The following is a 40877-nucleotide window of genomic DNA, read 5'->3' on the forward strand; positions in this document are numbered from 1 at the left end:
AGCGGGCTTGCCCCGCGATGCTGTTGAACCCTAAGCCAGCCACGCGGCAAACTGCTCCTTGCAGTAATCGACAAACAGCTGCGCAGGCTTGGTCAGTTGCGCACGCTTGAGCCAGCCAGCCACCAGCGCCGATCCGGTGACATCTTCGGCAATCTCCACGCAGACCACCTCCTGGCCATCATAGGTGCTATGGCCATGGGGCTTGGTCACCAGCAGGGCAAAGCCAAAGCCCTGGCCCACCATGCCGCGCACCATCTCGATCGATGGCGAGCTGAAGACGATGTTGGGGCTCAGTTGCAGCTCTTCGAAAATACTCACGAAATAGGTTCGGCTGGGCTGCACGTCGAGGAGGATCATTGGCTCCAGGGCCAGGTCACGGATCGACACCTGGGCCTGCCCGGCAAAGCGATGGCCGGCCGGCACCAGCGCATAGGGGCGCTGCGGGGCGGTCAGGGCTTCGACTTCGATGGTGCTGTCCAAATCGTGCTCATAGAAGATCGCCAGGTCGAAACGCCCGCCGGTCAGGCCTTGCACCAGTTCCTGCTGTTCGCCGTCCTGCAGGCGGATCTCCACGCCCGGGAAGCGCTGGCGAAAGCCGGCGATCAGGCGCGGCAGGTAGAGCGGGGCGACGGTCTCGAAGCAGCCGATGTCGATCTGGCCACAGACCACGTCATTGTCGGCCAGGGCGTTCTGTTCGAACTCGCGGGCCATGCGCAGCAGTTCCTGGGCCTTGCGGTAGAAGCGTGCACCACTTGGGGTCAGTGAAACGCCCTGGGCGTGATGGCGGATGAACAGCTGTACGCCGAAGCTGTCTTCCAGGCCCTTGATCGCCGTGGAGATCGACGGCTGGGCGATGTACAGCTTGCGCGACGCCTCGGCGACGCTGCCGCATTCAACGGTGGTGACGAAGTACTTCAACTGACGCAAGGTATAGGACGCCACAGTGCACCTCTGGCTGATTATTTTGCTACACGATACCCCTTGATCAGCTGGGTGCTGCAGCGGATTTTACTTGCCACTGGGCATATTTTTGCGGGCCTGCCGTTGATCGCCTGGACGGCACTGCAGGCACTCAAAACACCTCGAAACTGTACGGTGCGCATACTTTTGCGCCGCTATTGCGAGGTAGTTGTCATGAGCCAGCCACGTCCCGAAAGTGATCCCCTCTGGAAGGATCCACTTAACAACCCGCAGCGCGAACATGACCCGGTCAGTGACCCCAACGTAGCAGATGACCGGCAACGGCGCGACCCGTCCCAGGACATCGAGCGCATGCCCGATGCCCCGTCGCTGGACGACCCCCTGCCCAAGCCTGATCAGCCCACCCCGCTGTCGGACGATCGCCGTTAATCGGCCGTGAGCTCCTGCACTTGCCAACGCACCGAGCTCACGCCTTTTTCCAGACTCACCCGGCTGACCAGGCGTTCAAGCTGGGTGGGCGCATCGGGGCTGCCCATCAGTTCGGCGCGCACTTCCAGCTTGGCCGGGTTGGCCAGGTCTTCACTGTGCAGCGACTGCAGGCGCAGACCGCCGTTGCCGAAGCTGTGCAGCATCAGGCTGCGCACCTGGATCTCGTCCTCGGCGCGACAGGTGATGCGCACTTCAAAGCGCTGCTCGGCCTCGTTGGCCGGCAGCACGTCCTGATGATTCAGGCGCTGGGCGATGTCGCGCAGCAGGATATTGGCGCACAGCACCACGCAACTGCCCAGCGCGGCCTCCAGCAGCAGGCCCAGGCTGCACAGCACGCCAACGGCCGCGGTGCACCAGAGCGTGGCGGCGGTGTTCAGGCCGCGCACGTTGAGGCCGTCGCGCATGATCACGCCACCGCCGAGAAAGCCGATGCCCGAGACCACATACGCGGCAACGCGCGAGGCATCGGTCGCGGCCATGCCCGGCACCGCCTGGGTCATCAGCACGAACAGGCAGGCGCCGGTGCTGACCAGCGCGTTGGTGCGCAGGCCGGTCAGGCGCTGACGCAGTTGACGCTCGGCGCCGATCAGCGCCCCGAGTACCAGCGCGACGGTGACGCGCAGCAGAAATACTTTCCAATCCATAGCAAACCTCGAATCCACGGCAATGCGCCGCTTTGGCATCGACCTCAAAGGTGATACTCGTGAACAAAGAGAATGCGCAGGGCCACGAACCTTCAACACCATTGAAGGTGCCAGGTGTGCGGGAGGGAGAATGAGGATTTGTCATCCGCAAGGGATGCGAATCGCCACTAACCGCCATGTTCGGCGTGCCAGTGGCAGAAGCAACCTGCTGAACTAGCGCGCCGTGTGGACCTGTCGCAATCGACCAGAGCTACTGTCCAATGCAGGACTCCTGTGTAGGCATGCAAAAATGCGGGCGAGAAACTAACCCTCGGGCCTGGCAGGGTCAAGGGTAAAAACATGACATTTGTTGTTTGATAGCGGTTTATCGTTCCGGATTTGCAACGCTCTGGGTCATATCGTGGTCTTTCCCTGGAGCGCTTCTATGGCTAGTGTTCGCTGAAAGGACTTTCGAGAGACCGGTGTGCAACCATTGATCAATTACTGGCGGCTGGTGCTGCATCCGGGGGCAGACACCCTGCGCTTCGCCCTGCGGACCATCGTCGCCTGCCTGTTGACCTTGTACCTGGCGTTCATCTTTGACCTGGACCAACCCAAGTGGTCGATCATGGCGGTGTTCATCGTCAGCCAGCCGCTGGGCGGCATGACCTTGCAACGCAGCTTCGCCCAGGTGCTCGGCACCACCCTCGGGGCGGCGGTGGCGGTGCTGATCATGGCGCTGTTCCCGCAGGCGCCGTTGCCGTTCATCATCACCCTGGCGCTGTGGCTGGCCCTGTGTACCGCCGGCGGTACCTTGTTGCGTTACACCAGCTCGCATGCCTTCGTGCTCAGTGGTTTTACCGCCGTGGTGGTGGCGATGCTGGCGATCCCCGAGCAGGACAACACCTTGATGCTGGCCATTACCCGGGTCACCGAAACCCTGCTGGCGGTGGCCTGTGTGTGTGCGGTCAGCCTGCTCAGTGCGCGGCCGCAGGCGGTGGCCACGGGGTACTTTGCCAAGATCGACAACCTGATCAAACTCATGGCCAGCCATGCTGCGGCGGCGATTCGCGGTGAGCAAAGCGCTGCCGAGTTCACCAAGCGGCAGATGCAGATCCTTGGTGAGATCAGCGCCCTGGAAGGCCTGCGCCGGCACCTGTACTTCGATGCGCCGCATTTGCGCGGGGCCAACGGCCTGGTGCAGCTATTGGGCAACCAGTTGGTGCTGCTCAGCTCGCGGCTGACGGTTTTGCGTAACCAGAAGCTGATGATCGCCGAGCGTTGGCAGGGCAGTTACCCGGAGTTCATCAGCCGCCTGCTGGCCGATGAGCTGGCCTTTCTCGACCAGTTGGCGCAGCAGGGCCGTGCCTTGCCGGCACCGGCCCGTGAGCATTTCAGTGCCCTGCAGCGGCGCTTCGACCAGGCCGCGCTGCAAGCCGAGCAGCTGCAAAGCGACCTGCCAACCCCATTGCGCTCGCTGGCCTGGGCCTTGCGCTGGGAGCAAGCGCGGTTGCTTGAACAGCTGGGGGAAATGCTCGAACTCAGCGATGCCATTCAGGAAGGCCGTGCCGGCGACTGCCTGTACCGCCAAGGGCGCACCAACCCTTTGCACCTGGACTGGCGCCTGGCGGCAATGAATGCCAGCCGCGCCTTTATCGCCCTGGTCGCTGCCGGGCTGATCTGGATCGAGACCGCCTGGGACGGCGCCCGCGCCGGAATGATCCTGGTAGGGATTCTGTGCTCGCTGATGGCGACCTTTCCGCGCCCGCTGATGGCCGCGCAGAACTACGCCCGTGGCCTGGGCCTGGCGCTGGTGGTGTCGGCGCTGTACCAGTTCTGGCTGATCCCGCAGGTGGTCGACTTCGAAATGCTCGCGCTGTTGCTGGTGCCGTTGCTCTATGTGGTGGCGGTAGGGTTGTCGGGGCCGATGACCGCGGGGATCGGCATGGGCCTGGGCCTGTCGAGCTTTTTGCTGTTCGGCCCGCAGAACATCGGCGCCTGGCAGAACACCGCGATGCAGTGGTTTGAATTCGCCGGTGCCTATGCCTGTGGCGCGGCGCTGTCATTGATGGTGTATGCGTGGATATTCCCGTTCAACCCGCAGTTGCGCATTGAACGGCTGTTTCGCGAAACCCGTGAACAGGTCTATGCCTTGCTCAAGGGCCCGACCTCGGATGAACGCCAGTTCGCCTTCGAAAGTCGCATGGTCGACCGCCTGACCCTGATTATCGGCCTGCTGCCGGCCACAACGGATGCGCGTTCGCGGGCGCTGTTCGAGGTCAACCTGGCGTGCATGGCCCTGGGCGTGGCCTTGCGCCAGTTGCAGGAGCAGGGCAGGGTCAACCCGTTGCTGCCGGAGGCAATGCGCACCCAGCTTGAGCAGGTGTTGCGCAATACTGGCCGGTACATTGCCGGGCGTACCGCGGTGGTGCTGCCAACCTTGCTGCAGACCCTGCAGGACCTGGGTGAGCGCCTCGACAACCTGCACGGCGAACAGCTGCAGGCGCCGGCCGAACAGCTACGCTCGCTGTTCCGGATCCGTGTGGCCTTGCTGGTGATCGCCGGTTTCTTGCGTCACTACAGCTCTTATCTTCAACCTGCAGATGAAGGAGCCCCGGCCCTTGCCCATTGATTTCGAGATTGGCGGCGTCTACCTGCCACCGATTGCCCAGGCGTTGCTGCTGGCTATACCGCTGTTGATTGCCGTGCTCTGGCTGCTGCAAAAGCTGGGGGTCATGCAGCGGGTCTGGCATCCGGCCCTGTTTGAAGGCGCGTTGTACGCCTGCCTGTGCGCGTTGATCATCCTGTACATGGGGAGCTGAACCTTGAACAAACTTGTCGCCCAGGTCTCGACCCTGGTTGTGGTGGTGCTGGCGCTGGTGCTCGGCTGGTTTGCCTGGGAGCATTACACCCGCGCGCCCTGGACCCGTGATGCACGGGTGCGCGCCGACGTGGTGACGCTGTCGGCGGATGTCGCCGGGCGTATCGTCAGCCTCAAGGTGGCGGACAACCAGCACGTCGACAAGGGCGAGCTGCTGCTGGAGATCGATCCCGAGCGTTATGCCCTGGCGGTTGAGCATGCCCGCCGCGCCATCGAGGTGGCGCGGGCCAGCGAAGGCCTGGCCCAGGCGGCGATCATCTCCAGCCAGGCCCTGCTCAAGCAGCGCCAGAGTGAGGAACAACGGCGGCGCACCTTGAAGCAGGGCTTTGCCATCTCCGGTGAAGAATGGGAAAAATCCAGTACCGACGTTGCTGTGGCCCAGGCCGAACTGATGCGTGGCCAGGCCAACCTGAGCCTGGCCAGCGCCAACGTGCAACTGGCCAGCGCCGCCCTGACCCAGGCGGAACTGGACCTGCAACGCACGCGCATCTATGCGCCGGTCAGCGGTTATGTGACCAACCTGCTGACCCGCCAGGGGGATTACGCCACCGCCGGCGGGCCGCTGCTGGCGCTGGTCGATAGCGGCTCGTTCCACATCAGTGGCTACTTCGAGGAAACCAAGCTGCCGCGCATTCATCAGGGCAGCAAGGTAGACATCGCATTGATGAGCGGCGAGCGCTTCCAGGGCTGGGTGCAGAGCATCGCTTACGCCATCACCGACCGCGAAAACGCCCCCGGTAACCGCCTGCTGGCTAATATCAACCCCAGTTACACCTGGGTGAAACTGGCCCAGCGCATCCCGGTGCGCATTGAAATCGACCCGGCTTATGCCGGCAAGGCCAACCTGCGCGCCGGTACCACGGCGACAGTGACGGTGCGCGAGTAGGGCCGAGGTGGTAGGCTTTGCGGCGTTTTTGCCAACTCACGCGAACCTGAGCGCATGATCCTCAACCTTGTTGTATTTCTCTGCACCCTGACGGCCATGGAGGGCATCGGCTATCTGGCGCATCGCTACATCATGCATGGCTGGGGCTGGTTCCTGCATCGCTCGCACCATGAACCGCATCTGGGGGCGCTGGAAACCAACGATGTCTACCTCCTGGCCTTGGCCCTGATCGCCTTTGCCCTGGTCGCGCTGGGCAGGGCCGGGCATGCGCCGCTGCAGTGGGTGGGGGCGGGGGTGGCAGCGTTCGGGGTGATCTATGTGATCGTCCATGACGGCATCGTTCACCGGCACTGGCCGTTCCGGCCACGGCCGCGCAACCGTTACCTCAAGCGCCTGTACCGCGCGCATATGCTGCATCATGCGTTGAAGGGGCGGGACAACAACGTGTCGTTCGGCTTTCTCTACGCGCCGCCGCTGCGCAGGTTGAGGCAGCAGCTGCGGGCGCGGCAGCGCGGCTGAGATTTTCGCCGGCAAGGCCGGCTCCCACAGGGGATCTGTGCACGCCGGACCTGCCAGCGATCGAGCGCAATTTCATACAAGATTCCCACAGCCCAGTAGCAGTAGGCTGGCCAGGTTCCCTCCTCAAGGCCACCTGCCATGTCCGTATCCCCTCATCAGCGCCTGGAACAACTGGGCATCATTCTCACGCCGCCCAGCCCACCGGCCGCCGCCTATCTGCCGTGGGTGCAGAGTGGCAACCTGCTGTTCATCTCCGGTCATATCGCCAAACACAATGGCGCCCCCTGGGTTGGCCAGCTCGGCCGCGAACTGGACACCGCCAGCGGGCACCTCGCCGCGCGCAGGGTCGGCCTCGACCTGCTCGCGACCTTGTTCGCCGCCACCGGCGACTTGAACCGCGTGGCCAAAGTGGTCAAGCTGCTATGCCTGGTCAACAGCTGCAGTGACTACACCCAGCAGCATCTGGTCGCCGATGGCTGCTCTGAATTGTTCGAAGAAGTCTTCGGCGAGCGCGGCAAGCATGCCCGCAGCGCTTTCGGGGCCAGCCAGATTCCGCTGGGCGCCTGTGTCGAAATAGAACTGATCGTTGAATTGACCAGTGGAGAAACCTTATGAGCCTGCACATCGAAACCCCGCTGGTGGCCTCACGCCCGTTGAGCCTGGCCAGCGGCCTGGACATCTGGCTGAAGCTCGATGCGCTGCAGCCGTCCGGCTCGTTCAAGTTGCGTGGCATCGGTGCCGCCTGTGAAGCCTATGCCAAGCAGGGCAAGCGCCGCTTCGTGTCGTCGTCGGGCGGCAATGCCGGCATCGCCGTGGCTGTTGCCGGGCGCATTCTGGGCCTGCCGGTGACGGTAGTGGTGCCAGAGACCACCACCGAGCGGGCCAAGCAACTGATTCGCCAGGAACAGGCCGAGGTGATCGTGCACGGCAAGGCCTGGCACGAGGCCAATGCCCTGGCGCTGTCGCTGATGGGCGAGGACGACGCCTATATCCATCCGTTCGATGACCCGCTGCTGTGGCAGGGCCATGCGACCATGATCGACGAAGTCGCCGCCACCGGTTTCAAGCCCGATGCCGTGGTGGTCGCAGTCGGTGGCGGCGGCTTGCTGTCCGGCGTCTGTGAAGGCTTGGCGCGCAACGGCTGGGGCCAGGTGCCGGTGTTTGCCGTCGAGACCGCCGGCGCCGCCTCGCTGGCAGCCTGCATGGCGCGCAAGCAACTGGTGGCGCTCGATAGCATCAATACCGTTGCGACCTCGCTGGCGGCCAAACAGGTGTGCCAGCGGGCGTTCGAGTGGAGCCAGCAGCGACCGGTGTACAGCCATGTGGTCAGTGATCAGGCGGCGCTGGAGGCCTGCGAGCAGTTCCTGCTGGACCAACGCATCCTGGTCGAGCCCGCCTGCGGTGCAGCCCTGGCCCTGGCATATGCGCCAACGGCAGCACTCAAGCAGCACCAGAAAGTGCTGGTGATCGTCTGTGGTGGCGTGACCGCGACCCTCGACCAGATCCGCCAATGGCGGGCGGCCTGCTAGTTGGATAGCGTCGTCCACCAGGCCCCCGGGCATCCAGGCGTGCGCCTGATCGATGCCCGCTACCAGCAATTTGCCTTTCCCCGGCATTTTCACCTGGAGTACCACATCGGCCTGATCGTCACCGGCCAGCAGCGTTACGCCGCCGGCGGCACGCGCCAGCTGGCCGGGGCAGGGGACATCCTGCTGATGGCGCCGGAGCATGTGCACGATGGCGCCAGTGCCGATGACCAAGGCTACAGTATCCGCATCCTGACCCTGGACCCTGCCTGGCTGGCCGAGGTCAGCCGTGACTTGAGCGACGGCCGCCAGGGCCTGCCCAGTCTCAATGCCTTGCAGCTGCGCCACCCGCAACTGCAGCAGCTGCTCGACGGCCTGCACCGGCAACGCGACCCGCTGGCGTTCCAGAGCCAGCTATGGGAGGCCCTGGCACTGTTGCTCGGGCTGGGTTCGACGCTCAAGGTCGGCGAACACGGCCAGGGTTTCGATCCGCTGCGTTGGCGGCAACTGCGTGATTGGCTGGAGTCGCGCCTGGACCTGCCGCCAAGCCTGGAAGAGATGGCCGCCTTCACCGGCCTCAGCCCCTGGCAACTGCTGCGCCGCTTTCGCAACCATTGCGGCCTGCCGCCGCAGCAATGGCTGACCCAGCTGCGCCTGGAGCGGGCCCTGCCCAGGGTACTGGCCGGCCAGCCGTTAAGTGCCATCGCCCTGGACCTGGGCTTCTACGACCAGGCCCATTTCAGCCGGCTGTTCCGCCGCACCTATGGCGCGCCACCCCGCGGCCTGGCGCAGGGCAAAAGCGTCGGCAGGCTGGCGCACGCTGAAGGGTAGGCTTCGCGGTCAATCGCGAGTCAAGTCGGGGCGCTGCTGCGCCGCTCCTGCCGTCAGGGGCTCATGCCCGCGGCTCACCCACCAGCCAAACCCAGCTGCGGTAAAGAACATGATCAAACTGTAAATCGCCGCCGGTATCGCCATGGTCGAGTTGTTCAGCAGGGTAGGGCTCAGCGCCAGGGCAATCGCCAAGGTGCCGTTGTGAATGCCGATCTCCATGCCGATGGCAATCGCCTGACGTTTGGGGATTTTCAGCAGGCGCGGCAACCAGTAGCCGATGCTCAGGCTCAACAGGTTGAACAACAGCGCGGCGCCACCTACCACCGGGGCATAGTCGACGACGGTCTGCCAGTCCTTGACCATCGCCAGGACAATCGTAAATACCAGAAACAGTGCGGCAATAATTTTCATCGGCCGCTCCATGCGCGTTGCAAATCCCGGCGCCAGATAGCGAATCAGCATCCCCAGGGCCACCGGCACCAGGACGATGGCAAATACCTGCAGCACCTTGGCAAACTGCAGCGGGATGGCCTGGTCGGCGGCCATGAAGTGCGCCAGCGACAGGTTGACCAGCAGCGGCATGGTCAGGATCGCGATCAGCGAGTTGACCGCCGTCAGGGTCACGTTCAAGGCCACATCACCATGGGCCAGGTGGCTGAACAGGTTGGCAGTGGTGCCGCCCGGCGAGGCCGCCAGCAGCATCAGCCCGACCGCCAGCGCAGGCGCCAGGCCAAAGCCCTTGGCGATCAGAAAGCAGATCAACGGCAGCAGCAGGATCTGGCAGGCCAGGCCAATCAGCACGGGCCTGGGGAACTTCACCACCCGGGCAAAATCGGCCAGGGTCAGGGTCAGCCCCAGACCGAGCATGATGAAGCCCAGGGCAATGGGCAGGAAGGCACTGAGCAAGGGCGATGCAGTCATGGCATAGACTCTTAAAAGGGGCGATGTACGCCAGTGTAGGAAAGGATTTCAATATCCATTACTTATCTTGCGGTTTATGCCCACCAGACAGTAGCATCGCCGCTTTTACCCCAGGACCCGATTCCCGATGCAGTTTCAGCCAGGCATTCTCGCCGCCCCCGTTCCCGCCCAGGCCCGCCACCTGTTTTTCACCTTGCACTCGCCAGCTGCGCTGCCGGGCGTGCTCGATGCGCTGCAGCAACAGGTCGATGGCAGCCGTGTGGTGGCCGGTTTCGGTGCGCCGCTGGTGCAGGCCCTGGGCCGCAGCATCGACGGCCTGCGCGAGTTTCCACGCCTGACTGCGGCGGTCGACAATCCCTGCACCCAGCACCACCTGTGGCTGTGGCTGCGCGGTGAAGACCGCGGTGACCTGTGGCTGCTCAGCCAGGACCTGGAACAACTGCTGGCCGCGGCGTTCACCCTGGCCGAGGCCACCGATGCCTTCCGCCACAAGAGCGGCCATGACCTGACCGGCTATGAAGACGGCACCGAGAACCCGGTGCAAGACGCCGCCATCGACGCCGCCATCCGCTCCAGCGACGTGCCGGGCCTGAACGGCTCGAGCTTTGCCGCCTTCCAGCTGTGGCGCCATGACCTGAATTGTTTCAAGGCATTGCCGCAAGCCGAGCAGGACGACATCATCGGCCGCCGCAAGGCCGACAACGAAGAACTCGACGATGCGCCGCAGTCGGCTCACGTCAAGCGCACCGCCCAGGAAAGCTTCGCGCCTGAGGCCTTTATCGTCCGTCGCTCGATGCCTTGGGCAGACGATCGTGGCGCGGGCCTGGCCTTCCTCGCCTTCGGCCACTCCTTCGATGCCTTCGAAGTGCAGCTGCGACGCATGAGCGGCCTGGAAGACGGCGTGGTCGACGCCCTGTACCGCTTCAGCCGGCCGCTCACCGGCGGCTACTACTGGTGCCCGCCACTGGGCGAGCATGGCCTGGACTTGAGTGCTTTGCTCACGGGTTGAACACCCCTCCTTAAGGATGAAAGCATGACAATGACTGTCGCTTGCGCTCAAACCGTTGCCATTGCCCGGGACATTACGGGCAATGTGCAGCGTCATCTGCAGATGATGCAGTTGGCCGCCGAACAGGGCGTGCAGTTTCTGTTGTTCCCGGAACTGTCGCTGACCGGCTATGAGCTCGATGCCGCGTCCGACCTGGCCCTGGGCACGGACGACCCGCTGCTCGAGCCATTGCGCACCCTGGCCCGTCAACAGGCTATGTACAGCGTGGTCGGCGCGCCGGTGCGTGTGCCCGGCAGCGGCCACGTGCTGCTGGCGGCGCTGATCTTTCGCCCCGACGGCAGTGTCGGTCTGTACAGCAAGCAGCATCTGCATCCTGGCGAGGACCTGGTGTTCAGCCCCGGCAGCGGTGGTGATCTGCTGCCAATGGGGGGCCAACGGCTGGCCCTGGCCATCTGCGCCGATGCCATGCAGCCCGGCCACCCGGTTCATGCTGCCAGGCTCGGTGCGGACATCTATGCGGCGGGGATGCTGATTTCCCACAGGGGCATCGTTGCCGAGAGCCAGCAGATGGCCGGTTATGCCGTCGAACACCAGATGATGGTGATGCTTGCCAACCATGGCGGCGAGACGGGTGGCTGGCAAGCGGCGGGGCAGAGTGCGATCTGGGCCAGGGATGGCGCACTGATCTGCAAGGCGGATGGGGCTGGGGAGTGCCTGGTGGTGGCTCGGCAGGACGGTGCCGGCGCGTGGGAAGGGACTGTGATCGGGCAGTAGATCGATTGCGGGTCAAGCCCGTTCCCACAGTAGATAGGTGTACGCCGGACCTGTGGGAGCTGGCTTGCCAGCGATGAGGCCAGTCCAGCCAGCCCATCAGGTGTTGCCTGGATTACGACCGCTGCGCGCTCGATCGCGGGCAAGTCCCGCTCCCGCAATAGCAGGCCAAGCTGAATGTAAGAAAATTTTACGGACTTTTTACGAAGGCCCGTTACGCAGAAAGAGATACTGCCCTGGCATTTCTTCGAGACGTCTGACCGTGAGCCAAGCCGCAACCTCCGCAAACGCCCATTCCCCCGTAAAAACTTCGTCACTTAGCCTGTTGATCGCCGCCGCCGGCGTGGTCTATGGCGATATCGGCACCAGCCCGTTGTACACCCTCAAGGAGGTCTTCGCCGGCCATTATGGCGTGCAGGCCAACCATGACGGGGTGCTCGGCATCCTCTCGCTGGTGTTCTGGTCGCTGATCTGGGTGGTGACCATCAAGTACGTGCTGTTCGTGCTGCGCGCCGACAACCAGGGCGAAGGCGGGATCATGGCCCTGACCGCCCTGGCGCGGCGGGCTGCTGCGCCGTACCCGCGCTTGAGCCGGGTGCTGGTGCTGCTCGGGCTGTTTGGCGCGGCCTTGTTCTACGGCGACAGCATGATCACCCCGGCGATTTCCGTGCTGTCGGCGGTGGAGGGGTTGCAACTGGCCTTTGACGGCATCGACCACTGGGTGGTGCCCCTGGCGGTGGTGGTGCTGGTGGCGCTGTTTCTGATCCAGAAGCATGGCACCGCACGCATCGGTATCATTTTTGGCCCGGTCATGGTGCTGTGGTTCAGCGTGCTGGGCGCGCTGGGGGTGTACGGCATCGTCCAGCGCCCGGAAGTGCTGCTGGCGATGAACCCGGCCTGGGCGGTGAACTTCTTTATCGTCCACCCGGGCATGGGCGTGGCGATTCTTGGCGCAGTGGTGCTGGCCCTGACCGGTGCCGAGGCGCTGTATGCCGACATGGGCCACTTTGGCCGCAAGCCGATTGCCCGCGCCTGGATCCTGCTGGTGCTGCCGGGGCTGGTACTCAACTATTTCGGCCAGGGCGCGCTGATCCTCGGCAACCCCGAGGCGGTACGCAACCCGTTCTACCTGCTGGCTCCGGACTGGGCGCTGGTGCCGATGATCGCCCTGGCCACCCTGGCGACCATCATTGCCTCCCAGGCGGTGATCTCCGGCGCCTTCTCGCTGACCCGCCAGGCGATTCAACTGGGTTACGTGCCGCGCATGTTCATCCAGCACACCTCCAGCCAGGAACAGGGGCAGATCTACATCGGTACGGTGAACTGGGCGTTGATGGTCGGCGTGGTGTTGCTGGTGATCGGCTTCGAGTCGTCCGGCGCACTGGCGGCGGCCTATGGCGTGGCGGTGACCGGCACCATGCTGATTACCACCTTGCTGTCCTCGGCGGTGGTCTTGTTGCTGTGGAAGGCGCCGCGCTGGCTGGCGGTGCCGTTGTTGCTGGGCTTCTTGCTGGTCGACAGCCTGTACTTTGCCGCCAACGCACCGAAGATCTTCCAGGGCGGCGCGTTTCCGGTGATCGCCGGTACTGCCTTGTTCATCCTCATGACCACTTGGAAGCGCGGGCGCAAGATCATCGTCGAGCGCCTGGACGAGTCGGCCTTGCCGCTGCCGCTGTTCATCAGCAGCATCGCCGCGCAACCGCCGCACCGGGTGCGGGGTACTGCCGTGTTCCTCACCGCTCGGGCCGATGCCGTGCCCCATGCGTTGCTGCATAACTTGCTGCACAACCAGGTGCTGCATGAGCGGGTGGTGCTGCTCACCGTGGTCTCCCAGGACCGCCCGCGGGTACCGGCGGCGCAGCGCTTCGAAGTGCAGGGTTTTGGCGAAGGCTTTTATCGGGTCAACCTCAACTTCGGCTTCATCGAGGAGCCCGACGTACCGGCCGCGCTGCAACTGTGCCACCTCGAAGAGCTGGACTTCAGCCCGATGGTCACCACCTACTTCCTCAGCCGCGAGACGGTGATCCCGACCAAGCGCATCGGCATGGCGCGTTGGCGTGAGGCGCTGTTTGCGTTCCTGCTCAAGAACGCCAACAGCAACCTCAAGTACTTCAACCTGCCGCTTAACCGGGTGATCGAACTGGGCACCCAGGTCGAGATGTAACCCAGGCGCTACGCCGCGGCCGGTGTGGCAACCGGGGCGGCGTTGCGCACCTGTCGTTGCAGGCGACTGGCGACGGCAAAACCGATCAGAGCCAGCAGCATCATGGCGATGAACACATAGTTGTAGCCTTGCTGGCCCGGGAAGTGGTCAAGGATTGCACCGTAGCCGACATAGGCGAACATCCCCGGCGCATAGCCGATCAGGCAACCGATGCCGAAAGCGGAACCTGTAATGTGCGGGGCGATGCCGACTTCGCCCATCGGTGCCCAGAACACCCCGCGCATGGAAAACACGATAAAGGCGAACGACAGCGTCGCGGCCATGCCGGCATAGATGAAGCCCGGGCTCTTGGGGACCAGGAGGATGATCGCCATCATCGGCAGCAGTGCCAGGAACGCCCATTTCAGGTAGCGGCTGGGGCTCTTGAAGTGTTTGTCGGCGATGAAACCGCCCGCCGGCCCGCCGAAGATCTTCAGCATGTACTGGTTGATGATGCCGTAGGCACCGACCAGCGCCAGCGGCAGGCCATAGACTTCCTTCAGGTATGGGATGAAATAGGTCAGGCCGCAGTAGACGATGTAAACCATGAACACGTTGAAGCTGACCAGCCAGATAGCCGGGACCTTGATGGCTTGCATGAGGTTGGCCAGCGGGTTCTTGGCGCTGGTCTGGGCTGGCGCCTGATTGCCTTTGAGCAAAAACCAGGTCAGCACGCCGGCGGCGATATCGATCAAGGCGTAGAACAGGATCGCCGCTTTCAGGCCATGTTCGCCGCTGCCCAGGGCAATGAACACGCCCAGCGCGGAAAACGCCACCAGCGTATCGACGACCCCCCGGCCACCTTCCAGCAGGCCGAACATGCGCCCTTGTTCCTGGTCGTTGCCCAGGCCGCGAATGGCCTTGAGCAGCGCTGGCCAGTAGATGCAGTCGGCACAGACCGCGAGCAGGCAGAACACCACCATCAGGCTGCTGAACGGCGGGAAGGTGGCCAGGTAGAGGCCCAGGGCGCCGGTGCCGATCAGGCCCAGCGGGATCAGCTTGCGGGTATCGTAACGGTCGGCCAGCATGCCGCCGACCACGAACAACCCGGTGGCGATGATGGCGTTGGCGCTGAGCAGCAAGCCGATTTGCGTATGCGAAAGCCCCATGAAGTCCTGCATGGGGACGTAGAACGCGTCCTTGAGGTTGGCCAGCTTGTAGACGGTGCCGCCACCGAGGATCAGGACCAGGAATTTGAACCATTTGGCCTTGTCGTGCGCTGTCATTTTCTTATTCTCCAGGCGTGTTTGGTTGTGGCGTTCAAGGGGTGGCGCAGCTGGCCAGGGTCAGCTCGGCGAGGGTGCGCAGCTCGGCCAGCAGGGTTTTCACGTAGCTGACCTGGTTGTTGGCCCAGCGCTGCTCACCGGCCAGCATCTGTTCGAGGGTGAAGCCGGCGGGCAGGGGCGTGTCACTCATTTCCCGGTAGGCAATGAACGGATCGGCCGGCTCGTTGTGTTGACGGAAGGCCGGGGCGATGTAGTGGTTCTCCTGTTCGAGGATGAAGGCGATCACTTGCGCCTGCCGGTCCCCGAGCATCAGCAGCTCGAACAGCATGCGCGCGCCGGGCAGCTCGTCCTCGGCGCTGCCCTGAAGCACACCGTAGTGGCCAAAACCCTGGTCTTCGGCCACCACCCGTACGCCCTTGAGGTGGCTCTGGCGAATATGCGGGGCGAGGTTGCGCAGGGCCTGCAGCGGTTGCTCGCAGGCATTGATCATGTTGCCGAAATCGAACAGGGCATTGAGGCGCGGATGGTTGGCCTGGCGCAGCAGCTGGGCAATTTCATCGCTCTTGAGCTCCTCGTGCTGCTCGAAGTCGAAGTGCAGGTCGTGGGCATCGGCTTGGTGGGCCAGGTACAGCAGGTCGCCACCGATCTGGTCCATCACCTGCGACAGCAGGCCTTCATAGCGCGAGTACACGCGAATGTTGCGGCTGCCGATGACCTTGGCCACGGCAACCACCGCATCGACGTCGGCCTTGCGCGTGCTGCTGATCTCCAGGTGCACGTCCAGTTGCAGGGCCCGGGCCTTTTCAGCAAAGGCGCACAATTGCGTCGTGTTCATTTGCGCCAGGCTGTTGTGCTCACCGTCGAGCATGTGCAGGCTCAGGCCGGCCAGTTCATGGCGATAGGCGAAGTCGAGCAGGTCGAACGGGGTGACGCGCCCGTGGGTGAGGTTGGTCAGTAGCGGGTAGGCGTGGGCAAACAGTCGCGCCTGGTCGAGGCGTTCAAGCAGGCGGGTGGCCAGCTCGCGGGTCAGCAGGGGTGCGTCAGCACCTTGCGCATTGTGGTTCAGCAACGTAGCGAAGCGTTTTTGTATTGTGTTCATTCGAGTCGTTCCTGGTGCGGGCACCGGTTTACCGGCGCGTTCTTTATCGCGCCGCCGAGGAACACTCGATAGATCCATTACCAATCAATTGATAAGGCCACTGCTCAGACCGGGTGGCCAATCGCCCTGAGGGCCTGCACCAGCGCCTCGACCTTGGCCTCGGCCTGATCCTGGGGCGTGCCGGCAAAGCCGAGCAGCAGCGCCGGTGGCAAGTAGCGCGTGAGGCAGTAGTCACTCAAGGCGTAGGTATGCACGCCATGCCCGGCCAACTGCCGGGCCAGTGCCTGGTCATCCAGCTGCGGCGGGAGCCAGGCAATCAGGTGCATGCCGGCTTCGACCGGGGCAACCTGCAAAAAGCCGCCCAGGCGCCGTTGCAGCACCTCCAGCAAGCACTGCTGGCGGGCCTGGTACAACGTCCGCATGCGGCGGATATGGCCAATGAAGTGGCCTTCACTCATGAAGTCGGCGGTCACTGCCTGCAACAGGGTCGGCGGGCTGCGGTCGAGCACCGCGCGCAAGGTGCAGAACGGTTCGACCAGTGCCGGGGGCAGAATCACGTAACCCAGGCGCAGGGAAGGGAACAGCACCTTGCTGAAGGTGCCGACGTAGATCACCCGGTCGCCTCGGTCCATGGCGTACAGCGCCGGCAATTGCCGGCCGCGGTAGCGCAGTTCGCTGTCGCAGTCGTCTTCGATGATCCAGCTGCCACTGGCCGCCGCCCAGTCAATCAGTTCCAGGCGCCGGTTGTGGCTGAGGGTCATACCCAGCGGGTGTTGCCGTGACGGGGTGGTGAACACCAGGCGCGCCTCGGGGCATTCGTCAATGGCGTGTTGCACATCGAGGCCCTGATCGTCGATGGGGACGGGCACCACCCGGCAGCCATGGGCCTGAAAGGCGATACGCGCGGCGATATGACCAGGGTCTTCCATCCATACCGGCTCGTCCGGGTTGAGCAGCAGCATCGCCAGCAGGTTGAAGGCCTGCTGCGCGCCGGAGACGATCACCACTTGCTCGGCGTTGCAGTCGATACCGCGGGCGTCGAAAACGTACTCGGCAATCGCCTGGCGCAGCGTCTGCAAGCCCTGCAGTTCGCCATAACCGAGCATGGCCTTGCTCGGTTTCTGCCCGTGGCGGTTGAGCAGACGCTTCCACAACGTCTGGGGAAAGGCCTCGAAAGCGCCATGACTGGGCAGGAACGAGGTCGGTGTATCGGCGCCGCAGTGGGCGTAGGACACCCCGCGAAAATGATCGCTGCGCAGCGACAGCATCGACTGGCTCAGCTCCGAGAGCTTGGGTGGCGCGGGAGCTTGCAGCTCGGCACCGGCGCTGCGCTGCCACTCGTCACTGACATAGGTGCCAGCGCCGGTACGCGACACCAGGAAGCCCTCGGCAATCAACTGGTCGAAGGCGTTGAGCAGGGTAATGCGCGAGAGCTGCAATTCCTGGCTCAGGGTCCGCGTCGATGGCAAGCGAATGCCGCCTTGCAGGCGACCGGTGAGGATCTGCTTGCGGATCTGCAGGTACAGCTGGCGGTAAAGCGGCGTCGCGCTGTCACGGTCCAGTTCAATACCCGAGAACAATAAACCGGCGGGGGACTTCATCAAGGGCTCGCAGGCACGGAGGAGGGCCTGGCTATGCTACGAGAAAGCCCGCCAGGCAGCCAGCCCACGGGGTTTTGTCATCAAATGAAAACAGCCTGTCGTCCGATGCGAAGCACCCGGCAAGCGTTGGGCATAGAGTCCAGTCAACAAGAATTGACGCACTGCGTCAGGATGACTGGAGTGACATGCATGGCCAAAGTCGTACGCTTCTATGAAACCGGTGGCCCCGAGGTTCTGCGCTATGAGGATGCCGAGGTCGGCGAACCGGGCCCGGGGCAAGTTCGCCTGCGCCAGGTGGCGGTGGGCCTGAACTACGCTGACACCTATTTTCGCAACGGCACCTACCCGATCGCGCTGCCCAACGGCATGGGCGTGGAAGCCTCCGGGGTGGTACAGGCGGTCGGCGAGGGCGTGACCCAGGTCGCGGTCGGCGACCGGGTGACCTATACCGGCTTTCTCAACACCCTCGGCGCCTACTGCACCGAGCGCCTGATCCCGGCGGCGGCGCTGATCAAGCTGCCGGAAACCATCGCCTTCGAAACCGCGGCGGCGATGACCATGCGCGGCCTGACCTCGGCCTACCTGATGCGCCGCCTGTACGACTTCAAGCCCGGTGACACGATTTTGCTCCACGCTGCCGCCGGTGGCGTGGGCCTGATCGTTTCCCAGTGGGCGCGCCTGCTCGGCCTGACGGTGATCGGCACCGTGTCCACCGAGGCCAAGGCCGAAGTGGCCCGCGCCCATGGTTGCAGCCACACCATCAACTACAGCCATGAAGACGTGGCCAAGCGCGTGCGCGAGCTCACCGACGGCGTTGGCGTCAACGTGGTGTTCGACAGCGTCGGCAAGAGCACCTTCATGGCCTCGCTGGACTCGCTCAAGCGCCGCGGCCTGATGGTCTGCGTCGGCACCGCCTCGGGCAGCATCACGCCGTTCGACCCGCAGATCCTGGCGATCAAAGGCTCGTTGCAGCTGACCCGTCCGGCGCTGGCCGACTACATCGCAGATCCGGCCGAGAAGGCCGACCTTGCCGGCGAGCTGTTCGAGCATGTCAGCAGCGGGCGGATCAAGATCGAGATCAACCAGCACTATGCGTTGCAGGACGCGGTCCAGGCCCACCGTGACCTGGAAGCACGCAAGACCACCGGTTCGTCGATCTTCGTCATCTGAAGAGGGCAACAGCATGCACATCGAACAACTGACCTGCGCCATCGGTGCCGAAGTCATCGGGGTCAACCTGGCAGATGCGATTCATGATGACGACCTGTTCGAGCAACTGCGTGCGCAGTTGCTCAAGCACCGGGTGCTGTTCTTGCGCGACCAGAACATCACGCGCGCCGAGCACGTGGCCTTTGCCAGTCGCTTCGGCGAGCTGGAGGACCACCCGGTGGCCGGCAGCGACCCCGAGCACCCGGGCCTGGTACAGATCTACAAGCGCCCGGACCAGCCGGCCGATCGCTACGAAAACGCCTGGCACACCGACGCCACCTGGCGCGAGGCACCGCCCATGGGCTGCGTGTTGCGCTGCCTGGAATGCCCGCCGGTAGGCGGCGACACTATGTGGGCGAATATGGTGCTGGCTTACCAGAACCTGCCAGAGGAGGTGAAGGTCAAGATCGAGGGCCTGCGTGCCCGGCACAGCATCGAGGCCAGTTTTGGCGCCGCCATGACGCTGGAAAAACGCCTGGCGCTCAAGGCGCAGTTCCCCGATGCCGAGCACCCGGTGGTGCGCACCCACCCGCAAACGGGCGAGCAGGTGCTGTTCGTCAACGCCTTCACCACCCACTTCAGCAACTACCACACGCCGCAGCGGGTGCGTTTCGGCCAGGATGCCAACCCCGGTGCCAGCGATCTGCTGCGCTACCTGATCAGCCAGGCCTACCTGCCCGAATACCAGGTGCGCTGGCGCTGGAAACCCAACAGCGTGGCGATCTGGGATAACCGCAGCACCCAGCACTACGCGGTGATGGACTACCCGCCTTGTCACCGCAAGATGGAGCGCGCCGGAATCAAGGGCGATCGCACCTTCTGAGCGCCTGCAACACCCCAGGACAATAACAAGACCGAGGACTACAGCATGCAATTCTTCGACGATTCGTTGCACCCGGAAAACATGGAAAAAGTGGTGATCACCGTGGCCCCGTACGGCCCGGAATGGATGCCCGAGGACTTTCCCGAAGACATTCCGCTGACCATGGACGAACAGGTGCAAAAGGCGGTCGATTGCTATGAGGCCGGTGCCACTGTGCTCCACCTGCACGTGCGCGAACTGGACGGCAAGGGCTCCAAGCGCCTGTCGAAATTCAACGAACTGATTGCCGGCGTGCGCGAGGCGGTGCCGCAGATGATCATCCAGGTTGGCGGCTCGATCTCGTTCGCCCCGGAAAGCGATGGCGAGGCGGCCAAGTGGCTGTCCGACGACACCCGGCACATGCTCGCGGAGCTGACGCCCAAGCCCGACCAGGTCACCGTGGCGATCAACACCACGCAGATGAACATCATGGAGTTGCTGTACCCGCAGTACCTGGAAGGCACCTCCCTGGCCCATCCGGCGATCCAGGCCGCCTACAGCGAAATGACCGTACCGGCCGGTCCCGCCTGGGTGCGCGAACACCTGCGCCGTTTGCAGGCGAGCGGTATCCAGCCGCATTTCCAGCTGACCGGCATGCACGCCCTGGAAACCCTCGAACGCATTGTGCGCAAGGGTGACTACATGGGCCCGCTGAACCTGACCTGGATCGGCATTGGCGGCGGTTTCGACGGGCCCAACCCGTTCAACTTCTTCAACTTCATTCACCGGGCGCCCAACGGCTGCACGCTGACCGCCGAATCGTTGCTGAAAAACGTCCTGCCGTTCAACACCATGGCCCTGGCCATGGGCTTGCACCCGCGTTGCGGCAACGAAGACACCATCATCGACCAGCACGGCAAGCGCTTCGGTTCGGTGCAGCAGATCCAGCAGACCGTGCGCGTGGCCCATGAACTGGGCCGCGAGATCGCCAACGGCAAGGAGGCGCGGGCCATCTACCGCATTGGCGAGCAGTACAGCAGCATCGAGCAGACCCTCAAAGCCAACGGCATGGCGCCCAACCGCCAGCCAGGCCAGAAAGGTGTGCCGCAGCGCGCCTGATTGGACAGGTCCGGCACGCTTGTGCGAGCCGGGCCGCCGATCCGCAGCGCTGTCCGTCGGGCTTTTCAGCTTTTCAATAAAAACAAGAACAAGACTCACGCCAGACAACCACAGGAGGCAGCATGGCCGCCTATCTTGCCAATGCCACAGACGATGGCGCCGACACTTCACGGGGCATTCCACGGCGTTATGCCTGGATTGTCTTCGCCTTGACCTTCGGCCTGCTGATTTCCGACTACATGTCGCGGCAGGTGCTCAACGCCGTATTCCCGCTGCTCAAGGCCGAATGGGCCCTGAGCGACAGCCAGTTGGGCCTGCTCAGCGGCATTGTCGCGCTGATGGTCGGGCTGCTGACTTTCCCCTTGTCGCTGCTGGCCGACCGCTTCGGGCGGATCCGCAGCCTGGTGCTGATGGCCGTGCTCTGGAGCCTGGCAACCCTCGGCTGCGCCCTGGCCGACAACTACCCGCAAATGTTTGCCGCACGCTTTCTGGTCGGCGTCGGAGAGGCCGCCTACGGCAGCGTCGGCATCGCCGTGGTGGTGTCGGTGTTCCCCCGTGACATGCGCGCCACCCTGGCCGGAGCCTTCATGGCCGGCGGCATGTTCGGCTCGGTGCTGGGCATGGCCCTGGGCGGCTTGATGGCCCAGCACTTCGGCTGGCGCTGGGCGTTTGCCGGCATGGCCTTGTTCGGCCTGTTGCTGGCATTGCTGTACCCGCTGATCGTCAAGGAGGCAAAGATCGCTCCCCAGCGTGTGCAGGCTGCCGCCGACAAGGTCAGCCGGCCACTGCATACCCTGTACGGCAGCCGTTCGGTGATCGCCGCCTATGTCGGCAGCGGTTTGCAGTTGTTCGTCGGCGGCACGGTGATCGTCTGGATGCCCAGCTACCTGAACCGCTACTACGCCATGAGCACCGACCAGGCCGGGGTGGTGGCCGCCATCATCGTGCTGTGCAGCGGCATCGGCATGATCCTCTGCGCCATGCTTTGCGACCGCCTGGGCCGCCAGCGTCCGGACCGCAAGATCAGCCTGGCCATCGGCTATTGCCTGGGCAGTTGCCTGTTGCTGTCGCTGGCCTTCGCGCTGCCGTCGGGCACCGCGCAACTGGTGCTGATCTGCCTGGGGATGATGGTTGCCGCCGGCACCAACGGGCCGTCCAGCGCCATGGTCGCCAACCTGACTCATTACTCGGTGCACGGCACGGCGTTCGCCACCCTGACCCTGGCCAACAACCTGCTTGGCCTGGCGACCGGGCCGCTGATCACCGGCCGGGTGTCCGACCTGATCGGCCTGCATGGCGCCTTCCAGCTGGTGCCGTTGATCAGCATCGGCGCCGCGGCGGTGTTCTTCATCGCCAAGCGGCATTACCACCATGACATGGCCCGCCTGGACAACCCGCACGCGGTTGAGCCTGGTGCGGCCCGGGAGTTGAAACCGTGAAGCACGTGCTGTCGATCGAAGTGTTCTTCGACTTTATCTGCCCCTGGTGCCTGATCGGCCAGGCTCATCTGCAACGGGCCCTTGAGCAGTTGCGGCGCGAGCAGCCGGAAGTTGAGGTGAGTCTGCACTGGCGCGGGGTGCAACTGCTGCCGCAGATGGCCAGGACCGGCCAGCCGTTCGAGGCGTTCTACCGCAAGCGCCTGGGCAGTGATGAGGCAGTACGCCTGCGCCAGGCGCAGGTGCGCGCCGCCGCCGAGGCGGCAGGGGTGGATATCGATTTTTCCCGTATCAGTCGCATGCCCAATACCGCCGACGCCCACCGCTTGCTGCAGCGCGCCGTGGCGCTGGGCTCGCCGGAACAGGCCCAAGCCCTGCTGGCCAGGCTGTTTGCCGCCTACTTTCAGCAGGGCAAGGACCTGGGCGATCCGATTACCTTGCTGCACATCGCCCGCGCCTGTGGCCTGGAGCCGGCCCAGGTTGCCGATTGCCTGCGCGGCGATGCCAGCCCGTTCATTGGCGCCAATGACCGCGCCGCCGATGGCGTGCCGTGTTTCCGTTTCAATCAGCGCCTGCGGGTGTCGGGCGCGCAGCCGGTCGCGGTGCTGCTGCAGGCCATGGGCGACGCCCTGGAAGAGGCGGCCCCGGCATGAGCCTGCGCTATCCGGTACCGGCCGACAAAGTGCCGGCGCGTGGCGGGCGGGTGCTGCTCGAATGGCAAGGCAGGAGCGTGGCGCTGTTCAACGTCGCTGACACCTTTTACGCCATCGACGACAGTTGCCCGCACCAGGGCGCCTCGCTGTGCGGCGGGCGCCTGGACGGGCGGGTGATCCAGTGCTGCGCCCATGGCCTGCGCTTTGATCTGGCCAGCGGCTACTTGCTCAACTCCAATCAACTCAAGGTTGCCAGCTACCCGGTCGAGCGCCAGGGCGAGCAACTGTTCATCGTTTTAGCGTGCAAGGAACCGGGCCAATGAGCGTGATCGCAATTACCGCCGTCAATCTTCGAGCCCGGGAACTGGCGCCGGGCTTTATCGTCAGCCTGATCGCCGCGGCGGCGGCCAGCTTTCTCAGTGAGCACTATGATGCCCCGGTGATGCTGTTTGCCTTGTTGCTGGGCATGGCCCTGAACTTTCTTGCGGCCGATGGCCGTTGCAAGGCCGGGATTGAATTTACCGCGCGCACGGTGTTGCGCCTGGGGGTGGCGCTGCTGGGCATGCGCATTACCCTGAGCCAGATCGCCAGCCTGGGCTGGAAACCGGTGGCGCTGGTGGTGATCTTGGTGGTGGTGACCATCCTGGTTTCAGTAGTGGCCGCCCGTGCCCTGGGCTTTCAGCGCTTGTTCGGCATGCTTACCGGCGGTGCCACGGCGATCTGCGGTGCATCGGCGGCCCTGGCCCTGGCCGCGGCCTTGCCCCAGCATCCGCAGAAAGAGCGCGCCACCTTGTTTACCGTGATCGGCGTGTCAGCACTGTCGACCCTGGCGATGATCGTCTACCCGATGATTGCCGGCTGGCTGCAGTTGTCGCCGCAGCAGGCCGGGGTGTTTCTCGGCGCGACCATTCATGATGTGGCGCAGGTGGTGGGCGCGGGGTACAGCATGTCTACCGAGACCGGGGATGTGGCCACCGTGGTCAAGCTGATGCGCGTGGGCATGTTGCTGCCGGTGATTGTCTGTGCGGCGATGATCACCCGCCGCGCCGGCGGCGATGCCAGTGGGCAGCGACCGCCATTGTTACCGTGGTTTGCCGTCGGTTTCGTGTTGCTGGCCTGCATCAACAGTACCGGCTGGGTGTCGGCGGCCGTGCAGGGCGGGGTCAATGACCTGTCGCGCTGGTGCCTGGTGGTGGCGATCAGTGCCCTGGGCATGAAGACTCAGCTCAAGGAGCTGGCGGCGGTGGGCCTCAAGCCGATTGCGCTGATGGTCGGGGAGACGGTGTTTCTGGTGTTGCTGGTGCTGGCGTTGATGCACTGGGGGTTGTAGACGGTTGCCCACAACCGTTCTGCATGCTCCGCGAACCTGTGGGAGCTGGCTTGCCAGCGATGGTAGTCCAGGCAGCGCCTGATGTGCCGGCTGAACTGGCCTCATCGCTGGCAAGCCAGCTCCCACAATGTATCTGTGTACGCCGAACCTGCAGGAGCGGGCTAGACCCGCGATCGAGCGCGCAGCGGTCGTAGTCCGGTCAGTGCTGACTGTGCCGGCGATCATGCTGCGCCCGCCAACTGGCCGGGGGCATGCCGAACTGGGCGATGAACCAGCGGGTAAATGAACTGGGCATCGAGTAGCCGAGCATGTCGGCAATCCGCCCCAGCGAATAGCTGGGGTTTTCCAGGTAGCGGATCACCAGGTCACGGCGCACGCCGTTGACCAGGTCGCTGAAGGTTACCCCGCATTCCTCCAGGCGCCGCTGCAAGGTGCGCACGTTCATGCCCTGGGTTTGCGCTACCTGCTCGATGGTCGCCCGGCCCATGGGCAGCAGCAGGTCGATGGTCTTGCGCATTTCCAGCTCCAGCGACAGCTTGCCACCGGCCTGCAGGGTATCCAGGTAGCGCTGCGCCAGGCGCGCCATGGCTTCGTTGGCCAACGGATTGGCCGTGTCGAGGTCGGCGGCCGGGCAGACGATGCCATTGAATTCGCTGCCAAACACCAGCGTGCAGCCAAAGATCCGTCGATGAATCGCCAGGTCCGCGGGCGCGGCATGGGTGAAGTTGGCGCTGATCGGATGCCAGTGGGCACCCAGCAGGGCGGCGCACAAGCGCAGCATTACGCCAATGGCCAGTTCCGTCGCCTGACGGCCGCGCTGGGGCAGGTCGGTGACCACCTCTTCACGAATGATCACGGTCTTGCCGGCCTCTTCGATATGGATGGCCAAGGCGTCGTTGAGCAGATGGCGGTACTGCACGATGACCTGCAGGGCATCGCGCAGGGTGCGCTGGTGGCTGAGCAGCAGGCTGATTTCGCCGAAATCCGACAACTGGCGCAATTCGGCCATGCGCAAGCCGAAGGTTTCGCAGCCGCTGACCCGCGCCGACTCCTCCAGCAGGGTCACCACGCTGGAGACCGCAATACGTTGGTTGGGATCGTCGAGCAGGGCGGCGCTCAGGCCGACGTGGGCCAACAGGGCATGAGGGTTGAGCCCCAAGTGACGGGACACCTCAAGGTAGTTGGTCAGGCTTGCAGCACGTACGAGGGCGGTCATTTTATTGTTTTCCACGCGTTCTCATCTGGCGTTCCGCTTCTGTGGCGGGTGGTTCGTTATAGCGCGGGTGTCGTCAAATGAGAAGCCGTTTTCGGCGAGTGAAATCAGCGCAACGTCCCTGATCACGGGCCGCTCGGTGGTAAGCCAGAAACCCTGTCATCAAATGAAAAGTCGCTGACGCGCAATGTAAAGCGCCTCGGGGGAGGGCTGATTACTGTGACTGTGCAAACGCTCCAGGTGACCTGCGAGCGCACTGTCTTGAGCATAGGTGCCGACGTGGAAAAACTGCATACCACCGCTACTGTCCTGATCGTCCCCGGCCTGCGCGAGCATGTCGCCGAGCATTGGCAGACCTTGCTGGCGGCGCGCCTGGCCAAGGTCCATACGGTGCCACCGCTGCAGCGCAACGGCCTGGACTGCAATGCCCGGGTCGAGGCCATCGAGCAGGCGCTGGAGCAGATCGACGGCGAGGTAGTGCTGGTAGCGCACAGCGCCGGCGTGCTGATGGTGGCCCATTGGGCGGCGCGCTATCAGCGGCCGATCAAGGGCGCACTGCTGGCGGCGCCGCCGGACCTTGAGGCGGCGTGGCCCGCCGCCTACCCAAGCGCGGACAGCTTGCGCGCCAACGGCTGGAGCCCGCTGCCGATCACGCCGCTGCCGTTCCCAAGCATCGTCGCCGCCAGTAGCAATGATCATCTGGCCAGCCTTGAGGCGGTCAGCAACATGGCGCGCGGCTGGGGCAGCCAGTTGCTCGAACTTGGCGCCGTCGGCCACCTCAACCCGGCAGCCGGCTACGGCCCCTGGCCCCAGGCCGAAACCCTGATCCAGGCCCTGGATCGCTAATCCTGCAGTAGCGCACGGACGCTTGAGCCAAGCCCGCAAACGACGGGCGGCGAAAAAAAACAATAACAATAAGTGGAGTCATCGCGATGCCAAACCCTCGCATTCACCGTGCTGTGAAACCACAGCGCTGCCTGCTGGCCTGCGCCATCGGCCTGCTGGCACTGCCCGGCGCCCAGGCCTTTGAAGTCGATACCGGCAGTGAAGACTGGGCCGTGCGCCTGGATAACACGGTCAAGTACAACTACGGCGTGCGCACCGAAAGCGCCGACAAGCGTCTGTTGGCAACCCCCAACAACAACGACGGCGACTACAACTTCCGCAAGGCCGGAACCACCGTCACCAACCGCGTGGACCTGCTCACCGAACTGGACGTGATCTACCAGGGCAACATGGGCTTTCGTGTCAGCGCCGCCAGTTGGTACGACAAGGCCTATGACAACACCGGCTCCAACTCCAACCCGTTCGTCAACGGCAACGGTGGCCAGTCGGGCATCAACCCCAGCCTCAACGGCTTGCCCGGCACCGGCGTGCCCTTGGGCAGCCCGCACCTGAGCAACTACGCCCAGCGTTACTACAGCGGCCCGTCCGGGGAAGTGCTCGATGCCTTTGTGTTCATGCGCCGTGAAGTGGGCGACTCATCCGAGATCAGCGCCAAGCTCGGCCAGCACAACCTGTTCTGGGGCGAAACCCTGCTCAACCCGGTGCATTCGCTGAGCTATGGGCAGTCGGGCCTGGACCTGGCCAAGCTGGCCGCGTCACCCGGCACCGAAGCCAAGGAACTGTTCGTGCCGCGCAATCAACTCTCGGCGGCGTTTCTGCTCAACCCCGAGCTCACCGTTGGCGCGCAGTATTTCTTCGACTGGGATGCCGCGCGGCTGCCGGAAGCCGGCACCTATTACGGTGGTTCGGACCTGGTGGGCGAGGGCGCACAGAGCTTGTTGCTCGGCCATACCGGCACCCCCGGGCTGATTCCGGTACGTGGCGCGCTGACCAGCATCCGCCGTGGCCACGACCTGACCCCGGGTAAGCGCGGCGACTGGGGCGTCATGGCCAAGTGGTCGCCCGAATGGCTCGGCGGCACCCTGGGTATCTATTACCGCAAGAGCTCGGAGATTCTGCCCCAGGCCTGGCTCGACGCCCGTGGCCTGACCGTCGCCAACGGCCCGTTCGGCAACCCGCCGGGCAGCGCCCAGGGCGCGGTGGGCAACCTCTACAACTCGCTGCAAAGCGCCACCTACCAGTTCGCCTATGCCGACAACATCGACATTTACGGCTTGAGCCTGTCCAAGGATGTCGGCGGTATCAGCGTCGGCAGCGACCTGAACATTCGCCACAACATGCCCCTGGCGAGTATTCCGGCGATCCTCAGCGCACCGGGGCCGGCCGGCCTGGGCGGCGGTTTCGGGCTCTTGCCTGCGCGCTTGCCAAGCAGCGGCGTGATTTATGAGGTGCCGTCGGACGGCGACAGCATGAGTGCCACCGGCGACACCCTGCACTGGACCCTCAACGGCCTAATGACCCTTGGCGACACGCCGTTGTTCGACTCGGCGACCCTGCTCGGCGAGCTGTTCTACAGCAACCTGCTCAAGCTCGATAGCCACAACGAGGCCTTGTACAAGGGCAAGGGCAGCTACCGCGGCATCGACCAGCCGACCCGCGACAACTGGGGCATCGCGGTCAACTTCACGCCGACCTGGTACCAGGTGTTTCCAGGCATGGACCTGAGCATGCCGCTGTCGATCAACCTCGGCCTGGACGGCGTGTCGCCGGTACAGGGCGGTGGCGCCGAGAACACCGGCAACTACGCCGTGGGCCTGAGCGCGGCGATCTACAACCAGTATTTCGTCGACCTCAAGTACGTCGACGGCTTCGGCAAGACCCAGTCCTGCAACAACGGCCAGACCGACGGCACCACCCCCAACGCCCTGGACGGCGAACAGGACTACACCTGCTACGGCGGCGGATACGCCGCGTTCTCTGGCGGCGCCGCCACCACCGAGGACCGTGGCGCGCTGTACCTGACCCTGAAAACCACCTTTTGAGTCACACAGGAAAACAACAACATGAACTACGTGCACACCCTGTTGGCCACGTGCCTGTCGCTGGCTGCCCTGAACGCGGCTGACGCCGCTGTCTCCCCCGAACAGGCCGCGCGCCTGGGCACCAGCCTGACGCCGATTGGCGCAGAAAAGGCCGCCAACGCCGACGGTTCGATCCCCGCCTACCAGGGCGGCCTGCTGACCCCGCCGGCGGCGTTCAAGAACGGCGCGAGCATGCGCCCGGACCCGTTCGCCGAGGAAAAACCGCTGCGGGTCATCGATGGCAAGAATGCCGACCAATACAAGGGACAACTGACCGCCACCACCCAGGAACTGCTCAAGCGCTTCCCAAGTTTTCGCGTCGATGTCTATCCTACCCATCGCAGCGTGGCGCTGCCGCAACCGGTGCTCGACAACACCCTGAAGAACGCCGTGGCTGCCCGCAGCCAGGAGGGCGGTAGTGCGGTCGACAACGTGCTGCCGGGTATTCCGTTCCCGATCCCGCAGAGCGGCGCCGAGGCCATGTGGAACTTCCTGTTGCGCTACCAGGGCGTGAGCATGACCGCCAAGTACGACTCGTGGAACGTCGATGCCGCCGGCAACGCGACCTTGAGCACCACCGGCCAGGCCAACATCAGCTACCCGATCTACGAAGACATGGCCAAGCCGATCGGCGCCAAGGACACCTACTACCAGATGAAACTCACCTACACCGCGCCGGCCCGGCGCGCCGGTGAGGCGATGATGCTGCGCGATGCCGCCAACCCGCTGGTGCAGCCACGCAGCGCCTGGCAGTACCTGCCGGGGCAGCGTCGGGTCAAGCTGGCACCGAACCTGGCCTACGACACGCCCAACCCGGGCACCTCGGGCTCGGGCACTTACGATGACGTGTTCGTCTTCAATGGCGCCCTGGACCGCTACGACTGGACCCTGGTCGGCAAGCAGGAAATGTACGTGCCGTACAACACCTACCGGCTGACCTACAACACCGACGTCAAGCAGCTGACCACGGCCAATCACCTGGCGCCGCAGTTCGTGCGCTGGGAAAAGCACCGGGTCTGGGTGGTGGAAGGCAAGCTCAAGGATGGCGCGCGGCATATCTATCACAAGCGCCGCTTCTACCTCGACGAGGACAGCTGGATCGCCCTTGCTTCGGACCAGTATGACGCCCGTGGCCAGCTGTACCGTGGCTCCTTCGCCTTCCTTAGCCAGAGCTACGACAAACAGACCCCGGATGCCACGCCGTTCATGATCTACGACCTGATCGGCGGCACCTACAACCTCAATGGCGTGGTCGGTGCCTACGGTGGCATCCGCTACATCGAGCCATTGTCACGGACCCAGTGGTCGCCCGAATCCCTGGCCGGGGCCGGCATTCGCTGAGCCTGATGATCACACACCGTGGAGGATCAGGGATGAATGTGTTCAAACGCTGCAGCGTGATGCTGCTGGCCTGGGCCGCGCTGCAAGGCGCGGCCCAGGCCGAGGCTTACGTCGACGTACTCGACCTGCCGGCGCTGCCCAGCGCGCTGGCAGCGTCCAGCGCCTTGCGCGATGTCACCCGCGCCGGCGCCCGCCTGGTTGCCGTGGGGCCACGGGGGCACATCCTGTATTCGGATGACCTTGGCAGCCACTGGCAGCAAGCGCAGGTGCCGGTCAGCGCCGACCTCAATGCCGTGAGTTTTCCGACCCCTGAGCTTGGCTGGGCGGTGGGCAACGACGGGGTGATCCTGCACAGCCGCGACGGTGGCTTGCGTTGGGAAAAACAGCTGGACGGGCGACAGCTCGGTGCGCAGGCGCTGGCCTATTACCAGGCACGGGCGCAGACAGGGGGCGATCAGTGGGCCGCCTGGGTGGGCGAGGGCGAGCGCCTGGTCGCGGAGGGTGCCGACAAGCCGTTGCTGGATGTCTGGTTCAGCGACCCGCTGCATGGCTATGCGGTCGGGGTGTTCAACCTGGTGTTGCACACCGCTGACGGCGGCCAGCACTGGACCCCCTGGCTTGAGCGCAGCGATAACCCGCAAGGCCTGCACCTGACCGGCCTGGCCAGTGTCGACGGTGCGCTGTACATCAGCGGCGAGCAGGGCCTGCTGCTCAAACTGAGCGCCGATGGCGAACGCTTCCAGCGTCTGCACACGCCGTATGCCGGCAGCTACTTCGGCGTCATCGGCAAGCCCGGGACGCTGCTGGCCTATGGGCTACGCGGCCATGTGCTGCGTAGCAGCGACGGCGGCGCCCGGTGGCAGCCGGTCAATACCGGCCTGAATACCAGCATCACCGCCGCCAGCCTCGACGCCAGCGGGCGCTTCTGGCTGGCGAGCCAGGCCGGTGATCTGCTGGTCAGCAGCAACGACGGCGCACGTTTCAGCGCCGTGGCGCAGAGCGAACGCGCCCCGGTGAGCGGCGTGGCCTTCGATAGCGCCGCCGACCTGGTGCTGGTCGGTGAGCGCGGCATTCGCACCCTGGCCCTCGAACAACCGCAGCAGCCATAACAAGAGAAAACCCTGATGGCCGACATCCAACAAGACACCTTGCCGGTGATCCGCAACCTCGGCGACTTCGATACGCGCTCCGGCAATCGTCTCGAACGCCTGGTGTTCAACCATCGGCTGCCGTTCATGCTGTGCATGCTGCTGGTCACCCTGGTGCTGGGCTACATGGCCCTGACGCGTCTGGAGCTACGGCCCAGCTTCGAGAAGATGATCCCGCAGAGCCATCCCTACATCCAGAACTACCTGGACAATCGCCAGTCGTTGCGCGGCCTGGGCAATTCACTGCGGGTGGTGGTGGAAAATACCCGCGGCGATATCGTCGACCCGGCCTACCTGCAGACCCTGCGCCAGATCAACGACGAACTGTTCCTCAGTCAGGGCGTCGACCGCGCCTGGATGAAATCCCTGTGGAGCCCGGCGGTGCGCTGGACCGAGGTCACTGAAGAGGGCTTTCAGGGCGGCCCGGTGATGCCCGACGCCTACCAGGGCTCGGCCGCCGACATCCAGCAACTGCGCCAGAACATCGAGCGGGCCAACATCGTCGGCAGCCTGGTGGCCCGCGACTTCAAATCAAGCATGCTCATCGTGCCGCTGCTCGACCAGGCCTCGGCGACTGGCGCCGGCATCGACTACCACGGGTTCTCGGTCAAGCTCGAGCAATTGCGCGCGCACTACGAAGCGGGTGGCGTCTATAAGCTGCACGTGATCGGTTTCGCCAAGCTGATGGGCGACCTGATCGACGGGCTGCTGCAGGTGATGCTGTTCTTCGCCCTGGCGGTGCTGACCACGCTGCTGATCATCTACCTCTACACCCGCTGCGTGCGCAGCACCTTGCTGGTGGTGCTGTGCTCGTTGACGGCGGTGGTCTGGCAGCTGGGTATCGTCGCCTGGCTGGGGTATGCCATCGACCCGTATTCGATCCTGGTGCCGTTCCTGATCTTTGCCATTGGCGTCTCCCACGCCGCGCAGAAAATGAACGGCATCATGCAGGACATCGGCCGCGGCACCCACCGGCAGATCGCCGCGCGCTATACCTTCCGGCGTTTGTTCGTCGCCGGGGTCACCGCTTTGCTGGCCGATGCGGTGGGCTTTGCCGTGCTGATGCTGATCGATATCCCGGTGATCCAGGACCTGGCGACGACCGCCAGCATCGGTGTGGCGGTGCTGATCTTCACCTCGCTGCTGTTGATGCCGGTGGCGCTGTCGTACGTCGGCGTCGGGCGCAAGGCGGCCGAACGGGCCTTGCGCATCGACGTGCGCGCGGCCGAGCACCGGGGCTTTGGCAAGCTCTGGGACCTGCTCGACCGCTTTACCGAACGCAAGTGGGCCACCGCTGCGGTGCTGGTGGCTGTGCTACTCGGCGCTGGTGGCTTCTGGCTCAGCCTGCAACTGAAAATCGGCGACCTCGACAGCGGCGCCCCGGAGCTGCACGCCGACTCGCGCTACAACCGCGACAACGCCTACATCACCGGCCACTACGCGCTGTCCAGCGACACCTTCGCGGTGATGATCAAGACCGCGCCGGAAGGCTGCCTGCGCTACCAGACCCTGGTACTCGCCGACCGCCTGGCCTGGGCACTGCAACAGCACCCGCAGGTGCAGACCACCCTGTCGCTGACCAATGCGGTACGGCAGATCACCGCCGGCACCTACGAGGGCAACCCCAAGCTGAGCAGCATTCAGCGCAACCAGGACGTGCTCAACTACGCCGCCCAGCAAGCCTCGGTGAACGCCCCGGAGCTGTTCAACAACGACTGCTCGCTGATGCCGGTGATTGCCTACCTCAAGGATCACAAGGCCGACACCCTGGATCAGGTGGTGGCGATTGCCGAGCGCTTTGCCCAGGCCAACAGCGGCGAGGATCGCCAGTTCCTGCTGGCCGCCGGCAGCGCCGGGATCGAGGCGGCGACCAATATCGTGGTGCGTGAGGCCAACCGCAGCATGCTGTTGCTGGTGTATCTGGCGGTGACGTTGTTCTGCCTGATCACCTTCCGCAGCTGGCGCGCGACGCTGGTGGCGGTGCTGCCGCTGATGCTCACTTCGGTGCTGTGCGAGGCGCTGATGGTGACCATGGGCATTGGCGTCAAGGTCGCCACCTTGCCGGTGATCGCCCTGGGCGTGGGCATTGGCGTGGATTACGCGCTGTACCTGCTCAGCGTGCAGCTGCACTACCAGCGCCAGGGCCTGTCGCTGGCCCAGGCCTACAAGAATGCCGTGGCCTTTACCGGCCGGGTGGTGGGCCTGGTCGGCATCACCCTGGCCGCCGGGGTGGTGGGCTGGGCCTGGTCGCCGATCAAGTTCCAGGCCGACATGGGCATCCTGCTGACCTTCATGTTCCTGTGGAACATGCTCGGTGCGCTGATCCTGATTCCGGCGTTGTCGCATTTTCTGTTGCCCGTCAGCAAGGCGCGGGCGCCTTCACCCAGCCCCGGCAATGTCGAGGGGCTGCACCTCAACACCCAACCAGCCGAGTGTTCATCGCATGTCTGACTACCTACCGCCGTTGCGCGACATGGATTTCCTCTTCAACGAAGTCTTCGACATCCCCGGCCAGTGGGCGCGGATACCGGCCCTGGCCGAGCAGGTCGATGCCGACACCGCGCGGGCCATCCTGGAACAGGCCGGCAAGCTCATCGCCCAGCAGGTGGCGCCGCTCAACCGCAGTGGCGACGAGCAGGGTTGCCGCTGGCAAGACGGCCGCGTGAGTACCCCGGACGGTTTTGCCCAGGCCTACCGCAACTACGCCGACGACGGCTGGGTGGGCGTGGCCGGGGCAACCGAGTATGGCGGCATGGGCATGCCCAAGGTCATCGCCGCCCAGGTCGAGGAGATGCTCAACGCCGCCAACCTGTCGTTCGCGCTGTACCCGATGCTGACCGCAGGGGCCTGCCTGTCACTGCTCAACCACGCCAGCGAGGCGCTCAAGGCACGTTACCTGCCGCCGATGTACGAAGGGCGCTGGTCGGGGTCGATGTGCCTGACCGAACCCCATGCCGGCACTGACCTGGGGCTGATCCGCAGCCGCGCCGAGCCCCAGGCGGATGGCAGTTACAAGGTCAGCGGCACGAAGATTTTCATTACCGGCGGCGAACAGGACCTGACCGAGAACATCATTCACCTGGTGCTTGCCAAGCTGCCGGATGCACCGGCCGGCGCCAAGGGCATCTCGCTGTTCCTGGTACCCAAGGTGCTGGTCGAGGAGGGCGGTGCGCTGGGCCAGGCCAACGCGGTGAGTTGCGGCTCCATCGAGCACAAGATGGGTATCAAGGCGTCGGCCACCTGCGTGATGAACTTCGACGGTGCTATCGGCTATCTGGTGGGCGAGGTCAACAAAGGCCTCAACGCCATGTTCACGATGATGAACTACGAGCGCCTGGGCGTGGGTATCCAGGGCCTGGCGTTGGGCGAGCGCTCGTACCAGAACGCCGTTGCCTATGCCCGCGAACGCCTGCAAAGCCGCGCATCTACCGGGCCGCAGGCGCCTGAACAGGCGGCCGACCCGATCATCGTGCACCCGGATGTTCGGCGCATGCTGCTGACCATGAAAGCGCTGAATGAAGGCGGGCGAGCGTTTTCCACCTATGTAGCACTGCAACTGGACCTGGCCAAGTACAGCGAAGACGCCCATGAACGCAACCGGGCCGAAGCGCGGGTGGCACTACTGACCCCGGTGGCCAAGGCATTTCTCACCGACATGGGCCTGGAGACCACCGTGCACGGCCAGCAGGTGTTCGGCGGCCACGGTTACATCCGCGAATGGGGCCAGGAACAACTGATTCGTGATTGTCGCATCACCCAGATCTACGAGGGCACCAATGGTATCCAGGCCCTGGACCTGCTCGGGCGCAAGCTGGTCGCCGACGGTGGCCGCACCTACGCGGCGCTGGCGCAGGAGATCAACGCCTTCGCCGAGGGTCTGGCGCCGTCACGTGGCGAGTTCAAGGCGCCGTTGCAACTGGCCGTGGCCAACCTCGATGACCTGACCGCCTGGGTGCTCGATCGCGCCCAGGGCAACCCGAGGGAAATTGGCGCGGCGGCGGTGGAGTACCTGCAGGTGTTCGGCTACACGCTGTATGCCTATTTATGGGCGCAGATGGCGGACGTCGCCCTGGCGCAGGACAGCGCGTTCTACCAGAGCAAGGTGGGCACTGCCCGCTTCTATTTCGCCCGCTTGCTGCCGCGCATCCGCTCGCTCAGTGCCAGCGTCAAGGCCGGCAGCCAGAGCCTGTACCTGCTTAAGGCCGAACAACTGTGAACGAGGCGCACATGACCACCACCCGCATCATCGAACCGGCCCCCGGGGCCTATGCTTATCCGTTGCTGATCAAGCGCCTGCTGCTCTCGGGGGTGCGCTATCAGCCCGGCCAGGAAATCGTCTATGCCGACAAGCTGCGCTACAGCTACAGCACCTTGCTCGAACGCATCCAGCGCCTGGCCAATGTGCTCAGCCAAGCCGGGGTCAGACCCGGCGACACCGTGGCCTTGCTCGACTGGGACAGCCACCGCGCGCTGGAGTGCTTCTTTGCCGTGCCGATGCTCGGCGCGGTGCTGCATACCGTCAACGTCCGGCTGTCACCGGAGCAGGTGCGCTACACCATGAACCATGCCGAGGATCACCTGGTGCTGGTGCATGACGACTTTCTGCCGCTGATTGCGCCGTTGCGCGATCAGTTGCCGACGGTGAAGGGCTACATTGGCCTGAGCGATGGCCCTGGCGCCGACACGGATCTGCCGCTGCTGGGTGAGTACGAAGCGCTGCTGGCCAGCGCCGAGACCTCGTTCGACTTCGCCGATTTCGACGAAAACTCCGTCGCCACGCTGTTCTACACCACCGGCACCACCGGCAACCCCAAGGGCGTGTACTTCACCCATCGGCAACTGGTGCTGCACACCCTCAATGAACTGGGCACCTTCGCCGCCAGCGGAGGCGAGGCACTGCTGCGCTCGGGTGATGTGTACATGCCCATTACACCGATGTTCCATGTGCATGCCTGGGGCGTGCCTTACGTGGCCACGGCACTGGGGATCAAACAGGTTTACCCCGGCCGCTACGAGCCCAACCAGTTGGTGCGCTTGATGCGTGAAGAGCAGGTGAGCTTCTCCCACTGCGTACCGACCCTGCTGCAGATGATGCTCGACTGCGAAGAGGGCCAGCGCACCGACCTTAGCGGCTGGAAGATGCTGCTCGGTGGCAGTGCCCTGACCCAGGGCCTGGCGGCGCGGGCCAGCGCCCGGGGCATTCGCGTGCACTGCGGTTACGGCATGTCGGAGAGCTGCCCGTTGCTCAGCGTCACCCGCCTCAGCGCTGCGGACCTGGCGCTGCCGATGCACGAGCAACTGCCGCTACGCATCAATGCCGGGGTGCCGATCCCGCTGGTGGACCTGCGCATCGTCGACGAACACGGCGAGGCGCTGGCCCATGACGGCGAAAGCCTCGGGGAAATCGTCGTCCGCGCGCCGTGGCTGACCCAGGGCTACCTGAAAGAGCCGGAGCAGGGCGCCGCGCTCTGGGCCGGCGGCTGGCTGCACACCGGTGACATGGCCTGCATCAATGAACACGGCGTGGTGCAGATTCGCGATCGGATCAAGGACGTGATCAAGACTGGCGGCGAGTGGATCAGCTCGGTGGCGCTGGAGAGCCTGATCAGCCAGCACAGCGGTGTCGAGTCGGTGGCGGTGGTGGCGGTGGCCGATGCGCAATGGGGCGAACAGCCGCTGGCCCTGGTGGTCTGCGTTGCCGGCGTCGAGCTGGACCAGCCAGCGCTGGCCCGCCACCTGCAGCCGTTTGTCGACAGTGGCCACCTGAATAAATGGGCGATCCCGCGGCTGGTGCGCTTTGTCAGTGAGATTCCGAAAACCAGCGTCGGCAAGATCAACAAGAAGCTGATTCGCGAACGCCACGGCAGCGTCTGAAAGACGGCGTTGAGGGGGAAGGCTCTGTAGGAGTTGTCAGCTCCTACAGATCAGGCTTCGGTCAGACTTCGGTCAGGTCCGAGGTTAGCGGCTGGACGGCATTGATGCAGTGCAGTTGCTGGTCAGCCAGGTCCTGGGCCAGGGCCACCATGGTCATGGTCGGGTTCCACGAACCACTGGCCGGCCACAGCGCGCCGCCGGTGACGTAGACGTTTTCCACACCATGGGGACGGTAATCCAGGCCAACGACGCCTTCGTCCTTGTCGCCAATCCACAGCGTCGAGCCTTCATGCACCAGCCCGGCCACCCGGCGCTCGGGAATGCTTGGCCGCTCGCTGGTCCAATGGCCCAGGTTCGGGTCGCCATGCCAGTATTCGACCTTGCCCTCGGGGGCAAACACCCGTTCCATCATCTGGAAGGTCCCTTGATCCATGGTGTCCCAGGTTTGCCGGTCGGTTTCGCTGGCCAGCACCTGCAGGTTGACGTTGGTGGTCGGGTCGGCCTGGCCGTTGAGGTGGAAGTGGTTTTCCGGGTTGCGGAAGTCGATCTCGCCGAGCACGGCGCAAACGAACACCAGGTAATCCTTCGACGATTCCAGTTGCGCCATGGATGCGGTGGCCACCACGTCAGGCATGTAGCGCGCGGCTTTCTGCGCGTTCTTTGCAGGCTCGCGGTCAGACAGCACCGACAGCTGCACGTGGTACTGCATGCCGTTGTCCCGGTTCTTGCCGGCCAGGTAGATCGCCGCCAGTTCCAGCTCGGCCAGCTTGGCGGCGAACGGGTAGTCCTTGCGCGGCACCCGCGCCACCACCGAGGTGATGAAGTGCGCGGTGAAGCGATCGCCGGCACGCTTGACCTGCGGGAACGAGTTCATCAGCAAGGTCGCCGGCGGCAGGGTGCCCATGGCCAGGATCAGCTTGGCATTGCCGATGTTGACCACCCCGCGCGAGGTTTGCAGCGCAGTGGCCACGCCATCCTGCTGGTGGATACGTTCGACAATGCACTCGGTAATGATGCGCAGCGGGCTGCCGCTGCCGGCGGCGGCCAGGTCGGCCTGTTTGCCAGCCAGTTCCATGATCGAGGCAGGGGTCGAAAACTTGGCGAAGTCAACGCCGCCAGCACGGTCGGCAGCGGCGGCGAGTGGCGCCGGTAGCCAGCGTGTGGCCGAGTCGATCTTGCCGATGTTGTGCTCGAGCATTTTCTGCAGCTCAAGCTGCAGGGTGCCGTAGACCGGGCGCTGCTCGGTAACATGGGCGCGCACTTGCGGGTCGAGCTGGGTGTCGATCTTGTCGGCCGGGATCACGTTGAGCAGCTTCTCGGCCGACTCGAAGCGGGCCTCGGCGGCAGCGATGGTCTGCTCGGGCCAGAAGGCCATTTCATCTTTGGTCGGCCGTGGGCACCAGGCGCTCCACATGATGCTGCGCCCGCCAAAGAACGGCACCATGCCGTGCTGCCAGCCGATGTTGCCCGGTGGCTGGCTGGCGGTGCGGGCCGAGAGGGTCCAGGGGAAGGTTTCGGAAAAGCCACCGAGGGTTTTCTGGTAGGGGATCGGCAGGTTCTGGAAGTGCTCGGGGAGGAAGAACGGCCCGCGTTCGACCATCAGGATCCGCGCCTTGGGGTTGCTGCTCAGGATCCGCTCGGCGAAGGCCAGGGAGCAGAAGCCGGTACCGATAATGATGAAGTCGAAATGCTCCTCTTCGCGGACCTGTTTCCAGGCTGACTCGGAGAGAAAGAACACATGGTCCAGCACCTTCTGTGCGTTGGGTGTTTGTGGGCCGGGGGTGGGGTAGCCATGACCGAAATTGGTCGAACTGGTGACTGCGCTCATTGTTGCCTCCAATCATTGTTGGCAGAGGGTCTATCGTCCTTGTACCGCGGTTGCAGCCCGCGAACGCGGGGATGCGCTGGTGCGCTGCTAACGCTAGCAGAGCAAAGTGGCATTTCAAGATCACTTGGTCGGGGTGGGAAGGGTCATGCAGTCCAGCCGGATGGACCGGCATCCGACTTCCGGATGGCCGAAAAGATTGATAGCATCCGGCCATAACCGCAAGGATGCAGCAACATGAAGCGATCAGCGTGGTGGATGGTGCTGGTGATGGCCAGCGGATGGGCTCAGGCCGCGACGGACCCTGACCCGTTGCTCGAAGGTGCTACCTCCACCGCCAGTGAGGTCCGTGGCGTGTTGCGGGCGCGCTCCCAGGCGTTGTTGGCCAGTGAACTGGCCGGGCGGGTGGTGGAAATACCCTATGCCGAAGGCCAGTCGTTCACCAAGGGCGATGTGCTGGTGCGCTTCGACTGCAGCGCCTACCAGGCGCAACAGAGCGCGGCCAACGCAGCGGTACGTGCCGCCCGTGAAGAGCTGCGCAACAAGCAGCAGCTGGCTGCGCTCAATTCCGTCGGGCGTTTCGAGGTCACCCTGGCCGAGGCCCGTCAGGCCCAGGCCCAGGCTGAAGCGCAGGTGTACCAGGTGCACGTTCAGCGTTGCCAGGTCAAGGCACCGTTCGATGGCCAGGTGGTGGCACGCAAGGTCCAGGCTCACGAAAGTGTCGCCAGCGGCGCGCCACTGCTGGAAATCGTCGACAATCGCTCCCTGGAAATCCACCTGTTGGTGCCCTCGCGCTGGCTGGGGCGGCTCAAGCCGGAGCAGAGGTTCAGCTTTACCCCCGACGAAACCGGCAAACCCCTGGAGGCCTCGGTCAAGCGCCTTGGCGCGCGTATTGACGAAGGCAGCCAGACCCTGTTGTTGATCGGCACACTGCCGGCCAACAGCCCGGGGCTGCTGGCGGGAATGAGCGGTACCGCGCATTTCGCCGAGCAGCCATGAACGCCCCGGCCCCGGGTGTGCTCGAGCAATTACTGGCCCATTACCTGGGCCTGGAGCGCCAGGCCCGGGCTGCTACCACCGTCGAGGCCCTGGCGTTCGCCATGGTCAACGATGGCCAGGCGCTGTTCGGCTACCGCCATGCCGTGCTGCTGATCGCCAACAAGGTCCGGGCGCTTACCGGCATTAGTGTGATCGAGCCCAATGCGCCGTTCGTGGCGTTCATCGAGCGGGCGGTCGGCTGCCTGGAGAACGCCAAGCAGCTGGCCGTGGCTGCTCCGGTGCTCGCGCAGGCGCTGGATGCGGCCAGCCGCGAGGACTGGCAGGCACTGTCGGCGGCCGAAGCGTTCTGGCTACCGCTCAAGGACCGTCAAGGCGAGGTGTTCGGTGGCCTCTGGCTGGCCCGCGACACGCCCTGGAGCGAGGCCGAACAAGCCCTGCTGGTGCAGCTGGGTGATTGCTACAGCCATGCCTGGCAAGCCTTGCAACCTGGCAAACCGTGGCGATTGCGCTGGCCGCTACGTACTCGCTGGGCGTTCGCCTGCATCGTCCTGCTGTTGCTGTTGGTGCCGGTGCGCCAGTCGGTACTGGCCCCGGCCGAGGTGGTCCCGCGCAACGCGCAGGTGGTGGCGGCGCCACTGGACGGGGTGATCGCCGAGTTCCTGGTCAAACCCAACCAGCGAGTGGCCGTCGGCCAGTTGTTGCTACGCTTTGATGCCACCAGCCTCAAGGCGCAAGCCGATGTGGCCGAGCGCACCCTTGGCGTGGCCGAGGCCGAACTCAAGGCCAATACCCAGCGGGCCTTCTCCGATGCCGAATCCGGTGCCCGGCTTGACCTGCTGGCGGCGCGGGTCGAGCAAAAACGTGCGGAACGCGACTATGCCCGCGACCTGCTGGCGCGCACCGAGGTGCGTGCCGAGCGGGCTGGCATTGCGGTATTCGCCGATGCCCAGCGCTGGACCGGCAAGCCGGTACAAACCGGCGAGCGCCTGCTGGACATCGCCGACCCGACCCAGGCCGAGTTACGAATCGAACTGCCCGTGGCCGATGCCATCAGCCTGGAGCCGGGCGCCGAGGTAGCCCTGTTTCTCGATAGCGACCCGTTACACCGCCATAGTGCACACCTGCAACGAGCCGCTTATCAGGCCCAGAGCACGCCGGCCGGGCAGTTGGCATATCGGCTGGACGCAAGCTTCAGCGATGCGCCTCCGCGTATCGGCTTGCGCGGCACGGCCAAACTCTTCGGCCAGCGCGCCCCGCTGGCCTTGTACCTGTTGCGCCGGCCGTTGGCGGCGCTGCGTCAGGCGGTGGGTGTTTGAGCCTGCCCGCCCTGCGCCAGGACCTGCAGCTCTCGGCCAGTGCGCCGGGGCTGGACGGGGCGCCGCAGTGGACCTTGGCCGACCCGTTGCGCGGGCGCTACTTCAAGCTCGGCGCACCGGCCATGCGCCTGTTGCGGCACTGGGCCCTGGGCGACCCGCGGCGGGTGCTGGCAGCCGCC

The 40877-nt window shown here is 64.6% G+C and carries 36 protein-coding genes; 28 read left to right on the forward strand and 8 right to left on the reverse strand.

Annotated features, from left to right (window positions below; genetic code table 11):
* Positions 1-30: 30 nt before the first annotated feature.
* The gene (locus UW3_RS0123080; RefSeq protein WP_010226047.1) at positions 31-942 is read right to left on the reverse strand and encodes a LysR substrate-binding domain-containing protein; all 912 of its coding nucleotides are present in this window, start codon (positions 940-942) and stop codon (positions 31-33) included.
* A gap of 192 nt (positions 943-1134) precedes the next feature.
* On the opposite strand from UW3_RS0123080, the gene UW3_RS0123085 reads away from it, so the two are divergent.
* Positions 1135-1350 (forward strand): hypothetical protein, encoded by a 216-nt coding sequence (locus UW3_RS0123085; protein ID WP_010226049.1) that lies wholly within the window; start codon positions 1135-1137, stop codon positions 1348-1350.
* Here the strand turns inward: UW3_RS0123085 and UW3_RS0123090 are convergent.
* Positions 1347-2054 (reverse strand): MgtC/SapB family protein, encoded by a 708-nt coding sequence (locus UW3_RS0123090; RefSeq protein WP_010226050.1) that lies wholly within the window; start codon positions 2052-2054, stop codon positions 1347-1349. The genes UW3_RS0123085 and UW3_RS0123090 overlap by 4 nt on opposite strands.
* Before the next feature lie 463 nt (positions 2055-2517).
* On the opposite strand from UW3_RS0123090, the gene UW3_RS0123095 reads away from it, so the two are divergent.
* The 7 genes from UW3_RS0123095 (at position 2518) to UW3_RS27540 (ending at position 8676) form a co-directional block, all read left to right on the forward strand.
* Positions 2518-4665 carry an FUSC family protein gene (locus UW3_RS0123095; protein WP_010226051.1) on the forward strand — a complete coding sequence of 716 codons (2148 nt, stop codon included), beginning with the start codon at positions 2518-2520 and terminating at the stop codon, positions 4663-4665.
* Positions 4655-4855, forward strand: coding sequence for a DUF1656 domain-containing protein (locus UW3_RS0123100; RefSeq protein ID WP_010226052.1), 201 nt, complete (start codon positions 4655-4657; stop codon positions 4853-4855). Before UW3_RS0123095 ends, UW3_RS0123100 begins: the two co-directional genes overlap by 11 nt.
* 3 nt (positions 4856-4858) lie before the next feature.
* The gene (locus UW3_RS0123105) at positions 4859-5800 is read left to right on the forward strand and encodes an HlyD family secretion protein (protein ID WP_010226053.1); all 942 of its coding nucleotides are present in this window, start codon (positions 4859-4861) and stop codon (positions 5798-5800) included.
* A 54-nt stretch (positions 5801-5854) separates the two neighbouring features.
* Positions 5855-6319 carry a sterol desaturase family protein gene (locus tag UW3_RS0123110; RefSeq protein WP_010226054.1) on the forward strand — a complete coding sequence of 155 codons (465 nt, stop codon included), beginning with the start codon at positions 5855-5857 and terminating at the stop codon, positions 6317-6319.
* A 138-nt stretch (positions 6320-6457) separates the two neighbouring features.
* On the forward strand, positions 6458-6934 hold the full coding sequence (locus tag UW3_RS0123115) for a RidA family protein (RefSeq protein WP_010226055.1): 477 nt from the start codon (positions 6458-6460) through the stop codon (positions 6932-6934).
* On the forward strand, positions 6931-7848 hold the full coding sequence (locus UW3_RS0123120) for a pyridoxal-phosphate dependent enzyme (protein WP_010226056.1): 918 nt from the start codon (positions 6931-6933) through the stop codon (positions 7846-7848). Before UW3_RS0123115 ends, UW3_RS0123120 begins: the two co-directional genes overlap by 4 nt.
* A complete protein-coding gene (locus UW3_RS27540; RefSeq protein WP_036996168.1) occupies positions 7849-8676 on the forward strand; it encodes an AraC family transcriptional regulator in 828 nt (275 codons plus the stop codon).
* A gap of 9 nt (positions 8677-8685) precedes the next feature.
* On the opposite strand, the gene UW3_RS0123130 is transcribed toward UW3_RS27540, so the two are convergent.
* On the reverse strand, positions 8686-9597 hold the full coding sequence (locus UW3_RS0123130; RefSeq protein WP_010226060.1) for a bile acid:sodium symporter family protein: 912 nt from the start codon (positions 9595-9597) through the stop codon (positions 8686-8688).
* Between the two features lie 127 nt (positions 9598-9724).
* On the opposite strand from UW3_RS0123130, the gene UW3_RS0123135 reads away from it, so the two are divergent.
* The 3 genes from UW3_RS0123135 to UW3_RS0123145 all read left to right on the forward strand — a co-directional run bounded on the left by UW3_RS0123135 (position 9725) and on the right by UW3_RS0123145 (position 13541).
* Complete coding sequence (locus UW3_RS0123135) at positions 9725-10606, forward strand: Dyp-type peroxidase (RefSeq protein WP_010226062.1); 882 nt, start codon at positions 9725-9727, stop codon at positions 10604-10606.
* Positions 10607-10630: 24 nt separating this feature from the next.
* Positions 10631-11380: a carbon-nitrogen hydrolase family protein gene (locus tag UW3_RS0123140; RefSeq protein WP_026001480.1), complete on the forward strand. Its 750-nt coding sequence runs from the start codon at positions 10631-10633 to the stop codon at positions 11378-11380.
* A gap of 259 nt (positions 11381-11639) precedes the next feature.
* Positions 11640-13541 carry a potassium transporter Kup gene (locus UW3_RS0123145; RefSeq protein ID WP_010226065.1) on the forward strand — a complete coding sequence of 634 codons (1902 nt, stop codon included), beginning with the start codon at positions 11640-11642 and terminating at the stop codon, positions 13539-13541.
* 8 nt (positions 13542-13549) lie between these two features.
* Here the strand turns inward: UW3_RS0123145 and UW3_RS0123150 are convergent, their stop codons facing one another.
* The 3 genes from UW3_RS0123150 to pdxR form a co-directional block, all read right to left on the reverse strand.
* Complete coding sequence (locus tag UW3_RS0123150) at positions 13550-14806, reverse strand: MFS transporter (RefSeq protein ID WP_010226067.1); 1257 nt, start codon at positions 14804-14806, stop codon at positions 13550-13552.
* A 34-nt stretch (positions 14807-14840) separates the two neighbouring features.
* On the reverse strand, positions 14841-15905 hold the full coding sequence (locus tag UW3_RS0123155; protein ID WP_010226069.1) for an apurinic/apyrimidinic endonuclease family protein: 1065 nt from the start codon (positions 15903-15905) through the stop codon (positions 14841-14843).
* 104 nt (positions 15906-16009) lie between these two features.
* Positions 16010-17506, reverse strand: coding sequence for a MocR-like pyridoxine biosynthesis transcription factor PdxR (pdxR, locus tag UW3_RS0123160; protein ID WP_026001481.1), 1497 nt, complete (start codon positions 17504-17506; stop codon positions 16010-16012).
* Between the two features lie 189 nt (positions 17507-17695).
* Here pdxR and UW3_RS0123165 point away from each other — a divergent pair, with 189 nt between their 5' ends.
* The 7 genes from UW3_RS0123165 (at position 17696) to UW3_RS0123195 (ending at position 24055) form a co-directional block, all read left to right on the forward strand.
* Positions 17696-18676 carry a quinone oxidoreductase family protein gene (locus tag UW3_RS0123165; RefSeq protein ID WP_010226073.1) on the forward strand — a complete coding sequence of 327 codons (981 nt, stop codon included), beginning with the start codon at positions 17696-17698 and terminating at the stop codon, positions 18674-18676.
* Positions 18677-18689: 13 nt separating this feature from the next.
* A complete protein-coding gene (locus UW3_RS0123170; RefSeq protein ID WP_010226075.1) occupies positions 18690-19538 on the forward strand; it encodes a TauD/TfdA dioxygenase family protein in 849 nt (282 codons plus the stop codon).
* A 45-nt stretch (positions 19539-19583) separates the two neighbouring features.
* Positions 19584-20636 (forward strand): beta-keto acid cleavage family enzyme, encoded by a 1053-nt coding sequence (locus tag UW3_RS0123175; RefSeq protein ID WP_010226077.1) that lies wholly within the window; start codon positions 19584-19586, stop codon positions 20634-20636.
* 122 nt (positions 20637-20758) lie between these two features.
* Positions 20759-22075, forward strand: a complete 1317-nt coding sequence (locus UW3_RS0123180; RefSeq protein WP_010226079.1) for an MFS transporter — start codon at positions 20759-20761, stop codon at positions 22073-22075.
* Positions 22072-22725, forward strand: a complete 654-nt coding sequence (locus UW3_RS0123185) for a DsbA family oxidoreductase (protein WP_010226081.1) — start codon at positions 22072-22074, stop codon at positions 22723-22725. The genes UW3_RS0123180 and UW3_RS0123185 overlap by 4 nt, the downstream gene beginning before the upstream one ends.
* Entirely contained in the window at positions 22722-23048 is a 327-nt protein-coding gene (locus UW3_RS0123190; RefSeq protein WP_010226083.1) for a Rieske (2Fe-2S) protein, read from the forward strand. Before UW3_RS0123185 ends, UW3_RS0123190 begins: the two co-directional genes overlap by 4 nt.
* On the forward strand, positions 23045-24055 hold the full coding sequence (locus UW3_RS0123195) for a YeiH family protein (protein WP_010226085.1): 1011 nt from the start codon (positions 23045-23047) through the stop codon (positions 24053-24055). The genes UW3_RS0123190 and UW3_RS0123195 overlap by 4 nt, the downstream gene beginning before the upstream one ends.
* Positions 24056-24254: 199 nt before the next feature.
* On the opposite strand, the gene UW3_RS0123200 is transcribed toward UW3_RS0123195, so the two are convergent.
* Positions 24255-25271, reverse strand: coding sequence for an AraC family transcriptional regulator (locus UW3_RS0123200; RefSeq protein WP_010226087.1), 1017 nt, complete (start codon positions 25269-25271; stop codon positions 24255-24257).
* Between the two features lie 276 nt (positions 25272-25547).
* Here UW3_RS0123200 and UW3_RS0123205 point away from each other — a divergent pair, with 276 nt between their 5' ends.
* The 7 genes from UW3_RS0123205 (at position 25548) to UW3_RS0123235 (ending at position 36558) form a co-directional block, all read left to right on the forward strand.
* Complete coding sequence (locus UW3_RS0123205) at positions 25548-26114, forward strand: RBBP9/YdeN family alpha/beta hydrolase (RefSeq protein ID WP_026001482.1); 567 nt, start codon at positions 25548-25550, stop codon at positions 26112-26114.
* A gap of 86 nt (positions 26115-26200) precedes the next feature.
* The gene (locus UW3_RS0123210; protein WP_010226090.1) at positions 26201-28156 is read left to right on the forward strand and encodes a DUF1302 domain-containing protein; all 1956 of its coding nucleotides are present in this window, start codon (positions 26201-26203) and stop codon (positions 28154-28156) included.
* Positions 28157-28177: 21 nt separating this feature from the next.
* Positions 28178-29536, forward strand: a complete 1359-nt coding sequence (locus UW3_RS0123215) for a DUF1329 domain-containing protein (protein ID WP_010226092.1) — start codon at positions 28178-28180, stop codon at positions 29534-29536.
* Between the two features lie 32 nt (positions 29537-29568).
* On the forward strand, positions 29569-30645 hold the full coding sequence (locus UW3_RS0123220; protein ID WP_010226094.1) for a WD40/YVTN/BNR-like repeat-containing protein: 1077 nt from the start codon (positions 29569-29571) through the stop codon (positions 30643-30645).
* A 15-nt stretch (positions 30646-30660) separates the two neighbouring features.
* Positions 30661-33135 carry an efflux RND transporter permease subunit gene (locus UW3_RS0123225; protein ID WP_010226096.1) on the forward strand — a complete coding sequence of 825 codons (2475 nt, stop codon included), beginning with the start codon at positions 30661-30663 and terminating at the stop codon, positions 33133-33135.
* Positions 33128-34900, forward strand: coding sequence for an acyl-CoA dehydrogenase C-terminal domain-containing protein (locus UW3_RS0123230; RefSeq protein WP_010226098.1), 1773 nt, complete (start codon positions 33128-33130; stop codon positions 34898-34900). Before UW3_RS0123225 ends, UW3_RS0123230 begins: the two co-directional genes overlap by 8 nt.
* Before the next feature lie 11 nt (positions 34901-34911).
* Positions 34912-36558: a fatty acid--CoA ligase gene (locus UW3_RS0123235; protein ID WP_010226099.1), complete on the forward strand. Its 1647-nt coding sequence runs from the start codon at positions 34912-34914 to the stop codon at positions 36556-36558.
* Positions 36559-36619: 61 nt separating this feature from the next.
* On the opposite strand, the gene UW3_RS0123240 is transcribed toward UW3_RS0123235, so the two are convergent.
* A complete protein-coding gene (locus tag UW3_RS0123240; RefSeq protein ID WP_010226100.1) occupies positions 36620-38386 on the reverse strand; it encodes a GMC oxidoreductase in 1767 nt (588 codons plus the stop codon).
* Positions 38387-38641: 255 nt separating this feature from the next.
* Between UW3_RS0123240 and UW3_RS0123245 the strand changes: the two genes are divergently transcribed.
* The 3 genes from UW3_RS0123245 to UW3_RS29905 form a co-directional block, all read left to right on the forward strand.
* Entirely contained in the window at positions 38642-39382 is a 741-nt protein-coding gene (locus tag UW3_RS0123245) for an efflux RND transporter periplasmic adaptor subunit (RefSeq protein ID WP_414867812.1), read from the forward strand.
* Complete coding sequence (locus tag UW3_RS0123250) at positions 39379-40698, forward strand: efflux RND transporter periplasmic adaptor subunit (RefSeq protein WP_010226102.1); 1320 nt, start codon at positions 39379-39381, stop codon at positions 40696-40698. Before UW3_RS0123245 ends, UW3_RS0123250 begins: the two co-directional genes overlap by 4 nt.
* Positions 40695-40877 (forward strand): hypothetical protein (locus UW3_RS29905; RefSeq protein ID WP_010226103.1); only part of this gene is annotated, 183 nt, incomplete at its 3' end. The genes UW3_RS0123250 and UW3_RS29905, both read left to right, overlap by 4 nt.

Source organism: Pseudomonas donghuensis (assembly GCF_000259195.1).
GTDB lineage: Bacteria > Pseudomonadota > Gammaproteobacteria > Pseudomonadales > Pseudomonadaceae > Aquipseudomonas > Aquipseudomonas donghuensis.

Excerpts from the sequence above, each read along its gene's own strand:
- UW3_RS0123085 (WP_010226049.1), top strand. The coding sequence starts at position 1,135 with ATGAGCCAGCCACGTCCCGAAAGTGATCCCCTCTGGAAGGATCCACTT.
- UW3_RS0123090 (WP_010226050.1), bottom strand. The coding sequence starts at position 2,054 with ATGGATTGGAAAGTATTTCTGCTGCGCGTCACCGTCGCGCTGGTACTC.
- UW3_RS0123110 (WP_010226054.1), top strand. The coding sequence starts at position 5,855 with ATGATCCTCAACCTTGTTGTATTTCTCTGCACCCTGACGGCCATGGAG.
- UW3_RS0123115 (WP_010226055.1), top strand. The coding sequence starts at position 6,458 with ATGTCCGTATCCCCTCATCAGCGCCTGGAACAACTGGGCATCATTCTC.
- UW3_RS0123120 (WP_010226056.1), top strand. The coding sequence starts at position 6,931 with ATGAGCCTGCACATCGAAACCCCGCTGGTGGCCTCACGCCCGTTGAGC.
- UW3_RS0123130 (WP_010226060.1), bottom strand. The coding sequence starts at position 9,597 with ATGACTGCATCGCCCTTGCTCAGTGCCTTCCTGCCCATTGCCCTGGGC.
- UW3_RS0123135 (WP_010226062.1), top strand. The coding sequence starts at position 9,725 with ATGCAGTTTCAGCCAGGCATTCTCGCCGCCCCCGTTCCCGCCCAGGCC.
- UW3_RS0123140 (WP_026001480.1), top strand. The coding sequence starts at position 10,631 with ATGACAATGACTGTCGCTTGCGCTCAAACCGTTGCCATTGCCCGGGAC.
- UW3_RS0123150 (WP_010226067.1), bottom strand. The coding sequence starts at position 14,806 with ATGACAGCGCACGACAAGGCCAAATGGTTCAAATTCCTGGTCCTGATC.
- UW3_RS0123155 (WP_010226069.1), bottom strand. The coding sequence starts at position 15,905 with ATGAACACAATACAAAAACGCTTCGCTACGTTGCTGAACCACAATGCG.
- pdxR (WP_026001481.1), bottom strand. The coding sequence starts at position 17,506 with ATGAAGTCCCCCGCCGGTTTATTGTTCTCGGGTATTGAACTGGACCGT.
- UW3_RS0123165 (WP_010226073.1), top strand. The coding sequence starts at position 17,696 with ATGGCCAAAGTCGTACGCTTCTATGAAACCGGTGGCCCCGAGGTTCTG.
- UW3_RS0123170 (WP_010226075.1), top strand. The coding sequence starts at position 18,690 with ATGCACATCGAACAACTGACCTGCGCCATCGGTGCCGAAGTCATCGGG.
- UW3_RS0123175 (WP_010226077.1), top strand. The coding sequence starts at position 19,584 with ATGCAATTCTTCGACGATTCGTTGCACCCGGAAAACATGGAAAAAGTG.
- UW3_RS0123180 (WP_010226079.1), top strand. The coding sequence starts at position 20,759 with ATGGCCGCCTATCTTGCCAATGCCACAGACGATGGCGCCGACACTTCA.
- UW3_RS0123190 (WP_010226083.1), top strand. The coding sequence starts at position 22,722 with ATGAGCCTGCGCTATCCGGTACCGGCCGACAAAGTGCCGGCGCGTGGC.
- UW3_RS0123195 (WP_010226085.1), top strand. The coding sequence starts at position 23,045 with ATGAGCGTGATCGCAATTACCGCCGTCAATCTTCGAGCCCGGGAACTG.
- UW3_RS0123200 (WP_010226087.1), bottom strand. The coding sequence starts at position 25,271 with ATGACCGCCCTCGTACGTGCTGCAAGCCTGACCAACTACCTTGAGGTG.
- UW3_RS0123210 (WP_010226090.1), top strand. The coding sequence starts at position 26,201 with ATGCCAAACCCTCGCATTCACCGTGCTGTGAAACCACAGCGCTGCCTG.
- UW3_RS0123215 (WP_010226092.1), top strand. The coding sequence starts at position 28,178 with ATGAACTACGTGCACACCCTGTTGGCCACGTGCCTGTCGCTGGCTGCC.
- UW3_RS0123220 (WP_010226094.1), top strand. The coding sequence starts at position 29,569 with ATGAATGTGTTCAAACGCTGCAGCGTGATGCTGCTGGCCTGGGCCGCG.
- UW3_RS0123225 (WP_010226096.1), top strand. The coding sequence starts at position 30,661 with ATGGCCGACATCCAACAAGACACCTTGCCGGTGATCCGCAACCTCGGC.
- UW3_RS0123230 (WP_010226098.1), top strand. The coding sequence starts at position 33,128 with ATGTCTGACTACCTACCGCCGTTGCGCGACATGGATTTCCTCTTCAAC.
- UW3_RS0123235 (WP_010226099.1), top strand. The coding sequence starts at position 34,912 with ATGACCACCACCCGCATCATCGAACCGGCCCCCGGGGCCTATGCTTAT.
- UW3_RS0123240 (WP_010226100.1), bottom strand. The coding sequence starts at position 38,386 with ATGAGCGCAGTCACCAGTTCGACCAATTTCGGTCATGGCTACCCCACC.
- UW3_RS0123245 (WP_414867812.1), top strand. The coding sequence starts at position 38,642 with ATGGTGCTGGTGATGGCCAGCGGATGGGCTCAGGCCGCGACGGACCCT.
- UW3_RS0123250 (WP_010226102.1), top strand. The coding sequence starts at position 39,379 with ATGAACGCCCCGGCCCCGGGTGTGCTCGAGCAATTACTGGCCCATTAC.